The following is a 57,299-nucleotide window of genomic DNA, read 5'->3' on the forward strand; positions in this document are numbered from 1 at the left end:
GGTTCAGGCTGATTACAACGTAATCTGCGTTCCCAACACCTTCAGGAATTGCGCCAGCCATTGCGGATGCGCGGGCCACGCCGGTGCGGTGACGAAATTGCCGTCGGTGATGGCGCTGTCGACGGCGATGTCGGCATATTCACCGCCGGCCAGTTTGACTTCCGGGGCGCACGCCGGGTAGGCGGAAATCTTCTTGCCGCTGATGACGCCGGCGGCTGCCAGCAATTGGGCGCCGTGGCAGACGGCGGCAATCGGCTTTTTGGCCGTGGCGAAGTGCCGTACTGCCGCCAGTACCCTTTCATTGAGGCGCAGATATTCCGGGGCGCGGCCGCCGGCGATCACGAGAGCGTCATAGCTGGCCGGGTCGATGTCGTCGAAGGACGCATTCAGCGCGAACTGGTGGCCCGGTTTTTCGGTATAGGTCTGATCGCCTTCGAAATCATGGATCGCGGTCTTGATCTTGTCGCCGGCTTTCTTGCCGGGGCACACCGCATGCACGGTATGGCCTACCATCAGCAAGGCCTGGAACGGCACCATCGTTTCGTAATCCTCGGCAAAATCGCCGGTCAACAATAAAATCTTTTTCGCTGCCATTCCTGTCTCCTTGAAGATAAGCCCGAAGGCTGGGGTGAATAGATGTTGCGTGGGACGATTGAAGCGGAATCAAAATATCATTTGGTCCAGACCATCTGGCGCGACTTGCCAAGCAGGAAATCGCGATTCGGTTCGATGCATTCGCGCAGATAACTCCATAGCGCGGAGACCCGCGCCACATGGCGCTGTTCGCTGGCCGCCACGAGCCAGAATGAGCGCATGATGTCGACCTGCTGATCAAGTACCGGTACCAGATCATCGCATTGCTGCGCCAAAAAGCAAGGCAAGATTGCCAGCGCCTGACCGCTGCGCGCGGCAGTGTATTGCGCCACCACGCTGGTGCTGCGAAACGCGCGGAAGGCTTCCGGCGCAATCGTATCCTTGTAGCGCAGCTCTTCACTGAATACCAGATCGTCAATGTAACCGATGAACGGGTGTTGCTCCAGATCGGCGACGCTGCGCACCGGTGCATGCGTTTCCAGATAACTTCGGGTGGCGTACAGCTTCAACGCATAATCCGCCAGTTTCGTGACAACATAATTACCGCTGAGCGGGCGCTCGATGGTGACGCTGATATCGGCTTCCCGCTTCGACAGGTTCACGAAGCGCGGCATCGGCAGCATGTCGACCGAAATATGCGGATTGCGCGCGCAAAAGTGCGCAATATGCGGCGCCAGCACGAAGGTACCGAAGCCTTCGGTGGCGCCGAGCCGGACCTGGCCCGAGAGCAGGCGGTTGTGGTCGCCCAGTTCTTCGGTGGCGGCGTAGACCGTACTTTCGATGCGTTCGGCATATTCCACCAGCCGGTAACCATCGGCGGTCAGGGTATAGCCATGATTGTTGCGGTCGAACAATTGACTGCCGACCTGTTCTTCAAAGCGTTTGATGCGGCGCGACACGGTTGAATGGTCGATACCGAGTTTCTTGGCGGCATCGACCAGACCCTGACTGCGCGTCAGTTCCAGAAACACCCGTAAATTGTCCCAATCCAGCATGGTTTCCTTGTTTTGCACTAATGCAAAGGCATTTTGAATTATTGGCTATTGTAACGATATTAACGCACATGCAAAATGGGTTCCGGAAACTGATGGCAAATAAGGTGCATTCCGATGTGCCAATGCTACCGTCAGGATTTCAATAAAACTAAAACCGAGGAGACAAAATGCGTAAGAACACCTTCGCCCGCGCGGCGATGACCTGTGCCTTTTCCCTGTTGAGCGTGGCTGCTGCCCAGGCGCAGAACAACGATACCGTCAAGATCGGGGTCCTGACCGACATGTCCGGCCCGTATTCGGCGATGGGCGGCCCGGGTTCGGTAGTGGCGGCCAAGATGGCGGTGGAAGATTGCCTCAAGGCCGAATGCAAGGGCATGAAGATTGAAGTGCTGTCTGCCGATAATCAAAACAAGCCGGATGTCGGCGTGACCAAGGCGCGCGAATGGCTGGACCGCGACAAGGTCGAGGCGATTGCCGATCTGACCAATTCCTCGGTGGCGCTGGCGGTACAAAAACTGATCAAGGACAAGGGCGGCATCGCCATGTACAGCGGTCCGGCAACCGGCGTGCTGACAACTACCGAATGTGCGGCCAACGGCTTTCACTGGATGTTCGATACCTATTCGCAAGCGGCCGGTGCGGCAGCGGCATTGACCAGGCTGGGTAACAAATCGTGGTACTTCGTGACGGTCGATTACGCTTTCGGTCACTCGCTGGAAAAAGATGCCAGCGATGTCGTCAAGAGTCTCGGCGGCACGGTGGTCGGTTCGGTACGGCATCCGCTGAATGCCTCGGACTTCTCGTCTTTCCTGTTGCAGGCGCAGGCTTCCAAGGCGCAAGTGATCGGTCTGGCAGATGGCGGCACTGACGTCGTCAATGCCATCAAGCAAGCGCGTTCATTCAGCGTCGGCGATAAGAATCAGCGTCTGGTGGCATTGCTGGTGTTCTTGTCGGATGTCCATGCACTGGGTCTGGAAGCCGCACAAGGTCTGGTGTATACCGATGGCTTCTACTGGGATTACGACAATGACACGCGCGCATTTTCGAAGCGTTTCGAAGCGCTGTACAAGAACAACAAGCCGACCATGGTGCAAGCCGGTGTCTATTCCAGCGTGTACCACTTCCTGAAAGCACGCGCTGCCGCCAAGACGTCGGATTCCAAAGTGGTGGCGCAAAAGATGCGTGAGATTCCAATCAGCGATGTCGTCATGCGCAATGCTTCGATCCGTCCAGACGGTCGCGTGATTCACGACATGTATCTGTATCAGGTCAAGACCCCGGCCGAATCCAAGGGCGCCTGGGATTATCTGAAATTGTTGTCGACCATTCCTGCGCAACAGGCATTCCGTCCGATGGATGCCAGCTGCCCGCTGGTCAAGTAAGTATCGTCGGCGACCGTTGCAGTAATGCGGTCGCCGGATTTCATTCTCTTCATTAATGGAAGTGCATCATGAGCCAAGCCAATATCCCCAACATTCCTCTTTTCATCAACGGCAAGCATGTGCAGTCGACGTCGACTGAATGGCGTGATGTGCTCAATCCGGCAACGCAGGAGGTAGTCGCGCGCGTACCATTTGCCACCGCCGATGAAGTCAATGCCGCCGTGGCCAACGCCAAGGAGACGTTCCGTACCTGGCGCAACACCTCGCTGGCGCAGCGCATGCGCATCATGCTCAAGTTCCAGCAACTGCTGCGTGAAAACATTGCGCCGCTGGCCGAACTGATTACACGTGAACACGGCAAGACCTTGCCGGATGCCGAAGGTGAAGTCATGCGCGGTCTGGAAGTGGTGGAGCATGCCTGTTCGATCACGTCGCTGCAATTGGGCGAGCTGGCAGAAAATGCCGCCACCGGCGTCGATGTCTACACCATCAATCAACCGCTCGGCGTGGGCGCCGGCATTACCGCGTTCAACTTCCCGGTGATGCTGCCATGCTTCATGTTCCCGATCTCGGTGGCCTGCGGCAATACCTTCATCCTCAAGCCATCCGAGCAAGATCCGTCGTCGTCGCTGTTCCTGGTGGAATTGGCCAACAAGGCCGGTCTGCCACCTGGCGTGCTCAACGTGGTGCATGGCGGTCCTGACGTCGCCAACATGATTTGCGATCATCCGGATATCAAGGCGGTATCGTTCATTGGCTCCACCAATGTCGGTACCCATATCTATCGCCGCGCCACCGAATCCGGCAAGCGTGCGCAATCGATGATGGGCGCCAAGAATCATTGCATCGTGCTGCCTGACGCCAACAAGGATCAAGCCATCAACAACTTGCTGGGCGCCGCATTCGGTGCTGCCGGTCAGCGTTGCATGGCCAATTCGGTGGTGGTGCTGGTCGGCGCTACCAAAGAATGGATTCCGGAAATCGTGGCGCGCTCCAAGACCCTGAAAATCGGTCCGGGCAGCGACCGTGAAGCGGATCTGGGACCAATGGTGTCGAAGGCCGCGAAGGCCCGCACCGAGCGCTTGATCGGCACTGGCGTGGAGCAGGGCGCCAAGCTGTTGCTCGACGGTCGCAACTGCAAGGTGGACGGTTATCCGGAAGGCAATTTTGTGGGGCCATGCATTTTCACCGGCGTCAAAACCGAAATGGATATCTACCAGCAGGAAATCTTCGGCCCGGCAATGTGTATCGTGGAAGTGGAAACACTGGATGAAGCGATTGCCTTCATCAATGCCAATCCGAACGGCAACGGCACATCGATCTTCACCTCATCAGGTTGGTCGGCGCGCAAGTTCCAGAATGAAATCGATGTTGGTCAGGTTGGCATCAACGTGCCGATTCCAGTGCCGGTCGCGTATTTCAGCTTCACCGGTTCGCGTGCTTCCAAGCTCGGCGATCTGGGCCCGAACGGCAAGCAGGCAGTGCAATTCTGGACTCAGACCAAGACCGTGACAGCGCGCTGGTTTGCACCGGATGATCAGGCTGGCAAGATCAACACCACCATTTCGCTGAAATAAAAGGGGTACGCATATGAGCGCCGCTATCGTTTTTATCGGGTTGGGCAATATGGGTTTGCCGATGGCGCAGAATCTGGCGAAAGCCGGATTTTCCGTCAGCGGTCATGATCTGGTCAAAGCCAGTGTCGACAAGCTGGTGGCGGCGGGCGGCAAGACCGAAGCCGATGCCATGGCGGCGGTGGCCAAGGCCGATGTCGTCATTACCATGCTGCCGGCCAGCAAGCACGTAGAGTCGATCTATCTGGGTGACAAGGGGATTCTGGCGCATGCCAAACCGGGCACCTTGCTGATCGACTGTTCGACGATTGCCCCGGAAAGCGCGCGCAAGGTTGCCGGCGCGGCCAGCGAAAAAGGCTTTGCCATGCTCGACGCGCCGGTCTCGGGCGGCACTGGCGGCGCCACTGCCGGTACGCTGACCTTCATGGTCGGCGGTGCGGCCGCGACCTTTGCGGCGGCCAAACCCTATCTGGAAAAGATGGGCAAGGCAATTTATCACGCCGGCGACAGCGGCAGCGGTCAGACCGTCAAGGTGTGCAACAACATGCTGCTGGGGATTCTGATGATCGGCACCTCGGAAGCGATTCGCCTCGGTATCGCCAATGGCATGGATCCCAAAGTATTGTCGGAAATCATGTCCAAGAGTTCCGGCCGCAACTGGGCGCTGGAAGTGTACAACCCGTGTCCGGGCGTGATGGAAGCGGCACCGGCGTCGAAAGATTATGCCGGTGGGTTCGGTGTTGATCTGATGCTCAAGGATCTGGGACTGGCAGTGGAAAATGCACTGGCAACCAGCAGCCCGGTACCGTTGGGTGCACTGGCGCGCAATCTGTACGACATCCACAGCAAGGGCGGTTCCGGCGGTCTCGATTTTTCCAGTATCTTCAATATGCTGGCGAAGGCTAAATAACCGGAGCGGGTTTCCGGGTCTGACTGCGGTCGGGACGGAAACCCGTTTTACTGTTTTTGTGCTGTCTTTTTTACCGGTTTTCTGTAGTCTCTCAGTAGCAGTTCTTCAAGCGCGGCATGCCGCGCTTTTTTTATGCACGGCAGTTTCAGCGCACGTCTTTGCGCACGATCAGGCGATGAATTTTCTTGCCCGAAGAAACACTGACCACCGCTTCATCCAGTAGTGGCGTGGCTTCGGCCAATGCCTGCCTGACCAGCGCGGCATCGAAGGCGGCATACAGGCGATCATTCTTGTCGCGCAGATTGGCATCTTCGGTGATGCGCCAGCTCAGATAAAGTATGCCGCCCGGTTTGACGATGGCCAGCAAGCGGCGTGCGGCGGCGGCAATGTGCGCCGGCGGCAGATGCATGATCACGGTTTCGCACACCACATTGTCAACGCTGGCATCGGCAATGCCATCGAGATCGGGCAGGGCGGCATAGCGAAATTCGCTGTGCGGATGGTGCAATCTGGCCTGTGTCAGCAAGCCTTGCGAGGCATCGTAACCGCAAACCTGAAAGCCATTGGCATCGAGCCACGCGACTTCGCGTCCGCTGCCGCAACCGATGTCGGCGCAAGTGCCGGGAATCAGAAAACGGCTGAGCAACGCATGCAGGTCGGTCGGCGCGGGCTGGGATTCCCAGTCTTGCGCAAAGCTGGCGGCAGCAGCGTCGTAGGCGCTCAGCGTGGCTTGGTCCATGGCAGCATCTCCGGCGACATTCAAGCGATCCATTCTGCACGCAAAACGGCGCCATTGCTGGCGCCGTTTATTTTGCTGCGGCCTGGCCCGTTTCGGTACTTATTTTTTGGCTTCGTCTTCGATATGTGCGCGCACGATGCCGGCGAAATCCTTATCGGCGGTAAAGCCAAGCGCCCTGGCGCGCGCGGCGTTGAAATTGCCGGGCCAGGAATTGACGATGCGCTTGATGGCTTCGTCTTCTTTCCATTCGATACGCTTGACGACCTCAGCGCCGGCCACCTGTTCCAGCGCATCGACCATGTCACGAACAGTGACTGACAAACCATCGATGCTGAGAAAACGCGCCAGTCCCAGATCGGCGCCATTGATTTCATGGCCGTGAATCAGATTTTCAATCGCCTTGCGCGGTGACATCAGCCACATGCGGGTTTCCGGGCTGACCGGGCAAATCGCGTGCTGGCCATTGAGCGGTTCGCGGATGATGCCGCTGGCGAAACTTGATGCTGCCTTGTTGGGCGCGCCGGGCCGCACCGAAATGGTCGGCATGCGCATCGCGCGGCCATCGATGAAGCCCTTGCGGCTGTAGTCATTGATCAGCAACTCACCCATTACTTTTTGTGCGCCGTAAGAGCTTTGTGGCATCAGCAAGGCATTGTCCGGTACCTGCGCTGGCAAGTCGCCGCCAAATACTGCCACCGAGCTGGTGAACACCACACGCGGCTTGGTGCCGAGGGCGCGGGCGCGCTCAAGAATCAAGCGCGTGGCGTCGAAATTGATTTTCATGCCGAGGTCGAAATCGGCTTCGGCGTGGCCGCTGACAATCGCGGCCAGATGGAAGATCGATTGCGTGTCAGGTCCGATCGCGCGTGCAATCACGGCGGCATCGGCGATATCGCCGGTGATCGATTCGATGCGCGGGTCATTGAAGCCCTGGGCCGGCGCCACGTCGAGCAGGGTAATGCGGGTGATGGCTTGCGCCTTGCCGTCTGCTCCGGTCAACTGACCCCGTTGCAGCAATTGACGCGCCAGACGACTGCCAAGAAAGCCGGCGCCGCCGGTGATGACGATGTGCATATGTTCTCCTCTGATATGCATGTTGGATGAATAGCGGTATCTGAACCTGAAATGCGCAAACTGCAAACGGCAAAGTTGTCATACAACTTTGATCGCAGTGTATGAATAAAGCAGTATCATGTCAATCGTCATGAAAAATCCTCATCCTTCTTTCTCGTCCTCTCTCATGCCCGAAACATCGGCTGCCGATGGCGGTACGCTGGCCGACCGCGTCACCGGTTTTTTGGCGGAAAAGATCCGCAGCGGAGAATTCGCTCCGGATACCCGTTTGCCATCGGAAATGGAACTGACCGAACATTTTCAGGTGAGTCGCACGGTGGTGCGGGAAGCGATTTCCCGGCTCAAGTCGGAGGGGCTGGTGGGGTCGCGCCGTGGCAGCGGTACAGTGGTGTTGCAACCGAATCATGCAACACCGTTCCGGCTCGATATCGATGTGCGCGATTCGATTCAGGCGGTGTTGCGCGTGATCGAATTACGGCGCGGGGTGGAAGGCGAGATGGCGGCGCTGGCGGCACAGCGTCGTACTGCGGCGCAAAATCGCAGCATTCAGCAAGCACTGAAAAATATCGACAAAGCGGTACGCGCCGGACGGGATGGCGTGGCGGAAGATTTCGCTTTTCATGCGGCGATATCGGCCGCATCGCACAATCCCTTGTACACCTCGTTGCTGCAATTCCTCGGCCAGTTTTTGCAGGCCGCGATCCGCGTGGCGCGCATCAATGAAGCGCGGCGCGAAGATTTCAGTCAGCAGGTGCGCAATGAACACGCCGTCATCGCACAGGCGATTGCCGCCGGCGATGCCGATGCCGCGCGCAAGGCAGCGTTGCAGCATATGGAGCATTCGGCGTTGCGGATTCAGGCCGCAGATGAGGCGTTCTGGGCCAGCGAGGGCGGCAAGGCGGCGCGCCATCTGGCGCAGGTGAAAACCTGACGGCCGGCAATGGGTGCCATATGGCAGGCGAAAAAAAACGCTGCGCACTGGTGAGTGGCAGCGTTTTTCAAGGTCTTGCAGAAATCAGTTACGGACAACTTTTTTGTATTCGTTGGTCCGGGTGTCGATTTCGATATTGTCATCCTGGCTGACGAACAGCGGCACCATGACAACGTGTTGATTTGCTTCAATCGCGTTTTCGATCTTGGCTTCTTTCAGGACGTTGCCGGAAGTGTTGCCCTTGACCGCTGGTTCCGAGTAAATCACCTGGCGCACGATAGTGGTTGGCAGTTCAACCGAAATCGCCTTGCCGTCATAGAACACGGCTTCGCATTCCATGCCATCTTTGAGGTAGTGCAGGGCGTCGCCCAGATTCTCGCCTTCGATTTCATACTGTTCGTAGTCGGAATCCATGAACACGAACAACGGATCGGCAAAGTACGAATAGGTCACGGCTTTTTTGTCGAGCACGACGACGTCGAACTTGTCATCGCCACGGAACACGTTTTCCTGCGGGCTGTTGGTCAGAAGATTCTTCATCTTCCACTTGTAGGTGAAGCCCGTGCGGCTCGAACCATTGACGTCGGAGCGCAAAACGATCATTGGTTTGCTGTCAACCATGATGATGTTGCCAACACGAATTTCTTTTGCAAATTTCATAGCGAATATACGTAAAAAGTAGGTTGCATAAAAATCGTCTGTAGCCTACTGGCAAAAAAACACCGCAAGCCCACGTATGATTGAATTTTAAAATGCGTTAAAAAATAGCCGTACATTCTAACCCATTTTTGAATCGGCCCCTATTTAACTGTGTCGACAAACTTCAGTAAATTGCTGCTCAAGTCGCCATTTGCCAACATTTGACGTTGCCAGTCCACGGCTTTTTCAGCGATCTCCGGCATGTCCGCCGCAAACGCCGGCCAGATTGTGCTCCAGTCAACCGTGGTGGCGTCATTCCAGCCCAGCGACAAGGCCTGGAGATGCGCGGTGGCACCGGCATAGACGTGCAGGAATGCCTTCAACTTGACGTGGTGCAAATTTTCATCTTGCGGATAAATGTGCCAGATGAATGGTCGCGCAGCCCATTGGGCGCGCACGAAGGAGTCTTCGCCGCGCACGAAGTTGAGATCGCAGGCCCACAGCAGGCGGTCGTAATCCGGTTGCGGCACAAATGGCAGTACGCGTACCGTAAGTGCGCCACGCGTGGCGCTGGCGCCGACTGTTGGTGGCCGGCCCAGAAATGCTTCGACTGCGGCACTGGCAACACCCTCCGGCACCAGACAGGTCACTGCTTGCGGATTGCGCTGCCAGGCGGCGAACAATTCCGCTACCGGTGCTTGCGGATAACAAAACAGGGATACTTTCAATGACGCCATTTCGGCGGCGCTGACGCCGAAATGCCCCAGGAAACTGGCCATGGCGGCCGGATCATTCTGGAATTCGCTGCGTTGCCGTTCCAGTCCGGACTCGGCCAGCAAGCCGCCGGTGCGGCTGGTGAAGCCAGGGAAGAAAAAATACTTGGTGAGCGACATGCTGGGATGCGGCGACGACAAGGTATGGCAACCTTCGACCCAGGTTTCGGCGGTCAGCCCCTCCAGATTCAGCCATACCGGACGCGGCGTGCACTCTGCCATGGCGCGGATATAGCCGGGTGGAATGTCGCAGGCGAAGAATTCGATCACGATATCGGCAACATCGGCAGCGCCAAACACGCCATCCTGATCGCGCCAGTGGCGCACCGTGACACCGTTGATTTGTTGCATATCAAGATTGGTGCCGACCTCCGGACAGATGCGCCGAAAGCTGACCAGATCGTCCACCCACAAGGTGACTGCGACCGCATGTTCGCGCTGCAACTGGCGCGCCAGTCGCCAGCAAATGCCGATGTCGCCATAGTTATCGACGACTTTGCAAAACAGGGCCAGCGTACGCGCTGGTGCAGCGGCGGGAGTGGTGGGGAATGGCATGTGCAGGTAATTCGGGTTCGGTTCAGGTGGCCAGCATTGTTGCTGTGAGAGGCATCGGACGCCAGTCCGGATGATACAGGAGGTCGCGGGCGCAGGATAACGGTGTCCGGGCGGCAAGTTATTGTGTGATTTCGGATAAATGAAATTAAATTGTTTGCAATTTAATTTTGTGCTGTGTATTATCGCTGCATGGAACACACCACCACCCCGACATTACCGGCCGCCGCCATTGATCAAGCCCTGTTGCTTGAAAATCAATTGTGCTTCGCCATGTATTCGGCGTCGCTGGCGATGACCAAGGCGTACAAGAAAGTACTCAAGAATCTCGATATCACTTATCCGCAGTATCTGGTGATGCTGGTATTGTGGGAACGCGATGAAGTCATGGTATCGGATCTGGGCGGCAAGTTGTTTCTGGACTCCGGCACGCTGACGCCGTTGCTCAAGCGCATGGAAACCATGGGCTTGTTGCACCGGACCCGCAATGCAGAGGATGAACGGCGGGTAATGGTCAAGCTCAGCCCGGAAGGACGGGCCTTGCGTGAGAAGGCCAAGGCCTTGCCGGAAAAATTGGCGTGCATGTTGCCGCCGCTGGAGCAGGTCGACAGTTTGCGTGAGCAATTGAAGCTGGTGCGCAAGAATTTGCAGGAGCAGTCGGAGGAGTAAGGCTGACGTCTGAGTCAAGGGATGTCGCCGGCTTTACTTTATTAAGTTGTTGGCAATTTAATTGCTTGAAATATTTTTGTGTTTTTTTGATAAAAATTTGATGTTTTTCACCCCCTCGAAAGGAATTGAAATGAAAGTCGCACAAGTACTGTACAAAGCCCAGGCCACTGCAACCGGCGGCCGTGAAGGCAGCGCCAAATCATCGGATGGCATCCTCGACGTCAAGCTGACCACGCCGAAAGAACTGGGCGGCGCCGGCGGCGCTGGTACCAATCCTGAACAATTGTTTGCGGCCGGCTATTCGGCATGTTTCATCGGCGCGCTCAAGTTTGTCGGCGGTCAGGAAAAAATCGCGGTGCCGGCGGATACCAGCATCACCGGCACCGTTGGCATCGGCCAGATCACCGGCGGTTTCGGCATTGAAGTGGCGCTCGATATTTCCTTGCCGGGTCTGGATCGCGCAGTGGCGCAATCGCTGATCGAAAAGGCGCACCAAGTGTGCCCGTATTCGAATGCAACACGCGGCAATATCAATGTGACGCTGACACTGGTGTAAGTCGCGGCTCAGCAAGCCGCATGGCAAAAAGCCCCGCCGGATATTTCCGGCGGGGCTTTTTTTCGTTCCTGTGCGTTGGCGTCAGTGACTGCGCAGGCGATTGAGCATCGTCGGCACGATGCATTTGTGAATCGGCCTGACGACGAACATGTAAGCGCGTCCCAGCAATTTATTGGTGCGGACTACGGTGGTGACGGTCAGTCGCTGCGGCACGCTGCCACCGGCTTCGGTGCGTTGCACCCAGATGCGAAAGTCGAGGTGATGATCATCAAAGCCGAGCAATACCTGATTCTCGCTGTTTGACATGACCGGAAAGCCGGAAATGGCGTCGCGGGCAAGCGGCTGGATATGCATGCCGACTTGCTTCAGCCCGAGCTTGCCGACAATCGCGTTGCGCACGCGCATCAGGGTTTGAATCCATCCCGGCGTGCGGCCAAACATCTGCTGCGCCAGCGCATGCGCGGAACAGGTCTGGCTGCCCGGCGGCAGCGCGATTTCAAACGCATCGGCAAAATCGGCGCCGGCCAGCGACTGTTTCAAATCAGCGGCAGGTGCGACGGCGACCGCCTTCGCGCTGGTATTGGTGGTGGTCATTTTTTTCTGTTTCCTTTGGTGCCGGCGCTGGCCGCAGCGAAGCGTTCTTTGGTTTCATCTTCGTTGCGACGACCGAAGGCGTAGTTGGCTTCCAGCCACATGACATTGATGATGCCGAACGCCAGTGCCAGACCGACGCCGAGAATCCATGCGAAGTACCACATATGAAGCCCTCCTGATTAATAAGCGGTGTGTTCGTTGTCGCTGATGTGTTTGAGCGTGACCTTGCCGCGAATGACGCGATAGACCCATGCCGTATAGAGCATGATCAGCGGCAGGAAAAACAGTACCAGCCAGAACATGATGCCCAGCGTTTTATGGCTGGAGACCGAATCCCAGATGGTCAGGCTGCTGCGCGGATCGAGTGAGGATGGCATGATGAACGGGAACATCGACATGGCGGCAGTCAGGATGATCCCAGTCACGGCCAGGCCACTGCCGATGAATGCCAGGCGCGGTTTGCGGGCGGCACTGAAGATCGCTGCCAGCAAGGCGCCGCCAATACCGATGGCAGGCAAGGCCCAGGTCGCCGGCCAGCGCGCATAGTTGTCCATCCAGGCGCCGGCGGCGATTACTACGGTTTTAGCAATCGGCATGAAGGCGGCGTTGGCATCCGGCATCGAAGTGATGCGATAGCCGTTGATGCCGGTGGCAATCCAGACGCCGCCGATCACGAACAACACAATCGTTCCCAGCGCAGCGAAGATGGCGACTTTGCGCGAACGTGCGGCAACGGCGGCATCGGTTTTCACTTGCAGGAAAGTGGCGCCATGCATCAGCAACATCAGTACGCTCAGCACTCCGGCCAGCAAGCCGAACGGATTGAGCAGACCAAAGAAGCCGCCGATATATTCGACCCGCATGGTGTCGTCGTAATGGAATGGCACGCCGAGCAACAGATTGCCGAACGCCACGCCGCAGATCAGTGGCGGCACGAAACCGCCGACGAACAAGCCCCAGTCCCAGGCATTGCGCCAGCGCGGATCAGCCAGTTTGCTGCGATAGTCGAACCCGACCGGACGGAAGAACAGCGAAAACAGCAGCAGCATCAAGGCCACGTAAAAGCCCGAGAACGCGGCGCCATACACCAGCGGCCAGGCCGCAAAGGTGGCGCCGCCGGCGGTGATGAACCAGGTCTGGTTGCCTTCCCATGTCGGGCCGATGGAGTTGATCAGCACCCGGCGTTCGCCGTCGGATTTGCCGACGAACGGCAACATCATGCCGACCCCGAAGTCAAAGCCGTCAGTCAGTGCGAAGCCGATGATCAGCACGCCGACGAATGCCCACCAGATGATTTTTAGCGTTTCATAGTCGAAGATCATGATGCATTCCTCACGGTGCGGAAGAGCGGGGCGATGGCTTGCCCGGTGTTTTCGGCGGCGGCAATGGTGCCGGCGTATTGACTTGTTGTTCCCAGTGGTACTTGCCGGTATGCAGGCTGCTTGGCCCGCGCCGCGCGTACTTCACCATCAGGATCATTTCCACCACCAGCAGGAAGGTATAGAACAGGATGAACCCGGTCAGGCTGAAATACAGGCTGGACGGTTGCAGCGTCGAGGCCGACAAGTGGGTCGGCAAGATGCCGGAAATGGTCCATGGCTGACGGCCATATTCGGCCACGATCCAGCCCAGCTCGGCGGCAATCCATGGCAGCGGAATGCTGAATACCGCCAGTCGCAGCAACCAGCGTTGCGGCGCCAGTTGCTTGCGGATCAGGAAGTAGAACGAGGCCGAGAAAATGAACAGGAACAGGATACCCAATGCCACCATGCCACGGAACGACCAGAACAGCGGCGCGACCTTGGGAATTGTATCGTTGACGGCCAGCGTGATTTGTTCCGGGGTGGCATCGATCACATTCTGGGTGTACTTCTTGAGCAGCAAGCCGTAACCGAGATCATGTTTGTATTTGTCGAATTCGGCGCGCGCGGCAGGCGACTTGTCGCCCGACTTGAGCCGCGTCAATGCGGCGTAAGCCAGCATGCCGTTGCGAATGCGCGCTTCATGTTCCTTCTTCAAATCCTTGATGCCGATCACCGGGGTGTCGGTCGAGCGCGTCGCGATCAGCCCCAGCACATACGGGATCTTGACCGCGTAATCGGTGCGTTCTTCCTTGTCGTTCGGCAGGCCGAACAGCGTCAGGCCGGCCGGTGCCGGATGGGTATCCCATTCGGCTTCGATGGCGGCCAGCTTGACCTTGGTAACTTCACCGGCGGTATATCCCGATTCGTCACCGAGCACGATCACCGACAAGGTCGAGGCCAGACCGAAACCGGCGGCCACCGCAAACGAGCGTAAGGCAAACGGCGTATCGCGCGCCTTCAGCAGGTAATACGCCGAGACGCCGAGGACGAACATCGATGCCGTGACATAACCGGCGGCGACCGTGTGTACGAACTTGACCTGCGCCACCGGATTGAAAATCACGTCGGTCATGCTGACCAGTTCCATGCGCATGGTTTCGAAGTTGAATTCAGCGCCGACCGGATTATTCATCCAGCCATTGGCGATCAGAATCCACAACGCCGACAAGCTGGAGCCGAGCGCGACCAGAAAGGTCACCATCAAATGCTGTACGCGTGACAACCGGTCCCAGCCGAAGAAGAACAGGCCGACGAAGGTCGATTCCAGGAAAAATGCAGCCATGCCTTCGATCGCCAGCGGCGTGCCGAAGATGTCGCCGACATAGTGCGAGTAGTAAGACCAGTTGGTGCCGAACTGGAATTCCAGCGTGATGCCGGTAGCGACGCCCATGGCGAAATTGATGCCGAACAGTTTGCCCCAGAAGCGGGTCATGTCCTTGTAGATCGGGCTGCCGGTCATGACGTAGACCGATTCCATGATGACCAGAATCCAGGACAAACCAAGCGTCAAGGGCACGAACAGAAAGTGATACATCGCCGTCACGGCAAATTGCAGCCGTGACAAATTGACGACTTCATCGATTGGAATCATGCGTTGCCTCTGAAGGAGAAGTGAAAGCGGTTGGAGATGGGGCAGCGATTGCAGGCGACAGCATGTGTTGCACTACCTGATCGGTAGGTACACGCATTTTTTTTGCCTGCGGTTCGGAAAAGAAGGTTTTTGCCAGCACCGTCAGCAGCGCGATCTTGATCGCCAGGATCAGTGCAATTTCGATGCCCAGAGGCAGTTTGGTCAGGCGGGGAAAGCGACGAAGTTCAGATAGCCACGAGCGCAGGCGCATTGTTACTCCTTGTGCGGCTGCCCGGAAAGATCCGCGCTGGCCGTGTCCTTGCTGACTTGGTTCTTGTCGCCAGTAAAACGGAATTTGTCACGCACGTCCAGAAGTTTTTTGACTTTGGATCCCATTTTCATCAGTGACGCCAGCGTTTCCGGCGACAGTCGTTGTACATCGTCGAACCAGGAACTGGACAACTCGATCAGGTCATACATCTCGCGCATGCGTTGCTGTGCCAGCCGGTCTTCGGGCGTAGCCGGATTTTCCAGCAGGGCATCGCGCAACATCGACAGCGTCGGTTCTATTTCGCGCCGGCGGCGTTCTTCCAGCAAGGCTTTGAAAATGTCCCAGATATCCTTCGGCGGTTCAAAGTATTCGCGCCGGTCACCGGGTTTGTGGAGCAGCTTGACCAGTCGCCAGGATTGCAATTCTTTCAAGCCCATGCTGACATTGGAGCGCGAAAAGGCCAGAAATTCGGCGATCTCGTCGGCATTGAGCGCAGTTCCTTGCACATACAGCAAGGCATAAATCTGGCCGACCGTGCGGTTGATACCCCAGCGGCTGCCCATTTCACCGAAGTGCATGATGAAGCGTTGCTTCAGCGGGCTTAGCGATGCATTTTCCATGAGTGTTTTGAATTTTCAGTAATTACTGAAATATACGTTATTTCAGTAATGTTCTCAACGGAAGATTGCCGGGGACGCAGAATCCTGCAAAAAGTATGGGATGGGCAACGGACAACGATGCTCAAGCGCAACAGGGCTGGACGCAGTTGCAGCAGGAACGGCGTCGGTTCCGATAAACCTCGCTAAAATGACGGCGGTACTGTTGGATAAGATAAATTGGCCGTATTAGGGCTATCTTGCGTTGTTTTTCGCGACAGATAAGCAATATTTGCCGTATCGGATGGCGATCCCACGGATTATGGGCGCGCAGTTGTCAGCGATGAAGCAGAATAAGAACAGGAATGGCAACGTGCATATACATAGACGGAGTGGGGGCAGTGCCGGCTGGCGCAACTGGCTTGCCCGCGCATTGCTGTTGACGCTGATGCTGATCGGCAGTGTTGCACTGGCACAACTGAAACCGGTGTTGTTGCAACAGGGGCGCATCGATTTGTCGGACCATGCCACCAGTCTGGTTGATCGCAGCGGCAAGCTGACCATTGCCGAGGTCATGCAAGCGGCAACTGCCGGGCGCTTTCGGTCGCAGCCGGATGTCTTGCATCAATATAACGATGGTACGGTGATCTGGCTGCGCATGACCGTGCAGCAAGCCGCGCCGCAAGCGCGCGAATGGTGGCTGGAAGTGCAGACGCCGGCCGCGGTTGAGCAACAAGCGTTTTATCAGCCGGGAACGTTGACCGTGTATCTGCCGCAAGCCGATGGCACCGTGCGTTCATCGGCGCAAGCCGGGCCCGGACTGTTTCCGCTGACCGCCACCGAATATCGCAATCCGCTGTTCAGTGTGGCGCTGGCGGATGCGCAGCCCTACACCTTTTATCTGCAGTTCAAAACCGGTTACGGGCCGGTAAAGGAAGTCGTCTTGTGGCAACCGGGCGCGTATGCAAAAGCGGTCGCGTTCGAAGAACTGATTTGGGGTGTCTATATCGGCATCTGTCTGATGCTGGTGCTCACCAGTATCTGGTTCGAACGCGCCATTCGCGACGGCGTCTATCTGGCGTTTTCTGCATATGTCGGCAGTGTGATGCTGATGACCTTGCCGGATACCGGCTTGCTGCGCCAGTATTTTGGTGCGGCGTATACGGTCGAACTGAATTACCTGCGTTTCTTCGGGCTGGCGCTGGGAGCGGTGGCGTGCATTGAATTCTTTTTCCGTTTCATCAACATGCGCGAAATCAATCCGCGACTGACGCGCTGCTATCTGTGGTCGCTGCGCGGCTTTGCGTTGCTGGCAGCGATCATTGCGATGGCCGGCTACTTTCCTGAAGCCGGCCAACTGCTGTCGTTCGGCATGACGTTCGTGATCGGGCCATCGGCGATTCTGATCTTGTTCAAGCACGTACTGCGTGGCAGCAATGACATACGCATGCCGTTTTTCGTGACGGCATTGCTGTTTACCCTCTCCATCATGGTGCAGTTCTTTGCGGTCAACGGCTATATTGGCGACGGCAATCTGGTCGATTATTCGTCGGTCTGCTTTTCCGTGATTTTCTTTCTGACGATTTATTACGCTGTCAGCAAGCGTTATCAGCGCATGCGCGAGGCGACTGAAGCGGCGCAGGGCAAGATGCTGGAAATGGTGCGCAGTTCCGAGCGCGATCTGGAGCGCCAGGTGGCCGCGCGCACACAGGATTTGCTGCAAGCGATGGATGAAGTGGAGCGGGCCTTGTCGCTGGAGCGCGCAGCCTACGAAGAGCAGCGGCAATTCATTGCCATGGTGTCGCATGAATTGCGCACGCCACTGGCAGTGATCGATGCCGCCGCGCAAAACATGGCGCGCGAAGAAATGCATGCCTCGTCGAAGACGCCGGTGCGCCTTGAAAAAATCAAGCGCGCTACCGAGCGTCTGACGTCGCTGTTCGGCCACTACCTGAGCAATCACCGGCTGGATACATTTTCACAAGGCGTGCAAACCGCCGACGTGGCATTGCGACCATTGCTCGAAGACGCGGTGCAAATGTCGAAGCCGCTGGCAGAGAGTCATCAGTTCCTGATCGAGACGGCGACCATGCCGGAATGGATTCGCGCCGATCCGGACTTGTTGCGTCTGATCCTGGGCACGCTGGTCGACAATGCCGTGAAATATACCCCGGGCGGAACCCGAATCACATTGGCTGCGCGTGCTGCCGCGCATGGCTGGCATATCGACATTGCCGATACCGGCGCCGGTATTGCGGACGACGAAAAAACGCAGATCTTTGAACGTTACTATCGCGGCCGGGCGGCCGGCAGCAGTGTCGGCACCGGTCTCGGCTTGTCGTTGGCGCGGCACTTGCTGGAACGTCAGGGCGGGACGCTGACGTTGCTGGAAACGGCCGGGCCGGGTGCCACCTTCAGAATTTTTTTACCGCAAACCGTCGCCTGAATGGCGGCGCGAAATGTCATTGCCGATGCGTGAACACATACAGATCAGAGAAACCGTCGCCGCAGAAATGCCGCGTGATTTATTGTTGCAGGCCGATCCGTCAACGGCCAGGGTCAATGCCTGTTTGCACAATGCCAGATGTTTTGTCGGCGAGATCGATGCCGACATCGTCGGCGTATATCTGTTGCAGGCAACAGCGCCGGAGGTCTGGGAGTTGATGAATATCTCGGTGCATGCGGCGTTCCAGATGCAAGGTGTCGGCAGCGCCATGTTGCGGCACGCGATTGCCACCGCCGGTGCGGCCGGTGCGATTCGTCTGGAAGTCGGCACCGGCAGTTTTGGCTATCAGTTGGGTTTTTATCAGCGTCACGGATTTCGGGTGACGGCAATCGCGCAGGATTTTTTCCTGACACATTATGACGAACCCATTCATGAAGATGGCATTCAGCTCAAAGACATGCTCCGGTTGACGCTGGAATTGCGCTGAGGTTGAATTCTGCCGCGCGTTTTTTCAAGTTGGCGGCAGTTCGCCGAGGCGCACGCCATTCTTTTTCTTGCGATAGGCATCCCGGTTGTGGGCGCTGGCTCTGGCAAGGATGCCGCGCAACCATTCATGCGCGCTGGAGCGATGGGTGCGTTCGTGCCATAACTGGTAGAAGCGCATTTCAGGGAAGGCAATCGGTGCTTCGACGGTTTTCAGCGGCAGGAAATTTTCGTAGTAATTGGCAAAGTGACGGCTGGTGGTGAAAACCAGATCTGAATTCACGAGCAGATAGGGTGCCATGCTGAAGAATGGCAAGGTGATGATCGCATTGCGCGTCAGCCGGCGGCTGGCGAGGTAGCTGTCAATCACGCCACGGTGTGCATTGGAGTAGGGCTGCGGCACGATATGCGCGGCGTTCAGATAATCGGTCTGGCTCATGTTGTCGGACAGCGGATTGTTTTTCCCGACCAGGCACACCACATCATCTTCCAGCAAGATCGACAGATGCAACTGCGGCGGCGGGTTGTGCCAGTTGCTGATGACCAGATCAAGTTCGCCGTCGGCCAATGCCGTTTCGTAATCGAGTTCGCGTCCCAGTGGAATCAGTGACAGCCGTGTCAGCGGTGCTTCGCGCCGCATGTGTTCGACCACTTCACCGACAAAGGTGGCAATCAGGAAGTCAGCGACGCCGATACGGAACTCACGTTGTGAGGTGGCGGGCACGTAATCGCTGGGCTCTTCCATCATGCGCGCGGTTTCTGCCAGGATCACCCGTGCCGATATCACCAGTTCCAGCGCCCGCGCGGTCGGGATCATTTGTCCCTTTTCGCGTGCCAGCAGCGGATCGCCAAACATTTCCCGCAAGCGTTTCAGGACCGCGCTGATCGCCGGTTGCGACTGGTTCAGCTTCATGGCCGCACGCGACACGCTGCGCTCCACGATCAGGGTCTCCAGAACGCGTAACAGGAAGGTGTCCAGAGGATCGGTGGATCGAGACATGGGTGCCGGAATCAATAAAAGAAATGGTTGCCGCCAGCCGTTTGCCTGCATGTTGTCATGGTGCACCGGAGCGATGAGGAACCGTATAGGATTTTTGTTATTTTGTATATAGCACATCAAACATTGTGCGCGGCTCAAGGCCTCTCTAGTATCGCTGTTGGCAGATCAGGCTTGTCGCGGACGTCGCACCGACGCGGATGATTCGCGCTGCATGATATTTTGACAAGGCACAAGAGGAGGCTTGCGGATGGATCTGAATGCAGTAAATGCCATGACGGCAGAAAACTTTGTTGCTACCTTCGGTGGCGTGTTCGAACATTCTCCCTGGGTGGCGCAGGAAACCTGCAAGGTGCGCCCGTTTGCCTCGGTGGAGCAAATGCACGGCGCCATGTTCAATGCAGTGCGCACCGCACCGCACGCGAAAATTCATACTTTGCTCGCGATGCACCCGGATCTGGCTGGCAAGGAAGCCCGGGAGGGCAGCATGACCAGCAGTTCGGTGGCCGAGCAAGCCAGTGCCAGACTCGATGCCTTGTCAGCGCCGGAGATGCGCAAGATGAGCGAGCTCAACGCAGCTTATCGCACGCGGCACAATTTCCCGTTCATCATCGCGGTCAGGAATTATTCCAAGGAAGAAATATTTGCCGAATTCGAGCGGCGTTTGCAGCACGATTCGATGACCGAATTCAGCAATGCGCTGGAACAGATTTCCGACATTGTCGGCATGCGCCTGGAACGCATTTTCGCGAATGGAAAAACGTCTGCGCCGGTACTGGCAAGCGTGTAATTGCAGCAGGCAGCAGGCAAGGCAATACATCAAATCATAAGTGCAAAAAATTTGCACAACAGGAGACACATCATGACAAGCGCGCAAACCGATCGGGCCGGCACTCTCAATGAAAAGAGTGAACAGGACCGGCTGTACCGGAAAATCACCTGGCGTCTGATTCCGTTCCTCGCCACGTTGTGGGTGCTGGCGTGGATCGACCGGGTCAATATCGGTTTCGCCAAACTGGCGATGCTCAACGACTTGCAGTTTTCCGACACGGTGTACGGTCTCGGTGCCGGCATATTCTTTCTGGGCTATTTCTTGTTTGAAGTGCCGAGCAACATGTTGCTGGTCAAGATCGGCGCCAGAAAAACCATTGCCCGCATCACCATCGGCTGGGGCATCGTCAGCATTCTGATGTTGTTCACCAAGACGCCGACCCAGTTCTATTGCCTGCGTTTCATGCTGGGCGTATTCGAGGCCGGCTTTTATCCCGGCATCATTCTGTATCTGACTTACTGGTTTCCCAGCCAGCGTCGTTCGCGCGCCTTCGGTCTGTTCATGTCGGCGTCGGCGGTGGCCGGCATCATCGGCGGTCCGATTGCCGGTGTCATCATGTCGACCATGAACGGTTTCCATAACCTGCATGGCTGGCAATGGCTGTTCTTGCTGGAAGGTATTCCTTCGGTGGTGGCCGGTATCGTCACCTTGTTTTATCTGACCGATAAGCCGGCCCAGGCGCACTGGCTGACAGCGCAAGAACAGGCGCAGGTGCAACGCGATCTGGATCAGGATGCAGCGGTCGCCGGTCCGCGTGATCACAGCTTTCTGGCCAGCCTGCGCAATCCCAAGCTGTGGGTGCTGGTAGCGATTTATTTTTGCATCATCGCCGCCAATTCCACGCTGACATTCTGGTCGCCCAGTATCGTCAAGGATATGGGTGTCAGCAATCCCTTGCATATCGGTTTGCTGATCGGACTGATGTATATCTTTGGCGCCGTCGGCATGATCGGCAACGGTTTTCTGGCGGATAAAAGCGGCAAGAACAATTTGCACTGTGCCGCCGGCGCATTGATTGGCGCGACGGCCATGGTCGTGACGGCGCTGGTGACACATAATCCGGTACTGGCCTTTGTGGCGCTGACGCTGGCGGTGTTCGGCACCATGAGTGCGATTCCGGTGTTCTGGCAATTGCCCAACATGTATGTCTCCGGGGCTGCCGCAGCGGGCGGCGTGGCGATGATCAATTCGATTGCCAACCTGGCCGGCTTTGGTGCGCCGTATGCAATGGGTGTACTCAAGGATTCCGGCGCCGGTATTTCCGCCGGCTTGCTGGGGGTTGCTGCGGTCGAAGCATTGGGCGCGTTGCTGATCCTGGTGATGATCCGCAACAAGCGTGAGCCGCAGGCAGTTGCTGCGGTGGCGCACTGATGGATTTGCCTGCCGTGGTTCAACAGCCGCCCATGATGAAACAGTTGCACGATGCTGCGCCGGGCGACGATGCCGGCCTTCTCGGCCAGCGCATCATGGCACATGCCCGGGTATTGTCTGCGCATACCGAAACGGCGGGCATGATGACCCGCACTTACCTCACCGCCGCGCATCACGGCGCTGCCGCACAACTCAGTGCCTGGATGCAGGAAGCCGGCATGCAGGTGAGACGCGATGCTGCCGGCAACGTGATCGGGCGCTACGAAGGCAACGTCGCCGGCGCCCCGGCCTTGATCACCGGTTCGCATTTCGATACCGTCAGAAATGGCGGCATCTACGACGGTAACCTTGGCGTGCTGTTGCCGATTGCCAGCATCGCGCAATGGCATGCGCAAGGCAAGCGCTTCGATCACGCGATTGAAGTCATCGGTTTTGCCGAAGAAGAGGGTGTGCGCTTCAAGGCCACCCTGCTTGGCAGTCGCGCGGTAGCGGGTACCTTTGATCAACGCGTGCTGGAGAATCAGGATGCGGCCGGCATCAGCATGCGAGCCGCCATTGACGGCGCGGGTCTCGGTTTCAGCAGCACCGATATTCCGGCTGCGGCATACCGGCCGGAACAGGTCCTGGGTTTTGTTGAGGTCCATATCGAACAGGGACCGGTGCTGCTCGACGCCGGTCTGGCACTTGGTGTCGTCACCGCAATTTCCGGTGCCAGCCGGTTTTTGATCGAGATCAGCGGGGTAGCCGGTCATGCCGGCACGGTGCCGATGGCGTTGCGTCAGGATGCGGCCATGGCAGCCGCCGAAATCGGTTTGTATATCGAGCGCCGCTGCAGCGGCAGCGCCGGGCTGGTGGGAACCGTGGGGCAGTTTGATATTCCCGATGGCGCGGCCAATGTGGTGCCGGGACGCGCCAGATTTTCCATCGATATCCGTGCCAGTGACGATGCGGTGCGGGCGGCCGCGGTCGATGATGTGTTGCAGGCGATCACTGGCATTGCCGCCCGTCGCCGGGTGCAGGCCGCGATCCGCAAGACGCATGAAGCGCCCGGCGTGCCCTGCGCCGCATGGCTGCAACAGCGTTGGGAGCAAGCCGTCCGGCGGTGCGGCTTTCCGCTGTATCATTTGCCTTCAGGCGCCGGACATGACGCCATGGCGATGGCCGCCATTACCGATGTTGCCATGTTGTTCGTGCGCTGCGGTAACGGTGGCATTTCACACAATCCGCTGGAAACCATGAGCGCGCAGGATGCTGCCGCCGCAGCCCAGGTGTTTTCAGCATTGGTGGAGCACTTTGAAGTCAGTGCCTGAGCACTTCATTTCTGTATTTACGAGACCTTATTGTTAACATGACTGATGCCAATCTGAAGAACCGTTTGAGTACCTGGATCGACGCCCATTTCGAAGAAGAAGTGACATTCTTGCAAGAGGTGGTCCGCATTCCCACCGATACGCCGCCCGGCAATAACGCGCCGCATGCCGAAGCGGTAGCCGGCATGATCGATGCCTTGGGCTGGGCAGTGGAAAAATATCCGGTGCCGGAACAAGTGGTCAAGGATTACGGCATGCAAAGCATCACCAATCTGATCGTGCGCCGCCGCTATGCCGATCAAGGCCCGGTGCTGGCCTTGAATGCCCATGGCGACGTAGTGCCGCCGGGCGACGGCTGGAGCAAGCCGCCGTATGGCGGCGTGATCGAAAACGGCCGCATGTATGGCCGCGCCACGGCGGTGTCGAAGTCTGACTTCGCCACGTATCTGTTTGCGGTGCGCGCACTGGAAGCGCTTGGCGTTCCGCTCAGGGGCGCAGTCGAACTGCATTTCACTTACGATGAAGAATTCGGCGGTTTGCTGGGGCCGGGCTGGTTGCTGGAACACAAACTGACACAGCCGGATTATCTGATCGGCGCCGGCTTCAGTTATAACGTCGTGACTGCCCATAATGCCTGCCTGCAATTCGAGGTCTCGGTGTTGGGCAAGGCCACCCATGGTTCGGCGCCGGATACCGGGCACGATGCGATGCATGCCGCCAGCGAAGTATTGCGGGCGATCTACGCCAAGGTGCCGGCGTTGAAGAACATCCGCTCCAAGGTCGCCGGCATTACGCATCCGACCATGATCGTGGGCCGCATTGACGGCGGCACCAATACCAATGTGGTGGCCGGCAAGGTAACGCTGAAAATCGACCGCCGCATGATTCCCGAAGAAGATCCGACCCAGGTGGAGCAAGAGGTGCGCACACTGATTGAACAGTCGGTCGCCGGTCTGCCCGGAATCAAGGTCGAGATCAAGCGGCTGTTGCTGGCGCGTGCGCTGCGGCCGCTGCCGGGGCACGAGCGGCTGGCCGGCAGTCTGCGCGAGAATGCCCGCGCCGTATCGGGCGAGGATATTACCGACAATGGTTCGCCGTTGTATACCGACGCCCGCTTGTACGGCGAGCACGGCATTCCATGCGCACTGTATGGCGCCGGGCCGCGTACCGTACTGGAATCGAATGCCAAGCAAGCCGACGAACATCTGGTGCTGGAAGATTTGCGACTGGCAACCAAGGTGGTTGCCATGACCTTGCTGGATTTTCTCGGCTGATTTCGCAATTGCTCACGCAATCGATTACGCAACCGATTACGCAACCGATTATGCAACCGGTCACCTGACCGGTTGCGTGTGTCGCGAGGGCATCTGATGGCTGGCAGTGCAATGCTGCCAGACCATCAGCAGTTCAGAGGGTGCGTACCACTTCCACCAGTTGATCCAGCGCCTTGCCCCATCCTTCACGAAATCCCATGGCTTCATGTTTTGCCTTGTCCGCGGGATTGCTGTGGATGGCAAAGGCGCTGTATTTAGTGCCATTGCCATGCGGCTCCAGAACGATCATGGCGGTGATGGCCAGCACACCGGGACCTGCTGCCACCGGCCGGTAACCCGGCCCCAGCACGGTAGTCCAAACCAGCCGCTGATTTTCCACCACTTCCAGATAGCAGCCCAGATTGGGAAATTCCATGCCTTCCGGTGACCGCATCATCGTTTGAAATTTGCCGCCCGGACGCAAATCGATGTCACAGGCGACCGTGGTCCACGGCGCCGGCGTGAACCAGCGCAAGATCAGTTCCGGCGTGGTCCAGGCTTTCCAGATCAAGGCCGGAGGGACGTCGACGATACGTTCGAACGTGAGGTCGAGGGCGGGATCGAAATGCTGCGCGAATGCATTGGTCATTGTTGGTCTCCTGTTTATTTTGCAGCGGGAAGTTGGTTCCCGCCATCGGCTCAGTCAGCTTCAGGCGCGTTGCGGAATGTTGAGGCCCTTCACCACGGCCGGTCGCGCGACGAACGCTGCCAGCACGCGCACCACCTCCGGAAAGTCGGCAATGCCGACCAGATCACCGGCTTCATAAAAACCGATCAGATTGCGGATCCACGGGAAGGTGGCAATGTCGGCGATGGTGTAGTTGTCGCCCATGATCCACTGGCGTCCGCTCAGGCGTTGGTTGAGTACCGACAGCAGGCGCCTGGATTCCGCCACATAGCGGTCACGCGGACGTTTGTCTTCGTAATCCTTGCCGGCGAATTTGTTGAAAAAGCCGAGTTGCCCGAACATGGGGCCGATGCCGCCCATCTGGAACATCAGCCACTGTATGGTTTCGTAGCGGCCGGCCGTATCTTTGGGGATGCACTGGCCCGACTTGTCGGCCAGATAAAGCAGGATCGCGCCGGACTCGAACAGCGCCAGCGGCTTGCCGTCCGGACCATCCGGATCCAGGATGGCGGGAATCTTGTTGTTCGGATTGAGCGACAGAAATTCCGGCGACGTCTGATCATTGGTTTCGAAACTCACCAGATGCGGCTCATATGCCAGGCCGGTTTCTTCCAGCATGATCGAGACCTTGACGCCATTCGGTGTCGGCAAGGAATAGAGCTGGATGCGCTCGGGGTGTTGCGCCGGCCATTTTTTGGTAATCGGGAAATTGGAGATATCGCTCATGGCATGTCCTTTGTGGAAAAATGGGCAGAGAGGGTTGTCGGAGACCGGCAGTACGGAATGATTGTTGGTGACGGCGGCGATCAGCAATGCATCAGTATATTGACCAGTTTGCCAAACGGGTCGCGCACATAAAAGCGCCGTACGCCCCAGGGTTCGTCGACCGGGCCATACTCGATTGCAAAGCCGGCCCCGGTCATGCGTTCCAGCGCAACCGCAAGATCATCGACTTCAATCGACAGATCCGGCGTGGCGGTTCCTGATCCGCCTTGCGTGGCAAAGCTGATCTGGATTGCCATTTGCTGTTGTGAGCCATAGGTTGCAATCCAGCCTTGATCCATCAATACATCGAGTCCCAGCACATCGTGATAAAAGCGCCCCGCCGCAGCCGTCGCTGGCGTATTGATATTGGCAACAATCCGTTTGACTTGCATGCGAGAAACTCCCAGAAGCAATGGCTGCGATGAGCGGCAACTTTACCATGGGCGGACGGCGCAGGTTGGCGGCCACAGGATTGGATTGCCGGGATGAAATGTGGTCCGCAAGAAATGATCGCGATGCGTTTGCAACAAATGCTGAAGCGCCGCATTTGAGGTTGCGCGCGAGCTGGCGTCATAGGGAAATCAGGCGCATCACACGCAGCAATCGCGCTGCGGCGAGTCCCGCGCAGCCTTGCCGGCAAAATATATTGTTGAGGGTTGAGCACCCAAACGGTGAAAACTGTTATCGAAATATTACTAATTATTATTAAAAAAACAACAATTGTGCATTCGAATATCTTTTACAATCAGTTTCGATAGTTTTTTGATAACGAATGCTCCTGAGTATTGCTGCTCGGCATATGATGGGGGCAAACGATACTTTCATTCCGGCTGGTCCGATTGTCCGTATTAAAGTAGGGGGGGAGAATGAGCAACGCTATACATTGCGCTGATCGTTTCATATCAGCTACCCGTTTTACCGCTGACGCGGCTGCGAAAGGCCTGTTTTGATACCGGCGTTGCGTCGTTATTGCGGCCTGGCATTGACACTGTTGCTGTCCTGCGCAGGCGTCACTGCCCAGACTGCACCGGTGTCGGCACTGTCGTCGGCCGCATTCTATTACGGCGAACAGCCGCCGCTTTCCGATTTGCAGGCATTCGATATTGCCGTGGTCGAACCGGATCACGTGCGCCATCCTGCACAGCGCAGTCGTTCCGGTGACAGTGGCAGGCACGAGTTGTTCGCCTATGTCTCCCTCGGTGAAGTGCATTCCACGCGTGACTATTACAAGCAACTCCCGGCCGGCAGTCTGCGCACCGAGAACGCGGCCTGGAACAGCAGCGTGATCGATCAGACGGCACCCGGCTGGAGCGAATTCTTTTTGTCGAAAATCATCGCGCCGCTGTGGGAAAAAGGCTGGCGCGGTTTCTTCCTCGATACGCTGGACTCTTATCAGTTGTTTGCCAAGACCGATGCTGAACGCAAGATTCAGGTCGATGCCATGGTCGCCACATTGCGCGAATTCAAGCGCCGTTATCCGGATGCCAAACTGATTCTGAATCGCGGCTTTGAAATGCTGCCGGAGATTGCCCCGCTGACCTATGCTGTGGCGGCGGAATCGCTGTATAGCCGCTACGATGCCGGCCGTCGTCAATACGGTGCGGTGCCGGAAAATGATCGCTCGTGGTTGCTGGCGCATATGGAACTGGTGCGCGATCAGTATCACTTGCCGGTGATCTCCATCGATTATGTTGATCCGGCCAAACCGAACGCGCGCGAACTGGCACGCGCCACCGCGAAGAAAATTGCCGCGCACGGTTTCATTCCGTGGGTTGCCGATGGCGGTCTCGCTTCGATGGGTGTCAGCAATATCGAAACCATTCCACGGACCGTGCTGGTACTACTGGATGTGCCTGCCGGCGAGGATTTGCACACCACGGAAGCGCAACGCTTTCTCGGTATCCATCTGAACTATCTTGGTCTGCGCTATGAGTTTGTCGACCTGGCGTCGGAATCGCTGCCGCAAAAAATTCTGGCCGGCCGCTATGCCGGCGTGGTGAGCTGGTTTGCTGGCGGCGCCTATCACCCGGAATTGTTGCCATGGCTCAAAAAGCGCAAGGATGAAGGCGTGCCGGTAGCGATTCTGAGCAAGCTGGGCTTTCAATTGTCACCGGCGGCGGCAACGCAATTGGGGTTGACCGCATTTACCACTGGCAAGCCGGACAAGTTGACGGTGGTATCCAGTGATCCGGAAATGATCGGCTTCGAAACACCGCCGCGTCCGGACCGGACTGAAATCGACTTTTTGCGACTGGCCAATGCCAGCGATAAATCCTTGTTGCGGTTGCAGGATGGGCGCGGCAATATTTACGACGCTGCGGCAATCACGCCGTGGGGCGGATTTGCATTGTCGCCGTTTGTGGTGGCCAGCATTCCGGGTACCGAACAATCGTTTTGGGTGTTGCAGCCGCAGAAATTCTTGCGGGCGGCATTGCGCCTGCCGGAGATGCCGGTGCCCGATGTCACGACCGAAGGCGGGCGCCGCATTCTGATGAGTCACGTCGATGGCGACGGCTTTGCGTCACGGGCAGAAGTACCTGGCACACCGTTATCGGTGCAGGTATTGCAAAAGGAGATCTGGGAAAAATATCAGATTCCGGTGACGATTTCGGTGATCGAAGGCGAAATCAGCCCGAAGGGCGTGTATCCGCAACTGTCGGCGCAAACCGAGGCACTGGCCAGAAAACTGTTTCAACTGCCGTATGTGGAACCGGCCAGCCATACTTATTCGCATCCGTTTTCGTGGCGCGATGCGATGGATCCGGAACGGGCGGCGGTGGCTCATGTGCCCGGCGAAGAAGAAGCACACCGTCTGGATGTACCCGGTTACGTGTTTGATTTGCAGCGTGAAATCAAGGGCTCGATGGATTACGTCAATACCTTGCTGGGCGGCGGCAAAAAGGCCGAAGTGCTGCTCTGGACCGGGAATTGCGAACCGTTGCCGGCGGCCATTGCGCAAACCTATCTCGATGGCTACCTGAACATGAATGGCGGCGATACGCTGATCACCGAAAGCAACAAGACCTGGACCGAGATTGCCTCGCAAGGAATTCGCAAAAAGGGCTGGTACCAGGTGTTTGCGCCTAACCAGAATGAGAATGTCTATACCAATAACTGGACCGGCCCGTTTTATGGTTTCGAGCGCGTGATCGAAACCTTCAAGCTGACCGAAGAGCCGGTGCGCTTCAAGCCGGTCGATATCTATTTCCATTTTTATGCCGGCACCAAGCCAGCCACGCTGGGCGCGCTGCAAAAGATTCATAGCTGGGCCGTTGCGCAACCGTTCACCCGTTTGTATTCCTCGCAGTACATCCGCAAGGTGCTGGATTTTGAAAACACCAGCTACGCCCGCAGCATTGATGGCGGTGATCTGGTGATCCGTACCGGCAAGCACTTGCGTACCTTGCGCTTGCCACCCGGCGCGGCGACGCCATCGCTCAGCGTCAGCAGCGGCGTAGCCGGCGTGGCGCCGGGACCAGCCGGTGCCTATCTGATCACCAGTGCCGGCGAAGTGCGGGTGTCGTCGCAGCCACAGGTCAAACCGATTTTGGCTTTATACGAAGCAAGCGGTGCCGTCAGCAATTTCAGCCGTACCGAAACCGCCGGCGGCAGCAATCTCAGCTTTACGCTGAGTGCCAATGGCGCCGCCAGCTTCAGCGTCAGCAACAGCAACAAATGCAGTGCGACGGCAGACGGCAAGGCGCTGACGCGTTCAGCCGGTAACAAGAACAGCATCGCATCATCCAAATACGCAGCACAATCGGCAGCACACTTGGCCATTACACAATATGAAATCAGGACCTCGCCAAACAACTTCGCAACCACCGAATACAACGTACGCGTTCAATGCGCCGCATGAACGTCTGAAATTGTTTTCGCCGTGGACGATCGCCGGTTTCGGACTGGCGGTCGGCCTCGGACTGGTGCTCGTTTATCCGCACACGCCGCTGGAGCAACGCTTCTCGACGACGGCCAATGGCGCGCGTCCGGACCGGTTGACGGTGGAGTACCTGAAAGTGTTTCTGAAGGCGCAACCCAAGGCCGACAGTTTGCGCGCAGAGCTGGTCAAGCAACTGGTGTTGCTGGGCTTGTACGACGAAGCGCGCACGCAGTTGGCGTTGTTGCGCAAAGCGCCGGACCAGCGTTATCAACTGACCGCCGACTGGTATGAGTATCAGATACTGGAAAACGAAACCTATGCGGAACCGGAAAATTCACCGGAACGCAAGACACGGATGGCGCAGTTGCAGGCATTCCAGCGTGAATTGCTGAAGCAGCCGCTTGATGCCAGTCAGTTGCAAACGGTGGCGCAACGGGCGCTGGCGCAGGGCGATATCGCTACCGGCACGGCGGCGTTGCAATTGCTGGCCAAGAATCCGAGTGCGCTGAGCGTCGATCAGAATGTGGCATCGGCGTTGCAGAGTCTCGGGTTGGGCGACTACCGCAGCAGCGCGGCGTTCTATTTCCGCGCCATGGATGACAGCTCCAATATCGACCGCCAGCGAGAATACTATCTGAGCGCCTTGCGCACCTTGCAGTCCGGTCGTCTGTATGACGAAGCGATCGCCGCCGCCGATGCCCATATCGGGCCACTCAGCCGCGACAAGCCAACCTTGCTGTTCCTGGCGCGGCTGGCGCAATCGTCCAACAAGCTGGACGCTGCCGAACGTTACATCAAGCAATTGCTGAAGCTGTCGATGCTCAAGCCGCGCGGTGATGCGCGCCCGGCGCGGCAACAGGTCAGGTATCAAAGCATGCAGGAATACGCCGCCAATCTGCGCGAGACCATGCTGCATCCGCAATATCAGATCGGTGCCGTGCATATCATTCGTGCTGCCGATACCAGCGGACCATTACAAGCCAGTCTGCCGTTCGACGATGAAAGCTACACGCTGAGTTACAACATTTTCCTGGCCAACCGCAATCTGACCGATGCCCGCTTGCTGGCGCAATCGGCAGTACGGCAGCAGCCCGGTTCGGCGGCCTGGAACAAGCGGCTGGCGGAAGTCAGCGAGTGGAGCGGCGCGCCGGATCAGGCGCTGACAGCGTGGCAGAACTATGCCCGGGTCAGCGGCGATGAAGCCGGTTGGGATGCGGTGCTGCGCCTGAGTCAGGGGACCTATTCGCAAGGGCCGCAGCAGGCGGCGCTGGAACACAAGCTGCGCACCGATCCGAACAATCCCAAGTGGCTGGATCTGTTGCTGAGCCAAAGCGAAACCGTCGGCGATCCGCGCCGTGCGGCAGCGTTGCTGGAAGGGCGGTTGGGCAGCAGCAATCGGGCACCGCAGTTTGCCGCCCAGCGCGAACGTGAATTTCAACTGCTGGCTGCCGTCTACGAACGCAGCGGCGATGATGCGCAAGCGCTGGCAACCTTGCGGCGGGCGCAGGCCGAGTTCGGTCCCAAGGCCAGCTATGCCTTGCTGATCGCCAATCAGTTGTATCGTCGGGGTCGGATCGAAGAAGCGATGGCGGCGTTGCAGGAAGCAGCGCCGGTGACGCCGGCCGACAACGGCGAATTCTGGCGCACGCATGCAGAAGTGGCGCGGTTCCTGCAGCAAGATGAAGTGGCGCGCGACAGCTATCGCCGCTTGCTGACATCGAACCAGCAAACCGATGCCGACATCACCAACATGATTGCCTTGATCGAAGACGAGCAACCATTGGCGGCGGCCAACCTGGCCGAGTTCGGCTATCTCAAGAGCGGCAAGCCGGAATTCGCGACCCAGGCACTGGGCAACCGCATGCGTGCACTCGACTATCGCGGCGCGCAAGCATTCCTGGATCAGTTGCCAGCGTCCGCGCTGGTCAAGCTGGAACGCAATGGCAACTTCCTTGCCGCGCGCGCCGAAGTGCGGCAAGCCAATCGCAATATCAAGGGCGCTGCCAGCGACTTGCGGGCGGCACTGGTGATCAGTCCCGGTGACAGCAATTTGCGCGCCGGTCTGATCTGGACCATGATCGCCCAACGCGACACTCACGGTCTCAAACGGGTGTTGCGTTTGTGGTCGGCCGATGCCGAAAGCAATGCGCTGATGTGGGGACCGTTCGCAGCGGCCAACATGTCGATCAACCGGCAACGCACGGCATTGCATTGGTTTCGCAAATCGGGTTTCCTGAAAAATGATTACTTGTGGTTGCTGAATTACGCCGAGTGCCTGGAAGCCAACAGCCAGCCTGATCTGGCCTGGCGCATCCGACGCAAGGCATGGCTCGATTTGCGCAAACCGGAAGTGTTGAGCAATGCCAATCCGGGGCAGTTGCGTGACATCCGTGACCGTCTGGCGTCACTGGCGCCGATGTTCATGCAATCCGATGCCAGCAACCGGGTCATGCAATCGCTGTTGCGTGCGGATGTCGCCAAACTGGCCGCGACGCCGGAAGCGGTGCCGGTACCGGCCGATGGACCGGCGCTGTTGCGATTGCTGGAAAGCGAACGTGTGCAAGCCAAAGGCACGGCCGCCACCGAAGCCAGCCTGAAGGGCATGTTTGCCGCACCCGGTACCCGGCGCGACGATGCACGGCTCTCGGCCAGCGTGCGGGAAGTGGCACTGGCCTATGCCTTGAGTCAGGAATCCTATGACCTGGCGCATGCGTGGCTGGCGACCCGTTTTGCCAACAACATGGACAAGCCGTTGTGGGGTGAATTCTCGCTGACGCTGGCCGACAATGACCGCGATCATCTGAATCAATTGCTCGATAACGTGGCCGACTGGTTGCCGATGTATGAACGCATCGATGCCGCCAAACTGGCCGGACGCGATCCGCTGGCGCAAACACTGGCCTTCGATCAACTGGCGATTCTGCCGCATGACGAAGAGTTGCATCAGCGCCTGACCAGTCTGGTAACCGAAGATCCGGCTTCGTTCTCGGCCTCGGTCACACGCTTGCGCGATGCGCCGTGGCAAGGCACGCGCTCGGAAGTGCAGAGCGGCTGGTCGATCACGGGCGGCACGCGCTTGTATGTCAAGTTGAGCCAGATCAATCAAAGCAGCAGCGACGACACCCAAATGGTCAATGTGCCGGCGCTGGACCGGCTGGTGGAAGTCACCGTTCGTCGTCGTCTCGATAAAGGTTTTGTGGCGTTCAGCGTGTCGCATCGTCAGGCCGCTGCCGATACCAACGGCGCACGGGTCGACTTCAGCACCGCGTTGACCGGACGCCTGACCATGACCGGTGAGATCGGCATCCATCAGATGGCAACCGAGTCGGTGCTGATGCGCGTCGGTGGCATGCGCAGTGGTGCCGATCTGAATCTGAATTATGCGGTGACCCACAATGAGTATCTGAGCGGCGGCATCGGCTGGCAGCAGTACGCGACGCAAGCCGGCACCAGGCTTGGCAGCGGCACCAACTTCAATCTGGAAGCCGGTACCCATTTCCGCATCGAGTATCCGAATCTGACCTTGCGCACTTACGTATCGGGCAGCAATTTCAAGGACAAGGGCTCTTACGATGCGCAGATCGCGCGACTGGTGCCGCCGGGGACCGACCCCGCCACGTATCGTTACATGCCGGTCAACACCCGCGTCTACGGTATCAGCCTGGGTGCCGGCACGGTCATCGACAACACGTATACGCGCGGCTGGCGGCCGTTCGGCGAATTCGGCATGACGTATACACCGGACTTGGGCTGGGGCCGCAATTTCCGCACCGGCGTGCAAGGAAGCGTGATCGGGCAGGATGTATTAAGCGTGCAGTTGCAAAGCATCAGCGCGACCGCGAATTCACCACAGAGGTCTTTTGAGCTAGGAGTAAATTACAAATGGTTATATTAACTGGTGGACATACTATGAAAACACACATCCTCAATTTTTCCCGCATTCTGCTGGCAGGCGTCCTGTTGGCAGTGTTGGCGGCGTGTTCGACGGTGGACGTCGGCCCGGCACCAACGTTGGAAGCCAAAGCATCATGGGCCTTGCTGCCATTTGCCAACAATACGGAAACACCGCAAGCCGGTTTGCGGGCCGAAGCCATTTCGGAAAGTCTGTTGCGCGCCAATGGCGTGAACAATCTGCGTCGCTATCCAAGCAATCTGAATACCGAAACCTTGTTTGAACCGATGGATCGCAAGCAACTCGATGCCGCGCTGGAATGGGCCCGCGCCGAGAACCTGAAATATGCATTGACCGGTACCGTCGATGAATGGCGTTACAAGGTCGGTATCGATGGCGAACCGGCAGTCGGCCTGACCTTGCAATTGATTGAAGTATCCAGCGGCAACGTGGTGTGGGCAGCCAGTGGCGGTAAAACCGGCTGGAGCCGCGAAGCTTTGTCTGCAGTGGCGCAGAAATTGTCGCGCACCTTGCTTAATCCTCTGATCGCCAGTGCGCGCTGACAGGTTGCCGTGAATACTCAGTCCAACTCCGCGCAAAATGCGGCCCGCAGCGGCCCGGGAAAGCGGCCGACAGGCGGTATCGTACGTCCCGGTTCCAACTGGTGGCGACGTATTTTCCCGCGCACGCAGGCGGCCAGTCTGAGTCCCTGGGCAGCAGTACTGCGCATACTGGAAGCAGCGTTGTTTGTCGCCCTGGCGTTGCTGTTCAGTTTCTGGGCCACACCCGCCGATCCGTTCGGCGTGGCTGGCGAATTTCCGTGGATTTGGATCGTGCCGGCAGTATTGGCAATGCGTTACGGCACCGGTATCGGCGTCATTTCAGTGCTGCTGTTGCTGCTCAGCTGGTTTGGCTGGAGTTACCTGTTCCCCGGCGGCAGCGGCAAAGTATTTCCGCAAGTGTATTTCCTGGGCGGTCTGGTATTGACCTTGTTGTGTGGCCAGTTCTGCGAAGTCTGGAACGCCCGCAGTCGTCGTTTGAGCGCCATCAATTCGTATCTGGACGAACGACTCACGATGCTGACCAAGAAGCATTTTCTGTTGCGGTTGTCGCATGAACGGCTGGAGCAGGATTTGCTGTCCAAGCCGCTGACCTTGCGCGAATCGCTTGAGCGCATGCGTGCCTTGACCATCAATCAGGCCGTCAGTGCCGGCAATCCTTTGCCTGCCGCCAATGCGTTCATGCAGATTCTGGTGCAAAGCTGCCAATTGGAAGTGGCGGCGTTGTACGCTTGCGATGCACATGGCAAGGTGTTGCATCAGGCCGTGGCAACGCTGGGTCAGCCGGCACCGCTGGACAGTGGCGATTCGTTGCTGCTGTATTGTTTGCAGCAGCAAAAGCTGGCGCATGTGCAAACCATCGCCATGCCGCATCAGCAAAGCAGTCGTTATCTGATCTGCGCGCCGCTCAAGAATTTCGATGGCTCGGTGTTCGGTGTGCTGGTGGTGGAAAAGCTGCCATTCGTGGCACTCAATGAAGACACGCTGCAATTGTTGTCGGTGCTGGTGGATTACTACGCCGACGGGGTACAGATGAGCGGCGCGGCACATGAAATCGTGGAGCATGTGCCTGGTTGTCCATCCGATCTGGCGATTGATATCGTGCGCTTGCATCGCCTCAAGGCCAATACCGATATCGATTCGGCACTGGTGGCGCTGGTTCTCGATGATGATGAAATTTCGCGCGACATGTTCGAGCAGATCAAACGTCTCAAGCGCGCCGCCGACGTGGTGTGGGAAATCTCCGCCGGCGCGCCGGCGAACCCGGCACTCACTCGCAATATATTGATCACGTTATTGCCGCTGGCCGGGTCGGCGGCGGTGGAGGGTTATCTGATGCGTATCGAAGAAGTCATGCAGGCGCAGTTTGGCGGAAAGTATCTGACCAGCTATGCGCAGGTGCATACCGAGCACATGGGCCACGACAGCCCGGTGCACATGCTGGAAAAACTGGTGCAACGCTGTGTTGTATAAGCTGACCTTTACCGGCATCGGCTTCGAGCTGGTTTCGATCTGGCTGCTGTTTTCGCACGATGCATCGATGGCGCTGATGTTGTCGTATCTGGGCCTGCACGCCTTGTCGAGCATTCTGTTTTCACTGGCGCTCAGTTTTGTCGTGCCGAAACAGTACCGGCAACCGCGGCTGTGGTTGCTCGGCTATCTGTTCGCCTTCAATTTCTTCATGCCCATCGTCGGCTTGCCGTGTGCGGTACTGGCGATCATTATCGGCGCCTGGTTGCCAAAGATCGACAAGAAAAGCGAATTCGAGACCACCGTGCCACCGCAGTTCGCGGCGGTACACGGCCCCGAAGGCGCCGGCTTTCAGGGCAGCCGGATTCGGGCGCAACTGAGCAATCCGTCAATGCCGCTCGACGAACGACTGAACGCGCTGGCCGCGATCCAGAACACGCCGACCCGCAGCAGCAGCGGCTCCTTGCGCCAACTGCTGGCTGATCCGGCCGATGACGTGCGCATGCTGGCGTATGGCATTCTGGATGGCAAAGAAAAGAAAATCACGCATCGCATTATCGAAACTCGTCAGCAAATCGAGAGTGTCGATACCGACTGGCAACGCGCCGCATTGCACAAGCGGGTGGCCGAGTTGTATCAGGAATTGATTTATCAAAATCTGGTGCAGGGCGATTTGCTGACCTATTCGTGCGACCAGATGCGCGAACATGCGCAGCAGGCGCTGGACTTCAATCCGGATGATCAGGGCTTGTGGTTCATGCTGGGCCGGCTGGAACTGTTGTCCGGCAATGCCGCCAGCGCAGAACTGGCGTTTGACAATGCGCAACGCTATGGATTTTCGCGCGAGCGCTTGTTGCCCTATCTGGCCGAACTCAGTTTTTTGAAAAAGAATTTTGACCGCGTACGCAGCCTGTTCGTTGAGATTGCCTTCAATCCCAGCGTGTCGATTGCCTCGCAACTACACCGGTACTGGACGGCGCAAGCCGCGACCGGAGATCAGGAAAAGTCATGAGTCATACCGCCGCCGTGCCGGATATCCGCCGCAGCGCAACCGACTGCGATGTGATGTTGTTGCTGGAAGGAACCTTCCCCTTCGTCAGCGGCGGTGTGTCGAGTTGGGTCAATCAGATCATTCGCGGCTTTCCGGAAATCCGCTTCGGCATCTGCTTCATCGGCAGCCGCAAGGAAGACTACGGGGTCGCCAAATATGCGTTGCCTGACAACGTCGTGCATTTGGAAATTCATTACATGCACGAGCGCTATGAGGCGCCGGAAGTCAGGGAAAGTCGCGGCAACGGCAAAGCGTTCTTGCAAATGGATTTGCTGCATGAGCAGTTGCGTGTCGGCCGCACCGGTCGCGACAAGCCGGACGTGACAGCGTTGCTGGCGCCGCTGGTGCCATTGCTGGAAGAGGGCAAGGCGCTCGATGAATCGGCCTTTCTGTACAGCGAAGAAGCCTGGAAATACACCACGGAAAAGTATCGCGAATTTTGTACCGATCCATCGTTCGTCGATTACTTCTGGACCGTGCGCACCATGCACAAGCCGATCTGGAATCTGGCCAAGGTTGCACGCAACATGATTCCGGCGCGCTGCTATCACACCATTTCCACCGGTTATGCCGGCTTTCTCGGCAGCTTGCTGAAATTGCAGAATGGCAAACCGTTGCTGTTGTCCGAGCATGGCATCTACACCAAGGAACGCAAGATCGATCTGTTCCAGAGTGAATGGATTCATGACAATCGTGACGTGTTTGAAAAGGATGCCTCGCAGATTCCGTATTTCCGTGATTTGTGGATGCGCTTTTTCGAAGCGCTGGGGCGCATGTGTTATCAGAGCGCCGATCAGATCGTGGCATTGTATGAAATCAACCGTTTGCGCCAGGTCGCTGACGGCGCGCCGGCTGCTGTTACCCGCAATATCCCGAATGGCATCGATTTGCCGCGTCTGTCCGCATTGCGCGCCTTGCGCAGCAAGGAAATTCCGCCGGTGCTGTGTCTGCTGGGACGGGTGGTACCTATCAAGGACGTCAAGAATTTCATTCGTGCCATGCGTACCGTGGTCACTTTGTATCCCGATGCCGAAGCATGGATTGCCGGTCCGGAAGATGAAGATGTGGCCTATGCCGAAGAGTGTCGCGGCATCGCTGAAGGTCTCGGTTTGGCCAGCAAAGTCAAATTCCTCGGTTATCAGAAGATCGATGAGCTGATGCCGAAGATCGGGCTGGTGATGTTGTCCAGCATCAGCGAAGCGTTGCCGCTGGTGTTGCTGGAAGGGTTTGCGGCCGGCGTACCGGCAGTGGCAACCGACGTCGGTTCGTGCCGTCAGTTGATCTATGGCCTGGACGATGCGGATCAGGCCCTGGGTGCCGCCGGCGCCGTGGTTGGCATTGCCGAGCCGCAGGCGCTGGCGCGGGCCGCAGTGGAGCTGCTGACCGACCCGGTCAAGTGGCATGCCGCACAAGCCGCCGGTATTGCCCGGGTCGAACGTTACTACACGCAGGACATGATGTTTGCATCGTACCGGCAGTTGTATCAAGGTGCATTCGAGCAGGAAGCCGGACAGCCGCAGCAGAAAAAACTGACTTGCCCGATGGGGCATGCATAAGTCGTCTAAAAATTAACCGAAAAATGGGCCCTCAATGGCTGGCATAGGATTTGAATTAAGAAAGATTCTCAAGCGAGATAATCTGGTATCGCTGCTGCAGGCATATTCTTATGCGGCGCTGATCAGTTCCGGCTCGTGGGTCTTGTCCATCGTCGGTATTCTGATTATCGGTCTGCTCAGTTATACGGTGGTGGTGCCGAGCGAAATCATTGTCCAGTTTCAGGTCAGCATCACCTATGTGATTGCCGGCTCGCTGGTGTTTACCGGCGTCTTTCAACTGGCGTTGACGCGCTTTACGGCAGACCGTCTGTTCGAGAAAAAAACCGACATCATTCTGCCCAATTTTCATGCCGTAGCGCTGACCGTCACGGTCAGTTCCGGCGTCGTCGGCCTGCTGTGCGTAATGTTCCTGTTCCCGCAGCAAAGCGTTCTGTATCGCCTGTTGTTGCTGGCGGCATTCGTGATCATGTGCAATATCTGGATTGCCACCATCTTCCTTTCGGGGATGAAGCAATACCGCTCCATCGTCTGGCTGTACTTGCTGGGCTATGCCATCACGGTAGTGGTCGCGCTGGGCTTGCGGCAACAGGGGCTGGAAGGATTGATGGCCGGCTTCGTGATCGGCCAGGCAATGATGATGATGGGCATGATGGCGCTGATCCTGCGCAACTTCACTGCGGCCAGTTTTATTTCCTTCGAATTTTTCAACAAGCACATGTTGTACCCGTCGCTGATGGTGGTCGGTTTGATGTATAACGCCGCGATCTGGGTCGACAAGGTCATGTTCTGGTACACCGAAGAAACCAGTCAGGCCATCATCGGCCCGCTGCGGGCATCGATGATTTACGATTTGCCGGTGTTTCTGGCCTATCTGGCGATCATCCCCGGCATGGCGATTTTCCTGTTGCGCATGGAAACCGATTTCGTTGAAGACTACGATAATTTCTATCAGGCCGTGCGTTCCGATGCCTCGCTGGAAACCATTGAAAAACATCGCAACGATATGGTGGAAACCATTCGTCTCGGCATTTTCGAAATCATCAAGATCCAGGCGATCGTGACCTTGTTGCTGATTGTCGCCGGCAAAGCGATTCTGACCTGGCTCGGTATCTCCACCATGTATCTGCAATTGCTGTTCATCGATATCATCGCTGCCAGCCTGCAGGTTGTCTTGCTCGGGATTCTGAATGTCTTCTTCTATCTGGATAAACGGCGGATCGTGGTGTGGTTGTGCACCAGTCTGTTTTTCCTCAACATCATTTTTACCTGGATGTCATTGCAACTGGGGCCGAATTTCTATGGCTACGGTTTTGCGGTTTCGGTATTGATCGTGGTGCTGGCAGGCTTTGTCATGATGTCGCGTACCATGGCCAGACTCGAATACGAGACGTTCATGTTGCAGTAGGCAGGTACTGCCGGTCTCGATGCGAGGCCGGCACGGGAATATCTCTGATTGCCGATATCTCCTCTGTCGGTCCTGCCGGCGGATCGGAAATGGCAATTCATCGGCGCATGGCATGATCTCGTTGCAGCACTCGCGGCAACCTCCTGAATGACAAAACTGTCATCAAATCGTAATTTTCCCGGGGAAACTTTTTCCCTAAAATTCTTGCTTGATAAAGCCGTTCGAATTCGCGCGTTTCGTCGTCGCGAATTGAGGGGGGCGGCGCTGTCCATGGCTTTTTTGGGGGGAGGGGATCTGATGAGTTTTGAACGCATTGGCAGATATGAAATTGATCTCGACGCATTCCGTACGATTGATCAAAAAAATTGGGTGCCTTATTTGGCGATCTATCGGGTCACCACCGGCGCTTTTCAAAACGCCTGTGTTTTTCCCCGTCAGCGGGTGGTGACGTCGTCGGTGTTTGATACCAGGGAACGGGCGTTGGAAGAGGGGCGTTCTTACGCAGTCCGGAAAATTGTCGGCGGAAAATTCTGACAGGCATTTTAGCCGCCGGCACCCGCAATCGGGATGAAATGCAGGCGGTTCAACGTTTTTTGCAAGGAGTGCTAAAATCCACCTCGCACGGTCAGCAGCAGTGGGTATTTATTGCGGCCATGCGATTCGGGGGAGCCGGTTTCGGACCGGTTTGGCATTTCATCAAGAAGCAAAGTCCATCATGTCTCAAGACGGCAGTTATGCGGAGCATTGCGCAATAATCAATGACGTCAGGTATGTAATACAGACCCGGGTTTCTCATGGGCAGGATGGGAGCCGGCATGCCGAATATCAGGTGCTCAAGGACGGCCAGGTAGTCAAGCCCTGGGCGGAAGGCGATATCGGCCCGTTGTTGTGATTCTTGCAAGCCATTATCGGACGGCGTGTTCCGACCGGCTTCAGGCCAGCATATAGCGCTTGCGCATCAGCGCCGGCAGTTCCGCCGGCGGCAATGGCCGCGAAATGAAAAATCCCTGTACCTCATCACATCCCAGTTCTTGCAGCAATTGCAATTGTTCTGCGGTCTCGACGCCTTCGGCTACCATCGTCATGTTCAGCGCGTGCGCCATGGAGACCATGGCGCGAAACAATACTTCACTTTCACGTCGTTTGCCGAGCTCGGCGGTGAATGACTGATCCACTTTCAATATGTCGAGATCGAGTTTTTGCAGTTGTGACAGCGACGAATAGCCGGTACCGAAATCATCGACCAGCAATTTGATGCCGAGCCGTTGCAATGACAACAGTTCGACTGAAATGGCGTCCGTATCATCCATCATGCAAGACTCGGTAAGTTCCAGTTCTATCTGCGATGAGGCAATCGCGTACTGGCGCGTGCAGGAGGCGATCAGCGCTTCCAGATTGCCCTGATTGAGCTGTTGCGACGACACGTTGATGGAGACCGGCAGCAACGGCAGGCCTTCGTTTTTCCATTGCGCCATTTGGGCGCAGACCTTGTGGATGACCAATTCGCCGAGCCGCCCGATCAATCCTGATTCTTCAACGATGGCAATGAATTCCTGCGGCTGGATCAATCCATGTTGCGGATGTTGCCAGCGCACCAGGGCTTCCATGCTGCACAGTTCGCCACCGATGGCGGTAACGCGCGGCTGATAGTGCAGCACGAATTCGTCGCGATCCAGCGCCAGCCGCAATGCATATTCATATTCCACGCGCTGGGTCAGGCGCTGCGACAGTTCCGGCTGGTAGAAGCGCAGCCGGGTCTTGCCCTCCGACTTGGCTGCATGCATCGCCGTATCGGCGTGTTTGATCAAGGCTTCCACCGAGTCGCCGTCTTGCGGGTACAGACTGATGCCGATCGAGACGCTGGTAAGAATGTCGTCCTGCGCCGGCAGCAGGAAGGCTTCGCTGAAACCCCGCAGGATCCGCTCGGCGGTTGACCGGATCACATCGATGCTGTCCGGCGCCTCGAGAATCACGATGAAGGCATCGCCGCCGAAACGCACGCAGGCAGCCTCGGGTCCCGCCAGCGTCGGCAAGCGCTGTGCGGCGACGTGCAATAGCTGGTCACCGGTCGCATGACCCAGCGTATCGTTGATATTCTTGAAGTTGTCGATATCGAACAGCAGGATTGCGACCTGGTGCCGGCGGTCGCCGGCGCTGATCAGGATGCCGGCCAGATTGTTGTGCAACCAGTGACGATTGGGCAGTCCGGTCAAGTCGTCGCGGTTGGCCTGATTGAATAGTGCCAGATCATGCGCTTTGGCGGCACTGATGTCGCGTATGGTCATCGCCAGGCCGGATGGGGTTCGAATCATGCGGCGGTGCATCCAGTCCATCCGGAACGGACTTTGGCGGGGTACCTGATAGTCGTCTTCCAGATAGCCGCTTGCCATCGCTTGCACGAACGTCTGCAGCAGACGTTCGAAATATTCACCGTGATAAAGCGCAGACAGATTGCAAGTCATGAGTACGGTTCTGGTACTGCCCAGCAGGGACGCGCCACGGTCATTGCAATCGAGCAGATTGAAATCGATGATCTGATCATTTTTGTCGCGGATGGCACGCCACAGATAAAAGCCATCTTCGTCGTCACCGGCGGTCATGCCGCAGGCGGCTCTGGCTTTTTCCGTTTCGCGCCGTCTGGCCACCATGCGCAGCGACAGGAACATGCCGGCACAGGCCAGCAGCAACAAGCCAAACGAACCTTGCATGGCGCGCGCGCGGTACTCGCCGGCCAGTTGCCGGAAGGGGGAGAATATTTCTCTGGTGGTCAGCGCCGAGACGGCCTGCAAGGGATAGCCGGGAACCGCGTTCCAGGCCACGATGCGTTCTTCGCCATCGACAAACAGATTGCCGGGCATCCGCGTGGTGCCCCCGTCACCGCTGAAGAAGGGCATGTCCCGGTAAAGTGTCTGTTGCCGGGCGCCGCTGCCTGCGGTCGATGCCAGCAACGTGCCGCTTCTGGTGGCCAGCGTGATGAAGTCGCCCGCGCCGAGCAACATTTTGTCTTGAAAGGAAGAGAGGTAATCCGGCTCCACGGCGATGATGATCAAACCATCGAATTTGCCATCGCTGGTTGCCAGACGTTGTGCGAAACGAATCAGGGTTTTGCCGGCATCCGGACAACGCAGCGGAGCACTGATGACCATGCCCGCAGCCGTGTCAGCCGCCAGGATCGGAAAATCGGCAGCCGCAGCGAGTTGCGGGCAGCCCGCCAGCGAACTGTTGCGGAGCTGACCGTCAGGTGCAGAGAGGGCAACATACAACAGCGCCGAGGGCGGGAACAAACCATCGCGGATTTGTTGCTCAAGGCCGGGGTTGCCGTTGGTGAATGTCCAGTAAAACTGCAGGTTGCGCAATGTACGGTTGATGCGCTCCAGCGTCTTTTTGGTTTGCAGCGCATAGGCACGGGAAATATGGGTAGCTTGCCTGACGGCGTCGGCTTCAATGCCGCGTTCCCGTTCATCCAAATTGGATTGCATCATGCTCCACAGCAACGTGCCGGCAGCGAGGCAACCGAGTGGCCAGGCAAGTACGCTGAGCATGCTCTGCGCGCGCAGCGACAACGACGTCAACCGATGACGATGGGATGCGATGTCTGTCATCAAAGTGTTGGGAGTGATGGTTATTGTTCAACGGCAATGACGAATATTTTTGGCTCTCCAGCGCACTTGATGGTGAATATCGTTGGAAAATTGATTATATAGAATGCAACAAATCACTTCAGTTCCATCGTTTGCGATAAACGATGAAATAGAGTGAGATGGTGTTGTCGGGAAGCAGCGCAGAGGGGTGCCGTCGGCGCCGAAGTGGCCGGCAGGGAAGATGCTGGAAGGTTGATTTTCTGCGGCTTTGCGGTGGCCGCAGGCGCCGTGTTCAATATTGTTCGCGTTTGCAATCCCAAACACTGACGCCGAGCGCGCACCAGATCAGAAACAGGACCATGTTGGCCGGTATCCAGATAAATTGCAGCCATGTGTAATACATCAGCCAGTCGCGCCAATGTTGCGGTTGCTGCAGACCGATCAGTTCCAGCAACGGCGACGGGCCGTGTGACACCGCAAAGGATGCATATTCGATCCAGCCGGCAATGGCGATCACCGGTATCAGCAAAAAGCCCCAGAAAAACCATTGACGATACATTTTTGCTGCTGGCAGCGCCGCGACAGCGTGCGTACCGGCGCGCGTCAGACATGCTGATTTATTAGTCAAACCATTCTGCATAATGCCCCCATGTTTGCAATTTGATTTTGTGCCTGAAGCGCTCTGGTCGCGAGACGGAGACGCTTCGATGTAGCTGGACGGTTTGGAGACCGATGTTTTCTAATGATGGAAACGCACGCGCATGCCATGTGCTGGCGGTGGTCGTTGCGGTATGGCTGGCAGGGCAAGCTGAGTGCTTGCGGCAAGCGTACAAATGGTGGTCGAGCGCTTTTTCGGCATTTTGTTTTTCTCACATGAACGGAATCACCAAGGCAAGACGATACGTTTCGTATTGCATTCTAGGTGGAAAGTTACATTCGTGCAATTAAACTTGTCGAGGTGTTGTTATTGCGATATCGGGCTTGCTTGCCGGCTAGCGGCAAGTAAAGCGCAAGTTGGGAGAGGCAACGGCAGGAAGGGGAATGCGGGGTGCCCATCGCGATGGGCAGAAGGACGGGCGGTAACGGCGTTGACTGCAAACGCCGTTTCAGACTGCGATGCCGTCCAGTACCAGTTTCAGGTGCAGATTGAGTTGCTTGTCATCGATGCTGGCGTGGCGCATCAGCATGCGTGCCAGTAACGGACTGTAGAGCAGATCGAACACGATATCGAGATCCAGATCGGATTTGAATTCATGTTGCGCAATGCCTTTGCGCAGCACGGCATGGGCGGCCATGCGGCGCGGTTCCAGGTAGTTTTCATTGAACAGGCGGGTAGTGTCGTCGTCGACCTGGGCCAGTCGTATCATGTCGCAAGTAATGCGGCCGCTCTTGCCGCGATACAGGCGCGCGACTTTGCGGAACTGGGTTTCGATGGACTTGCGGGCCGAGGCCGAGTCGGGGAAGTTGACAGTCGGTCCGGCTTCGCGCAGCAAGGCTTCCATTGCCAGCACGCTCTTGTTGGACCACCAGCGATAGATGGTGGCTTTGCCGACGCCGGCGCGCGCAGCCACGCCTTCCAGCGAAAGCTTGTCAAAACCGATTTCTTCCAACATGCAGCAGGTCGCGTCCAGAATCGCGTCGTGCGTGGCCGGGTTGCGGCGCCGGCCGGTGGCTGCATCGGGCATATAGGTGAGTGAAATGATCGGGCTCCAAAATAATCGTAGCGTAGGTCTGTCTTGATATCGGTAAAGATTTAGATAACTTGAGAAATTTGACTTCGATTCCCTTCAGGTTTTCCCGGTGAGCGCGTATCAGCAGCCTGTTGTCTGGGTTGTGCGCCAACCCGGATCAGGCGCAACCGAGACGAAACGGACCGTATCTTGACGGATTGATACAAATAATGACGGCGATGCAGATCGTTTTACCTGGCCGGGCGGGTATTTGTTTTATGTCGGCATCGCCTGAATTTTTGCATATCTTCAAAATATATTGTTGATACGACAATGCAAATCGGCCGTGATCTGCAGGCCTGATTCATTTGATTTTTCTCCGAATAATTCGATTTGAATTTTTCTATTTTTTTGTTACAAAATTCTGATGAACTTTCGTTTCCATGTTGTGCCGAATCGCTGAGATCGTTGTGCGATGTGCGTTTGATTGAAAGCGCGGGGTCGTGCAGCGATCTCTCTTTTCGCGACGATAGCGTGCACGTGTTTCCCGCCGATGTACGCGTCGTCGATATTTGTCTTATCAGTGCCGTGTCTTGTACCGCACATTTATTTTCAGGAGATCACATGCTTCGCTCAGAAACCCTTTTTGGCAAACGTGAAACCAATTCGCCAAATTCACCATTCAGCGCCAATAACAATTTGACGCAACCGGGCGTGTCCAGCGTGTCGAAGACGGTCACTTCAGGTGCTGCCGGCACTGGCACCAGCAATACAAACAATGCATCGAGTGGCTCCAACGAGATGGGCAGCAAGCTTATCGTCGGACCGAATATCAAACTCAAGGGTGTGGAAATCAACGATTGCGATACGCTCGTGGTCGAAGGCCGGGTTGAAGCAACGATGGATTCGCGCGTGATCCAGATCGCTGAAAAGGGTGCTTTCAAAGGTTCTGCCGAAATCGACCTGGCGGAAATTCATGGCGAATTCGACGGCGATCTGACCGTGCGTCACAAGCTGGTGATTTATGCCACCGGCAAGGTTTCCGGCAAAATCCGCTACGGCAAGCTGGTAGTGGAAGAAGGCGGCCAGTTGAGCGGTGACGTGCAAGTCGGCATTGCGGAGCAGAAGGACCTGCTGCAAGCCAAGACCGCCTGAGTCGCGCAATTTGCTGAGTGACCGAAAGCATCGCAATGCGGTGAGACTGTGGTGTTTCGGTTGTTTTGTATTGTTTTTAAATCAAGATTTCCTGTTTGCAATCTTCTTTCCCGCAGAAAGCCGGTTTCTGGCTGTCTGCGCGGCAGGTGCGTTTGCGCCAGATCAAGCCCGGCAATTGTCCGGGCTTTTTTGTTGCTTGCGCCGAGGCCAATGCCGGCAGCGTCCTGCGGCCTGATTATGTCCAAATTTTGTGTGCTTGCCCCGGGCATGCGACAATAGCGCTTTTCGCCCGCATGCGGCTGTGTTTGCTTCTGCGGGCGAACGTGTTTTCAGAAGATAATCATGGCGCACCCGGAATATATCCTTACTCTGTCCTGTCTCGACCAGCGTGGCATCGTGCATCGCGTCTCGGGATTTTTGGCCGATCACGGCTGTAACATCATTGATTCAGCCCAATTTGGCGATGCCCAGTCCAAGCTGTTTTTCATGCGCGTGCATTTTGCATCGGAAGATGTCGCCATCAGCGATGCCGTGCTGCGCGAAGATTTCGGCGTGCTGGGCGGCTTGCTCGGCATGAACTGGCAATTGCATGACGCCGGCGTCAAGCCGCGTCTGATGCTGATGGTGTCGAAGATCGGCCATTGTCTCAACGATTTGCTGTTCCGCTACAAGAGCGGTTTGCTGCCGGTTGAAATTTCGGCGATTGTGTCCAATCACACGGATTTCTATCAACTGGCCGCCAGCTACAATATTCCCTTCCATCATTTGCCGCAGGCGGCTGGTGCTTCGACGCAAGCCAAGCAGGCGCAGGAAGCGCGCATTCTGGAAATCGTTGAAGCCAATCAGATCGATCTGGTAGTGCTGGCGCGTTACATGCAGATTTTGTCACCGGCCTTGTGCGATGCCCTCAAGGGTCGTGCCATCAACATCCATCATTCATTCTTGCCGAGTTTCAAGGGCGCCAAGCCTTACTATCAGGCGCATGACCGCGGCGTCAAACTGATCGGCGCGACGGCGCATTTCGTCACCGGCGATCTGGACGAAGGTCCGATCATCGAGCAGGGCGTGGAGCGGGTTGATCACGCCATGGGCCCGGATACGCTGACGGCCATCGGTCGCGATATTGAATCGGTGGTGCTGGCACGGGCGGTGAAATGGTTCATCGAACACCGCATTCTGCTCAACGGTCACAAGACCGTGATTTTCAACTAAGTTTCACACCGCGATTCACCGCAGGTCATGCAACTGACGATGCCGGTGCTGTTCAGCGCCGGCATCAGCCTTCATGTCACGACGGATATTGCTCGCGAATCACGCGCTTGTTGAGTTTGCCGACACTGGTGCGTGCCAGTGCCGTGACAAATTCAATCCGGTCCGGTACCCCGTATTTCGAAATGCCGCCGGCTTCCGCCACTGCCAGTACATGCTTGCGGATGGTATCGCTGTCAATCTTGCCGGCCTGATCGGCTTTCAATACCACCAGCGCCAGCGGGCGTTCGCCCCATTTGCTGTCCTTGACGCCGACCACGGCGACTTCGGCGACGGCCGGATGGCGCGCAATGATTTCCTCGATTTCCAGTGACGATACCCATTCGCCGCCTGTCTTGATGACATCCTTGATGCGGTCGGTGACTTGCAGGTAGCCGCGCTGATCGATGTTGCCGATATCTTGCGTATGCAACCAGCCACCTTCCCATAATTCGGCCGACGCCTGCGGGTTATGCAAATAACCTTGCGTCAGCCACGGCGAACGGACCACTACTTCGCCGGTGGTTTTGCCGTCATGCGGACAATCCTGCATGGCCGCATCGACCGTGCGCAGCGCCACCAGCGGCAATGGCCGGCCGGTTTTGACGCGGGTCGGAATATCGCGTTCGGTGCCGATGTCGGCGGTATCGAGCTGGGCCAGCGACAGGATCGGGCAGGTTTCCGACATGCCGTAACCGGTGAAGACATCGATTCCGAGATCGCGCGCAGTCTGGGTCAGGCTGCTGGTCATGGCCGAGCCGCCGATGATCATTTTCCAATGCGAGAGGTCGACATCCTTGCAGGTCGGCGCGCTCAGGATCATGTGCAAGATCGTCGGCACGCAATGCGAAAAAGTCACTTTTTCGGTCGCAATCAGTTTCAGGATGGTCGCCGGCACATAGCGTCCCGGATAGACCTGCTTGAGACCGGCCATGGTCGCTACATAAGGCAAGCCCCAGGCATGGACGTGAAACATCGGCGTCAGCGGCATGTAGACGTCGTCGCGATGCAGGCGTCCCTGTTGTGGCGCCAGCGCCAGGCCGGCAGTGGCGCCGAGCGTGTGCAGCACCAGTTGGCGGTGGCTGAAATACACGCCCTTCGGCAAGCCGGTGGTGCCGGTGGTGTAGAAGGTGGTGGCGCGCGCATTTTCGTCGAAGTCAGGAAATTCGCACTGGTCGTCGGATTGCGCCAGCAACTGTTCATACTCGCCGGCAAAGCCGTCCGGTGCGGCGGTGCCGGTATCGGTCAGCAATATGAATTGTTTGGCGGTGGTCAGTTCACCGCGAATCTGATTGAACACCTCCAGGAATTCGGCATTGATCAGGATGATGTCGGCCTGGGCATGATTCAGGGTGTAGAGAATCTGCTCCGGCGACAGCCGCACGTTCACGGTTTGCAGCACGCTGCCGAGCATCGGCACCGCAAAAAAACATTCCAGATAACGGTGACTGTCCCAATCCATCACCGCCACGGTATTGCCGGGCCGGATATCGCGCTGGCGCAGCAGATTGCCGAGACGCTGAATCCGCACATGGAATTCGGTATAGGTATGGCGGCGCTGATCAGCATAGACAATTTCCTGCTGTGGCGCGGTGGCCATGGCACTGTGCAGCAATTGCTTGATCAGCAAGGGGTAGCCATAGGCTTGCGGGGTTGTCTCGATGGGATGAGCGCTCATCATCTGTCCTGTTTATTTGTTTTCGCAGGCTCAGATGATAGCGCCGTTTTGCCGGGATGTAACATCCTTAGTTTCGGGCGTCTGCTTCCATGCGGGTGACGACCAGTGCGCCGTCAATTTTCTGCGCCGAGAAGAGCACTTTATCGCCGGCCTTGAACTGCGTCAGCATGGCCGGTTCGGCAACGCGAAACAGCATGGTCATTTTGGGCATGTCCAGATTGGGAATCTCGGCATGGCGGATAGTGATTTTCCCGGTGTCGGGATCGACCTTGCGGATTTCGCCGCTGACTTTCGGCAGGGCGTCCGTGGTTGCCGTCTGTTGGTTTTCGGCAGCGGTATTTTGTGCGCTGACGGGGATGGCAACCATCAGTGCCATCGCCAGCAGCAGTGGCGAGAAAAGTGAAGTCATGATGTTCCTTTCAAATCGGGTGATGCTCATGCGGGATAGTGGCGGTAGACAGTGCTGCGGCCGTCGGCCTGTACCAGCAACACGTCATAGGCATCGTTGCGCTTGCCTTCCATGCCGGGCGAGCCCATCGGCATGCCCGGCACGGCCAGCCCGACCGCCTTCGGACGTTGTTTCAGCAATTGCTGAATTTCCCGCGCCGGCACGTGGCCTTCAATGGTGTAGCCGGCCACGCGACCGGTATGGCAGGAGCCGAGCGTATCCGGCATGCCATAGCGGCGCCGGTAGACACCGGTGTCGTCGACATTGCGCGCCGTGACAGCAAAGCCATTGGCTTGCAGATGTTCTATCCAGCCGGTACAGCAGCCGCATTGGGCATCCTTGAATACTTCAATGGCGGGCGCCGCAGCAAAAGCGGATTTGCCGAACAGCAGTGCCATTGCGGCGGAGGTGAGCAGGGTGCGTCGTTGCATGGTGATCCTTAATGTTGATGAGATGAGGTCTTGCCGGCGGCAACCGTGACACTGCCTTTCATGCCGGCATCGTAATGGCCGGGCTGGAGGCAGGCGAAATTGACCAGGCCGGCGTTGCTGAAGGTCCAGATCAGGTCGCCAGTCCTGCCGGCGGCGAGGGTCAGCTGGTTATCGTCGGCATGTTCCATTTCCGGATTTTTCAGCATCGCCGCGTAATGCGCTTTGAGATCGGCATCGCTGCCAAACACCATTTCATGCCTGATCTTGCCGCTGTTGCTGATGACGAAACGAATCGTCTCGCCTTGGCGGACCTTGATACTGGCTGGCGTGAAACGCATGTTGTCGGTCATGTCGACCTTGACGGTGCGGCTGACCTGCGCCGCGCTGCCGGGCTGACCAATGGCTGCACTGTCGGCGCTGGCGCCATGCTGATGATGGCTGGCATCGGCGAGGGCGCTGCCGGCACCTGCCAGCAACAGACTGCCGAGGAGGAGTTGCAAAGGACGTGATGGGCAGATGAATTTCATTTCGGGCTCCTGTAAAAATCAATGATTGGCATGTGTGCGGCGCACGACATTTACGGTGGTTGTGGTTTGATTGCTGCTGTTGTTGCTGGCTGCTGCCGGTGCCGATGGTGCGGCGGGCACGGCTTGCGGTGCTCCGCGCCACTCGTAAGCGACGCTGCCCTTGGGTGCCCGATACCAGCCGGGATCGCGATAATCGTTGCGTGCCAGATTCTTGCGCACCTTGACCACGCTGAACATGCCGCCCATTTCCAATGAACCGTAAGGACCGCGGCCACCCATCATGGGCAGCGTGTTGTCCGGCAGCGGCATGTCCATATCGCCCATGGAACCGCCTTTGTCGCCCATGATCATGTAGTCGGGAATCAGGCGGTTGATTTTCTCGGCGACGGCGCTCTGATCGACGCCGATCATGGTTGGTACGCCGTGCCCCATGGCATTCATCGTATGGTGCGACTTGTGGCAATGAAACGCCCAGTCGCCTTCATCGGTGGCGTCGAATTCGATGGCGCGCATCTGGCCGACGGCGATGTCGGTGGTCACTTCCGGCCAGCGCGAGGCAGGCGGCGTCCAGCCGCCATCGGTGCCGGTCACCACAAATTCGTGGCCGTGCAAATGGATCGGATGATTGGTCATGGTCAGATTGCCGACCCGGATCCGCACCCGGTCGTTTTGCCGTACCACCAGCGGATCGATGCCGGGAAAGGCGCGGCTGTTCCAGGTCCACAGATTGAAGTCGAGCATGGTGTTGACCTTGGGCGTGGCGGCGCCGGGTTCGATGTCATAGGCGTTGAGCAAAAACACAAAGTCGCGATCCACGCGCATGAAACCGGGATCCTTCGGATGCGTGATCCAGAAGCCCATCATGCCCATTGCCATCTGCACCATTTCATCGGCGTGCGGGTGATACATGAAGGTGCCGGGACGTTTGGCAATGAATTCATAGACAAAGGTTTTGCCGGGCGGGATGCCGGGCTGGGTCAGGCCGGTGACGCCGTCCATGCCGTTCGGCAGGCGCTGTCCGTGCCAGTGCACCGACGTATGTTCCGGCAATTTGTTGGTGACGAAAATGCGTACCCGGTCGCCTTCCACCACTTCAATCGTGGGCCCGGGGCTTTGGCCGTTATAGCCCCACAGATTGGCCTTCATGCCGGGGGCGATTTCGCGCACTACCGGTTCCGCCACCAGATGGAATTCCTTGACGCCTTGTTGCATGCGCCACGGCAGCGTCCAGCCATTGAGGGTGACCACCGGGTTGTACGGACGGCCGTTGGGCGGTGCCAGGGGCGCTTGCGTGGCGGCGCCGGTTTGAATCACGGCTTCCGGCAACGAAGCAGCGCCGACGCGGCTGATCGCACCGATGCCGACGGCCAGGGCCGAACTGCGCAGGAATGTGCGGCGAGTGTTCACGGTTGAGTCCTTTCATGATGGTTGCCGGCAGCGCTCAGTGGTGCACCGAGGGCCAGTTGCAGATCGGCGTCGGCGATCCAGAATTCGCGCTCGGCATCAATCGCGGCATTGACGGCATTGGCTTGTTCGCGAGCATCGGCCAGCAACTCGAACACGCTGATCAGCATGCCGTTGTAGCGCAGCATGTATTCGTCCGAAATGCGTTTGCGCAGCGGTACCACCTGATCCCGATATTGCCGGGCCAGCGCGTGCGCCTGCAGATAACCGTCATAGTTTTCACGCACTTGCGAACGGGCGTCGATGGCGGTTTGCGCCAGCGTATGCACGGCTTGCATATAGACCGATTCGGCCTTGGCTACGCGGGCACCGCCCCAGTCGAACAAGGGAATTTCAATGCTGATTTCATAGCCATTTTCCACTGCCTTGCCGCGCTCGGCATTGCGCATCAAACCGAGATCCAGCACATTCACAAAGCGCGTGGTCTGGGTCAGACCGAGGGACGTGGCGAGTGCATCGACTTCCATTTTCATGGCCTGAATATCCAGTCGTTGCGTCATCGCCGTGGTTTCGACGTCTTGCAGGGTGGCTGCCAGTGCGGGCGTATCCGGCAAGCGCGGCGGCAGACGCAGATTGGCGCGCGGCTGTTGCGCCGTGCCTGCCGTGCCTGCCATGCCGGACAGGCCGAGCAGACGGATCAGTTTTTCGCGATCCGCATTGGCTTGCTTGCGCATGCGCGTCAATTGCGCCTGCGTGTCGGCATAAAAGACTTGTTCACGGGCGACATCGAGTTGACTGAAATTGCCACGGCTGGCCATGCCCTGACTCAGCTCATGGCCAATCTCGGCCGCCAGCCGCACTTGCTCCTGATAGCTCAGGCTTTGCTGACTGGCGACCGCCTGGTAATACGCCTTGCGGGTATCGGCAGCAGTCTGCAACATGCTTTGTGCCACCAGCAGCTTGCTCTGTTCAAAGCGGCGGCTTTCGATGGCGGTGCTGGCCGGCAGCGTCAGCAAAGACATCAGCGACAAGGTCAGGGAGCGGTCAATCTTCAGTTCATCTCCGCCGTGGGTGCGGGCGAAGCTGAAACCCGGATTGGGCATGCGGCTGGCCTGCACCAGTGTCGCTTCGGCAATCCCGAGATCGCTGTAGCGGGCTTGCAGCGCGCGGTTGTTGAGCAGGGCGATTTGCACTGCATCGTCCACCGTCAGCGGTTTTTCCAGCAGCGCATTGACGCTGTGGGCCACGCTGTCGATATCTTGTACGGAGCGCATCCAGGTGGTGCGCTTGCCGGTCTGTTGTTGCGCGGCTTGCTGGATGCGGTCGAAACCGCCGTCCGCGCTGAAGCTGGCGCAACCGCTGAGAACTGCGGCTGCGCATAGCGCCAGCAAGACGGGCCGTACGCGCAGGCGCGGCCGGATAAATAGAGCCATGAAATGACCTCGTGCAAAGGAGAATCGGAGCTGGCACGAACCGAATCGTGCAGCGCGAATGCAGATGGCGTCAGCGGGTGGCGTTAGTCAGCAGTGACGCACAAGCGTGATTGCAGAAAAACGACGCAGTGACGCTCAGGCGAGGACGGAAGGGGGACGTTCGGGGTTTTCCGGCGTATAGCCGACGAAACCGTGGGCAGTGTTGCTGCCGTAGATTGCAGAGACGCGCGGGAGATCGGAGAAATCGTTGAGCGCCAGCGGCAGCAAGGCGCCGACACAACAGGCCGCGCATGAACTGCACGAGGTGCTGGCCTGATGCGGATGACCGTCGTGGCCCGTGGCCGGGGCTTCACCTGCGCTGGCATGCATGGCATGGGACAGCGCCGCAACTTCCGCTGTTGCCGCAGCGTCGCCGCCATGCATGTGATGCGTGGACGCCGACGCCTGGGTGGCGGCAGTCATCTGATGTTGCTGATGGGCCGGCGCGCACGCCGCCTGCACCGTCGCCGCGAAACCCTGTAACGGGATCGCAAAGGCCAGCAGCCAGAGCAGGAAGATTTTTGTGCGCGTCATGATGGCGGCTAGTTTAGCATCAGTTTTACGGAATTTGTCGGCAGTGAAGACAAATCAGCCGACCTTGCGAATCAGGCGCAAGCCGTTGAACACCACCAGCAGGCTGGCACCCATATCGGCAAACACGGCCATCCACAGCGAACTCTCGCCGGTGACGGCCAGCACCAGAAACACGGCCTTGATGCCGAGCGCAATCGTGATGTTTTGCATCAACACCCGATGGGTACGCTTGCTCAGACGGATGAAGTCCGGAATCTTGCGCAGGTCGTCATCCATCAGTGCGACGTCGGCGGTTTCCAGTGCGGTATCGGTGCCGGCCGCGCCCATGGCAAAGCCGATCTGGGCCTTGGCCAGTGCCGGGGCGTCGTTGATGCCGTCGCCCACCATACCGACCTGGCCATGACGGGCAATCAGTTCGCCAATGGCGGCCAGTTTGTCTGCCGGCAACTGATCGCCACGCGCATCAGTGATGCCGACGGTAGCGGCGATCGCTTGCGCAGTGTGGTTGTTGTCGCCGGTCAGCATGGTGACGTTGACCCCCAGCGTGCGCAGTTGCGCGATCGCATCCTTGCTGCCGGGACGCACCGTATCCGCGACCGCCAGCAACAGTGCAACGCGATTGTCGCGGCACAGAATGACGGTGGTTTTTCCCTGCTGTTCGAGCGCCAGCAATTGCGCTTCCAGTGCCTCGCTGCACATGCCGAGTTCGTGTACCAGCCGGTGATTGCCGAGCTGGCAGCGTACACCATCGATCTCACCTTGCACGCCGCGACCGGTCAATGCTTCGAAGTTGCCGACCTCGACCAGCGGCGCGCTGTCTTGTCGGCTCTTCCAGCAGGCGGCGACGGCAGCCGAGACAGGGTGGTCGGAGCGGCTGGCGAGGCTGGCGGCCTGCCGCAACAGCAAGTCGCTGGCGTCGTCATTCAATGCCACGATATCGGTGACCACCGGCTTGCCGTAAGTGATGGTGCCGGTTTTGTCGAGCGCCAGCGCTTTCAGCTTGCGGCCTTGTTCCAGATAAGCACCGCCCTTGATCAGGATGCCGTGTTTGGCGGCCGCCGCCAAGCCGCTGACCACGGTGACCGGTGTCGAGATCACCAGCGCGCAAGGGCAGGCGATCACCAGCAATACCAGCGCCTTGTAAAACCATGGATAGAATGCGGCGCTCAACAGCAGCGGCGGTATCAGCGCGACCAGAATCGCGACGATCACGATCACCGGAATGTAATAGCGCGCGAACTGATCGACAAAGCGCTGCGTCGGTGCGCGCTGGCCTTGCGCCTGTTGCACGCTTTTGACGATACGCGACAAGGTCGATTCGCTTTGCAGCGCCGTGACGCGATAGTCCAGTGCGCCGTTGCCATTGATGGTGCCGGCAAAAACCGCATCGCCGCTTTGTTTTTCCACCGGCATGCTTTCACCGGTGATCGGTGCCTGATTGACTGCGCTTTGACCGCTCACGATCAGGCCGTCGAGGGCAATCCGTTCGCCCGGCTTGACGCGCACAATGGTATCGAGCGCGACCTTGTTGGCGGCGACGCTGACCCATTCGCCATTGGCATCGCGCACGGTGGCGCTGTCCGGCGCCATCGCCATCAAACCGGCAATCGCGTTGCGGGCGCGGTCGAGTGACAGCGATTCGATCATTTCCGCCAGGGTGAACAGTACGATCACCACGGCGGCTTCCGGCCATTGACCAATGATGGCGGCGCCGATCACGGCCAGCGACATCAGGAAATTCATGTTCAGCGACAGATGACGCAATGCGATCCAGCCTTTTCTCAAGGTATCCAGACCGCCGCACAGAATCGCGAACAAAGCCAGCGCGATCACCGCCAGCGAGCGATCATTGCCGCTGGTCCAGGCGACCACTTCGGCCGCCAGCGCCGCCACACCGGCGATGCCGACCAACAGCCATTTGCGGCGCGGGATGCCATAGGCCGCAGCCTGATCACTGCCGTCGTCGTCATTGGCGGCATCTGCATTGAGCGAATCGGCTTTGACCTTGGGCAACATGTCGAGGCCACTCAGTACCTTGACGATAGGCGCGACCGAAGACAGTTTGTGTTGCACGGTCAATTCGCGCTGGATCAGGTTGAATTGCATGGCAACGATGCCATCCATGTTGCGCAGGCGTTCCTGAATCAGTTTTTCTTCAGTCGGACAATCCATTTTCTGGATGAAGAACACGGCTTCCTGACTACCTTGCAGCAAGGCTGCATCGGGTCTGGCCTGCGGCGCTGTCGCCGTGTGTTCGTGAGCACAGGCGTGCGAATGACCTGCTTCGTGATGATCATGATGATGCGCGTGTGCCTGGTCGTGATCATGCGGATGATCATGTTGGCGCTCATGCTTGTGGTCGTGCTTGTGATCGTGGCTGTGGCTGCAATTCGACATTCAACTCTCCTGACGGTGCTTGTGCACATGCTGTATATTAAAAACCCTGAAGCAGCTTCAAGGTCAAGCATTAATTTTGATGTCATGGAGGAAACAATGACGCCGTTGTCACAACCACACGCCTCGCACGACGCATTGAAGATCGGCGAACTTGCCGCACGCACTGATTGCCCGGCGGAAACCATCCGCTATTACGAGCGCGAGGCACTGTTGCCGCCGCCCACCCGGTCCCAGGGAAATTACCGCATGTATGGCGAGCAGCATGTGGAACGGCTGCAATTCATCCGCCATTGCCGCTCGCTCGACATGACGCTCGATGAAGTGCGCAGTCTGTTGCAGTTTCGGGATGCGCCGGAGCAAAACTGCGGCGCGGTCAATTCCTTGCTCGACAAGCATATCGGCCATGTGGCCCAGCGCATTGAAGAACTCAAGGGGTTGCAGGTGCAACTGAATGCCTTGCGCGCCCAGTGTGACAACGCGCAAGCTGCCAGGGACTGCGGCATCCTGCAGGGATTGGCCAGCATGAGTGATGACTGCAAACCGGTGAATCTGGGCAGTCACAGCGGCGGTTGCTGTTAGGCGCGTCGCATCAGATCAGGCGCACATAACAGGTCTGCAATTCGCAGCGCGCGTCATCCACTTCGAGCAGGCCGGTATCAACGAAGTGCAGTAAGCGATAGCGCAGAAAGGCATCCCCCAGACTGTTGCGCGGATCGGCATTCGCCATTGCCTGTCCGACGACGATGCCCGCGAGTTGCCATTGCCGGGTACATGCTGCCAGCAGTAAATGATCGTGCTCGCTCAGATCGCGAAAAAGCAGCTTGCCATGTGCATCGCATATGCGCAGTAATTCTGGTCGCTGTGCAATCGCTTCGCATTCACAGGCCCAGGTTTGACGTTGCGTAGCCGCGATTGACACGGCATCACGCACAAACCGTTTCAGGCCGGATGGCGGCCACTCTGCTGTCGCGTAGCGCCCTCGTCGCGGCGGCGCTTCCACCGCAAACAAGGG

At 57.7% G+C, this 57,299-nt stretch carries 52 protein-coding genes (1 of these 52 running past the window's edge); 24 read left to right on the forward strand and 28 right to left on the reverse strand.

Going from position 1 to position 57,299, the window contains the following annotated elements:
- Positions 1 to 12: 12 nt before the first annotated feature.
- Together AKL27_RS08960 and AKL27_RS08965 are read right to left on the reverse strand one after the other, a co-directional pair.
- A complete protein-coding gene (locus tag AKL27_RS08960; RefSeq protein ID WP_050462473.1) occupies positions 13 to 594 on the reverse strand; it encodes a DJ-1/PfpI family protein in 582 nt (193 codons plus the stop codon).
- Positions 595 to 671: 77 nt separating this feature from the next.
- A complete protein-coding gene (locus AKL27_RS08965; protein WP_050462596.1) occupies positions 672 to 1,589 on the reverse strand; it encodes a LysR family transcriptional regulator in 918 nt (305 codons plus the stop codon).
- 167 nt (positions 1,590 to 1,756) lie between these two features.
- On the opposite strand from AKL27_RS08965, the gene AKL27_RS08970 reads away from it, so the two are divergent.
- The 3 genes from AKL27_RS08970 to mmsB all read left to right on the forward strand — a co-directional run bounded on the left by AKL27_RS08970 (position 1,757) and on the right by mmsB (position 5,455).
- On the forward strand, positions 1,757 to 2,971 hold the full coding sequence (locus AKL27_RS08970) for an ABC transporter substrate-binding protein (protein ID WP_050462474.1): 1,215 nt from the start codon (positions 1,757 to 1,759) through the stop codon (positions 2,969 to 2,971).
- A gap of 68 nt (positions 2,972 to 3,039) precedes the next feature.
- The gene (locus tag AKL27_RS08975; protein ID WP_050462475.1) at positions 3,040 to 4,548 is read left to right on the forward strand and encodes a CoA-acylating methylmalonate-semialdehyde dehydrogenase; all 1,509 of its coding nucleotides are present in this window, start codon (positions 3,040 to 3,042) and stop codon (positions 4,546 to 4,548) included.
- A 13-nt stretch (positions 4,549 to 4,561) separates the two neighbouring features.
- Positions 4,562 to 5,455 (forward strand): 3-hydroxyisobutyrate dehydrogenase, encoded by an 894-nt coding sequence (gene mmsB / locus AKL27_RS08980; protein WP_050462476.1) that lies wholly within the window; start codon positions 4,562 to 4,564, stop codon positions 5,453 to 5,455.
- Positions 5,456 to 5,600: 145 nt separating this feature from the next.
- Here the strand turns inward: mmsB and AKL27_RS08985 are convergent, their stop codons facing one another.
- Positions 5,601 to 6,194: a class I SAM-dependent methyltransferase gene (locus tag AKL27_RS08985; protein ID WP_050462597.1), complete on the reverse strand. Its 594-nt coding sequence runs from the start codon at positions 6,192 to 6,194 to the stop codon at positions 5,601 to 5,603.
- 99 nt (positions 6,195 to 6,293) lie between these two features.
- A complete protein-coding gene (gene denD / locus AKL27_RS08990; RefSeq protein ID WP_050462477.1) occupies positions 6,294 to 7,268 on the reverse strand; it encodes a D-erythronate dehydrogenase in 975 nt (324 codons plus the stop codon).
- 166 nt (positions 7,269 to 7,434) lie between these two features.
- Between denD and AKL27_RS08995 the strand changes: the two genes are divergently transcribed.
- Positions 7,435 to 8,199 carry a FadR/GntR family transcriptional regulator gene (locus AKL27_RS08995; RefSeq protein WP_232310945.1) on the forward strand — a complete coding sequence of 255 codons (765 nt, stop codon included), beginning with the start codon at positions 7,435 to 7,437 and terminating at the stop codon, positions 8,197 to 8,199.
- 84 nt (positions 8,200 to 8,283) lie between these two features.
- On the opposite strand, the gene AKL27_RS09000 is transcribed toward AKL27_RS08995, so the two are convergent.
- Both AKL27_RS09000 and earP read right to left on the reverse strand, forming a co-directional pair.
- On the reverse strand, positions 8,284 to 8,859 hold the full coding sequence (locus AKL27_RS09000) for an elongation factor P (RefSeq protein ID WP_050462479.1): 576 nt from the start codon (positions 8,857 to 8,859) through the stop codon (positions 8,284 to 8,286).
- A 140-nt stretch (positions 8,860 to 8,999) separates the two neighbouring features.
- Positions 9,000 to 10,166, reverse strand: a complete 1,167-nt coding sequence (earP, locus tag AKL27_RS09005; RefSeq protein ID WP_050462480.1) for an elongation factor P maturation arginine rhamnosyltransferase EarP — start codon at positions 10,164 to 10,166, stop codon at positions 9,000 to 9,002.
- 189 nt (positions 10,167 to 10,355) lie between these two features.
- Between earP and AKL27_RS09010 the strand changes: the two genes are divergently transcribed.
- Positions 10,356 to 10,832: a MarR family winged helix-turn-helix transcriptional regulator gene (locus AKL27_RS09010; protein ID WP_050462481.1), complete on the forward strand. Its 477-nt coding sequence runs from the start codon at positions 10,356 to 10,358 to the stop codon at positions 10,830 to 10,832.
- Between the two features lie 130 nt (positions 10,833 to 10,962).
- Positions 10,963 to 11,388: an organic hydroperoxide resistance protein gene (locus AKL27_RS09015; RefSeq protein WP_050462482.1), complete on the forward strand. Its 426-nt coding sequence runs from the start codon at positions 10,963 to 10,965 to the stop codon at positions 11,386 to 11,388.
- A gap of 81 nt (positions 11,389 to 11,469) precedes the next feature.
- Here the strand turns inward: AKL27_RS09015 and AKL27_RS09020 are convergent, their stop codons facing one another.
- From AKL27_RS09020 to AKL27_RS09040, 6 genes are read right to left on the reverse strand one after another with little or no spacing between them, the layout of a single operon-like run.
- The gene (locus tag AKL27_RS09020) at positions 11,470 to 11,982 is read right to left on the reverse strand and encodes a DUF2867 domain-containing protein (protein WP_050462483.1); all 513 of its coding nucleotides are present in this window, start codon (positions 11,980 to 11,982) and stop codon (positions 11,470 to 11,472) included.
- Entirely contained in the window at positions 11,979 to 12,146 is a 168-nt protein-coding gene (gene cydX / locus AKL27_RS27090) for a cytochrome bd-I oxidase subunit CydX (protein ID WP_083438948.1), read from the reverse strand. Before cydX ends, AKL27_RS09020 begins: the two co-directional genes overlap by 4 nt.
- A 15-nt stretch (positions 12,147 to 12,161) precedes the next feature.
- Positions 12,162 to 13,304, reverse strand: a complete 1,143-nt coding sequence (cydB, locus tag AKL27_RS09025) for a cytochrome d ubiquinol oxidase subunit II (protein ID WP_050462484.1) — start codon at positions 13,302 to 13,304, stop codon at positions 12,162 to 12,164.
- A gap of 10 nt (positions 13,305 to 13,314) precedes the next feature.
- Positions 13,315 to 14,937 (reverse strand): cytochrome ubiquinol oxidase subunit I, encoded by a 1,623-nt coding sequence (locus AKL27_RS09030; protein WP_050462485.1) that lies wholly within the window; start codon positions 14,935 to 14,937, stop codon positions 13,315 to 13,317.
- The gene (gene cydP / locus AKL27_RS09035) at positions 14,921 to 15,187 is read right to left on the reverse strand and encodes a cytochrome oxidase putative small subunit CydP (RefSeq protein WP_050462486.1); all 267 of its coding nucleotides are present in this window, start codon (positions 15,185 to 15,187) and stop codon (positions 14,921 to 14,923) included. The genes AKL27_RS09030 and cydP overlap by 17 nt, the downstream gene beginning before the upstream one ends.
- Before the next feature lie 2 nt (positions 15,188 to 15,189).
- On the reverse strand, positions 15,190 to 15,807 hold the full coding sequence (locus AKL27_RS09040; protein WP_050462487.1) for a GbsR/MarR family transcriptional regulator: 618 nt from the start codon (positions 15,805 to 15,807) through the stop codon (positions 15,190 to 15,192).
- Between the two features lie 349 nt (positions 15,808 to 16,156).
- Between AKL27_RS09040 and AKL27_RS09045 the strand changes: the two genes are divergently transcribed.
- Together AKL27_RS09045 and AKL27_RS09050 are read left to right on the forward strand one after the other, a co-directional pair.
- Positions 16,157 to 18,229 (forward strand): sensor histidine kinase, encoded by a 2,073-nt coding sequence (locus tag AKL27_RS09045; RefSeq protein WP_198155923.1) that lies wholly within the window; start codon positions 16,157 to 16,159, stop codon positions 18,227 to 18,229.
- Positions 18,230 to 18,254: 25 nt separating this feature from the next.
- Entirely contained in the window at positions 18,255 to 18,716 is a 462-nt protein-coding gene (locus AKL27_RS09050; protein ID WP_050462598.1) for a GNAT family N-acetyltransferase, read from the forward strand.
- 24 nt (positions 18,717 to 18,740) lie between these two features.
- On the opposite strand, the gene AKL27_RS09055 is transcribed toward AKL27_RS09050, so the two are convergent.
- Positions 18,741 to 19,712: a LysR family transcriptional regulator gene (locus AKL27_RS09055; RefSeq protein ID WP_083438959.1), complete on the reverse strand. Its 972-nt coding sequence runs from the start codon at positions 19,710 to 19,712 to the stop codon at positions 18,741 to 18,743.
- A 247-nt stretch (positions 19,713 to 19,959) separates the two neighbouring features.
- Between AKL27_RS09055 and uraD the strand changes: the two genes are divergently transcribed.
- The 4 genes from uraD to AKL27_RS09075 all read left to right on the forward strand — a co-directional run bounded on the left by uraD (position 19,960) and on the right by AKL27_RS09075 (position 24,496).
- On the forward strand, positions 19,960 to 20,499 hold the full coding sequence (gene uraD, locus AKL27_RS09060) for a 2-oxo-4-hydroxy-4-carboxy-5-ureidoimidazoline decarboxylase (RefSeq protein ID WP_050462489.1): 540 nt from the start codon (positions 19,960 to 19,962) through the stop codon (positions 20,497 to 20,499).
- A gap of 72 nt (positions 20,500 to 20,571) precedes the next feature.
- Entirely contained in the window at positions 20,572 to 21,912 is a 1,341-nt protein-coding gene (locus tag AKL27_RS09065) for an MFS transporter (RefSeq protein ID WP_050462490.1), read from the forward strand.
- A gap of 35 nt (positions 21,913 to 21,947) precedes the next feature.
- The gene (locus AKL27_RS09070; RefSeq protein WP_050462599.1) at positions 21,948 to 23,222 is read left to right on the forward strand and encodes an allantoate amidohydrolase; all 1,275 of its coding nucleotides are present in this window, start codon (positions 21,948 to 21,950) and stop codon (positions 23,220 to 23,222) included.
- Positions 23,223 to 23,260: 38 nt separating this feature from the next.
- Positions 23,261 to 24,496 carry a M20/M25/M40 family metallo-hydrolase gene (locus tag AKL27_RS09075; protein WP_050462491.1) on the forward strand — a complete coding sequence of 412 codons (1,236 nt, stop codon included), beginning with the start codon at positions 23,261 to 23,263 and terminating at the stop codon, positions 24,494 to 24,496.
- 133 nt (positions 24,497 to 24,629) lie between these two features.
- On the opposite strand, the gene AKL27_RS09080 is transcribed toward AKL27_RS09075, so the two are convergent.
- The 3 genes from AKL27_RS09080 to AKL27_RS09090 all read right to left on the reverse strand — a co-directional run bounded on the left by AKL27_RS09080 (position 24,630) and on the right by AKL27_RS09090 (position 26,320).
- On the reverse strand, positions 24,630 to 25,124 hold the full coding sequence (locus AKL27_RS09080) for an SRPBCC family protein (protein ID WP_050462492.1): 495 nt from the start codon (positions 25,122 to 25,124) through the stop codon (positions 24,630 to 24,632).
- Between the two features lie 60 nt (positions 25,125 to 25,184).
- Positions 25,185 to 25,889: a glutathione S-transferase N-terminal domain-containing protein gene (locus tag AKL27_RS09085; RefSeq protein ID WP_050462600.1), complete on the reverse strand. Its 705-nt coding sequence runs from the start codon at positions 25,887 to 25,889 to the stop codon at positions 25,185 to 25,187.
- Positions 25,890 to 25,969: 80 nt separating this feature from the next.
- Positions 25,970 to 26,320, reverse strand: coding sequence for a VOC family protein (locus AKL27_RS09090; RefSeq protein ID WP_050462493.1), 351 nt, complete (start codon positions 26,318 to 26,320; stop codon positions 25,970 to 25,972).
- A 566-nt stretch (positions 26,321 to 26,886) separates the two neighbouring features.
- Between AKL27_RS09090 and AKL27_RS09095 the strand changes: the two genes are divergently transcribed.
- The 9 genes from AKL27_RS09095 to AKL27_RS28120 all read left to right on the forward strand — a co-directional run bounded on the left by AKL27_RS09095 (position 26,887) and on the right by AKL27_RS28120 (position 40,634).
- A complete protein-coding gene (locus tag AKL27_RS09095; RefSeq protein ID WP_232310947.1) occupies positions 26,887 to 29,787 on the forward strand; it encodes a bifunctional glycoside hydrolase 114/ polysaccharide deacetylase family protein in 2,901 nt (966 codons plus the stop codon).
- Positions 29,717 to 33,703, forward strand: a complete 3,987-nt coding sequence (locus AKL27_RS09100; RefSeq protein WP_232310948.1) for a tetratricopeptide repeat protein — start codon at positions 29,717 to 29,719, stop codon at positions 33,701 to 33,703. The genes AKL27_RS09095 and AKL27_RS09100 overlap by 71 nt, the downstream gene beginning before the upstream one ends.
- A gap of 14 nt (positions 33,704 to 33,717) precedes the next feature.
- Positions 33,718 to 34,263: a transporter gene (locus tag AKL27_RS09105; RefSeq protein ID WP_050462496.1), complete on the forward strand. Its 546-nt coding sequence runs from the start codon at positions 33,718 to 33,720 to the stop codon at positions 34,261 to 34,263.
- A gap of 9 nt (positions 34,264 to 34,272) precedes the next feature.
- On the forward strand, positions 34,273 to 35,733 hold the full coding sequence (locus AKL27_RS09110) for a PelD GGDEF domain-containing protein (protein ID WP_083438950.1): 1,461 nt from the start codon (positions 34,273 to 34,275) through the stop codon (positions 35,731 to 35,733).
- On the forward strand, positions 35,723 to 36,742 hold the full coding sequence (locus AKL27_RS09115; protein WP_050462497.1) for a tetratricopeptide repeat protein: 1,020 nt from the start codon (positions 35,723 to 35,725) through the stop codon (positions 36,740 to 36,742). Before AKL27_RS09110 ends, AKL27_RS09115 begins: the two co-directional genes overlap by 11 nt.
- Positions 36,739 to 38,337 carry a GT4 family glycosyltransferase PelF gene (pelF, locus tag AKL27_RS09120; protein ID WP_050462498.1) on the forward strand — a complete coding sequence of 533 codons (1,599 nt, stop codon included), beginning with the start codon at positions 36,739 to 36,741 and terminating at the stop codon, positions 38,335 to 38,337. Before AKL27_RS09115 ends, pelF begins: the two co-directional genes overlap by 4 nt.
- Before the next feature lie 34 nt (positions 38,338 to 38,371).
- On the forward strand, positions 38,372 to 39,742 hold the full coding sequence (pelG, locus tag AKL27_RS09125) for an exopolysaccharide Pel transporter PelG (RefSeq protein ID WP_050462499.1): 1,371 nt from the start codon (positions 38,372 to 38,374) through the stop codon (positions 39,740 to 39,742).
- 147 nt (positions 39,743 to 39,889) lie between these two features.
- Positions 39,890 to 40,276 carry a hypothetical protein gene (locus AKL27_RS27665; RefSeq protein ID WP_157056862.1) on the forward strand — a complete coding sequence of 129 codons (387 nt, stop codon included), beginning with the start codon at positions 39,890 to 39,892 and terminating at the stop codon, positions 40,274 to 40,276.
- 181 nt (positions 40,277 to 40,457) lie between these two features.
- Complete coding sequence (locus AKL27_RS28120) at positions 40,458 to 40,634, forward strand: hypothetical protein (RefSeq protein WP_198155925.1); 177 nt, start codon at positions 40,458 to 40,460, stop codon at positions 40,632 to 40,634.
- 40 nt (positions 40,635 to 40,674) lie between these two features.
- On the opposite strand, the gene AKL27_RS09135 is transcribed toward AKL27_RS28120, so the two are convergent.
- From AKL27_RS09135 to AKL27_RS09145, 3 genes are all read right to left on the reverse strand, one after another.
- A complete protein-coding gene (locus tag AKL27_RS09135; protein ID WP_232310949.1) occupies positions 40,675 to 43,344 on the reverse strand; it encodes a bifunctional diguanylate cyclase/phosphodiesterase in 2,670 nt (889 codons plus the stop codon).
- 271 nt (positions 43,345 to 43,615) lie between these two features.
- A complete protein-coding gene (locus AKL27_RS09140) occupies positions 43,616 to 43,951 on the reverse strand; it encodes a hypothetical protein (protein WP_232310950.1) in 336 nt (111 codons plus the stop codon).
- A gap of 478 nt (positions 43,952 to 44,429) precedes the next feature.
- Positions 44,430 to 45,008, reverse strand: a complete 579-nt coding sequence (locus AKL27_RS09145; protein WP_083438951.1) for a TetR/AcrR family transcriptional regulator — start codon at positions 45,006 to 45,008, stop codon at positions 44,430 to 44,432.
- A gap of 609 nt (positions 45,009 to 45,617) precedes the next feature.
- Here AKL27_RS09145 and AKL27_RS09155 point away from each other — a divergent pair.
- Together AKL27_RS09155 and purU are read left to right on the forward strand one after the other, a co-directional pair.
- Positions 45,618 to 46,148: a bactofilin family protein gene (locus AKL27_RS09155; RefSeq protein ID WP_050462503.1), complete on the forward strand. Its 531-nt coding sequence runs from the start codon at positions 45,618 to 45,620 to the stop codon at positions 46,146 to 46,148.
- A 342-nt stretch (positions 46,149 to 46,490) separates the two neighbouring features.
- Positions 46,491 to 47,360 carry a formyltetrahydrofolate deformylase gene (purU, locus tag AKL27_RS09160; RefSeq protein ID WP_050462504.1) on the forward strand — a complete coding sequence of 290 codons (870 nt, stop codon included), beginning with the start codon at positions 46,491 to 46,493 and terminating at the stop codon, positions 47,358 to 47,360.
- A gap of 76 nt (positions 47,361 to 47,436) precedes the next feature.
- Here the strand turns inward: purU and AKL27_RS09165 are convergent, their stop codons facing one another.
- The 8 genes from AKL27_RS09165 to AKL27_RS09200 all read right to left on the reverse strand — a co-directional run bounded on the left by AKL27_RS09165 (position 47,437) and on the right by AKL27_RS09200 (position 56,287).
- Positions 47,437 to 49,074 carry a fatty acid--CoA ligase gene (locus AKL27_RS09165; protein ID WP_050462505.1) on the reverse strand — a complete coding sequence of 546 codons (1,638 nt, stop codon included), beginning with the start codon at positions 49,072 to 49,074 and terminating at the stop codon, positions 47,437 to 47,439.
- 67 nt (positions 49,075 to 49,141) lie between these two features.
- Positions 49,142 to 49,483, reverse strand: coding sequence for a copper-binding protein (locus AKL27_RS09170; protein WP_050462604.1), 342 nt, complete (start codon positions 49,481 to 49,483; stop codon positions 49,142 to 49,144).
- 26 nt (positions 49,484 to 49,509) lie between these two features.
- Entirely contained in the window at positions 49,510 to 49,953 is a 444-nt protein-coding gene (locus tag AKL27_RS09175; protein WP_050462506.1) for a DUF411 domain-containing protein, read from the reverse strand.
- An 8-nt stretch (positions 49,954 to 49,961) separates the two neighbouring features.
- The gene (locus AKL27_RS09180; protein WP_050462507.1) at positions 49,962 to 50,480 is read right to left on the reverse strand and encodes a cupredoxin domain-containing protein; all 519 of its coding nucleotides are present in this window, start codon (positions 50,478 to 50,480) and stop codon (positions 49,962 to 49,964) included.
- A gap of 18 nt (positions 50,481 to 50,498) precedes the next feature.
- Positions 50,499 to 51,887, reverse strand: coding sequence for a multicopper oxidase family protein (locus AKL27_RS09185; protein WP_050462508.1), 1,389 nt, complete (start codon positions 51,885 to 51,887; stop codon positions 50,499 to 50,501).
- On the reverse strand, positions 51,884 to 53,317 hold the full coding sequence (locus AKL27_RS09190; protein WP_050462509.1) for a TolC family protein: 1,434 nt from the start codon (positions 53,315 to 53,317) through the stop codon (positions 51,884 to 51,886). The genes AKL27_RS09185 and AKL27_RS09190 overlap by 4 nt, the downstream gene beginning before the upstream one ends.
- Before the next feature lie 135 nt (positions 53,318 to 53,452).
- Positions 53,453 to 53,890: a hypothetical protein gene (locus AKL27_RS09195; protein WP_050462510.1), complete on the reverse strand. Its 438-nt coding sequence runs from the start codon at positions 53,888 to 53,890 to the stop codon at positions 53,453 to 53,455.
- Between the two features lie 54 nt (positions 53,891 to 53,944).
- A complete protein-coding gene (locus AKL27_RS09200) occupies positions 53,945 to 56,287 on the reverse strand; it encodes a heavy metal translocating P-type ATPase (RefSeq protein ID WP_050462511.1) in 2,343 nt (780 codons plus the stop codon).
- Positions 56,288 to 56,383: 96 nt separating this feature from the next.
- Here AKL27_RS09200 and cadR point away from each other — a divergent pair, with 96 nt between their 5' ends.
- Positions 56,384 to 56,866: a Cd(II)/Pb(II)-responsive transcriptional regulator gene (gene cadR / locus AKL27_RS09205; protein WP_050462512.1), complete on the forward strand. Its 483-nt coding sequence runs from the start codon at positions 56,384 to 56,386 to the stop codon at positions 56,864 to 56,866.
- Positions 56,867 to 56,876: 10 nt separating this feature from the next.
- On the opposite strand, the gene AKL27_RS09210 is transcribed toward cadR, so the two are convergent.
- Positions 56,877 to 57,299, reverse strand: partial view of a DUF3658 domain-containing protein gene (locus AKL27_RS09210; RefSeq protein ID WP_050462513.1) — the 3' portion only. 330 nt of this gene lie beyond the right edge of the window; the window shows 423 of its 753 coding nt (coding positions 331-753); its start codon lies beyond the right edge, outside the window; it ends in the stop codon at positions 56,877 to 56,879.

It is taken from the genome of Herbaspirillum autotrophicum, from assembly GCF_001189915.1.
Taxonomy (GTDB): Bacteria; Pseudomonadota; Gammaproteobacteria; order Burkholderiales; family Burkholderiaceae_D; genus Herbaspirillum; species Herbaspirillum autotrophicum.

Excerpts from the sequence above, each read along its gene's own strand:
- AKL27_RS09020 (WP_050462483.1), bottom strand. The coding sequence starts at position 11,982 with ATGACCACCACCAATACCAGCGCGAAGGCGGTCGCCGTCGCACCTGCC.
- AKL27_RS09180 (WP_050462507.1), bottom strand. The coding sequence starts at position 50,480 with ATGAAATTCATCTGCCCATCACGTCCTTTGCAACTCCTCCTCGGCAGT.
- AKL27_RS09065 (WP_050462490.1), top strand. The coding sequence starts at position 20,572 with ATGACAAGCGCGCAAACCGATCGGGCCGGCACTCTCAATGAAAAGAGT.
- AKL27_RS09200 (WP_050462511.1), bottom strand. The coding sequence starts at position 56,287 with ATGTCGAATTGCAGCCACAGCCACGATCACAAGCACGACCACAAGCAT.
- earP (WP_050462480.1), bottom strand. The coding sequence starts at position 10,166 with ATGCCATTCCCCACCACTCCCGCCGCTGCACCAGCGCGTACGCTGGCC.
- AKL27_RS09010 (WP_050462481.1), top strand. The coding sequence starts at position 10,356 with ATGGAACACACCACCACCCCGACATTACCGGCCGCCGCCATTGATCAA.
- AKL27_RS09195 (WP_050462510.1), bottom strand. The coding sequence starts at position 53,890 with ATGACGCGCACAAAAATCTTCCTGCTCTGGCTGCTGGCCTTTGCGATC.
- AKL27_RS09050 (WP_050462598.1), top strand. The coding sequence starts at position 18,255 with ATGCGTGAACACATACAGATCAGAGAAACCGTCGCCGCAGAAATGCCG.
- AKL27_RS09155 (WP_050462503.1), top strand. The coding sequence starts at position 45,618 with ATGCTTCGCTCAGAAACCCTTTTTGGCAAACGTGAAACCAATTCGCCA.
- AKL27_RS09030 (WP_050462485.1), bottom strand. The coding sequence starts at position 14,937 with ATGATTCCAATCGATGAAGTCGTCAATTTGTCACGGCTGCAATTTGCC.
- AKL27_RS08985 (WP_050462597.1), bottom strand. The coding sequence starts at position 6,194 with ATGGACCAAGCCACGCTGAGCGCCTACGACGCTGCTGCCGCCAGCTTT.
- denD (WP_050462477.1), bottom strand. The coding sequence starts at position 7,268 with ATGCACATCGTCATCACCGGCGGCGCCGGCTTTCTTGGCAGTCGTCTG.
- cydP (WP_050462486.1), bottom strand. The coding sequence starts at position 15,187 with ATGCGCCTGCGCTCGTGGCTATCTGAACTTCGTCGCTTTCCCCGCCTG.
- cydX (WP_083438948.1), bottom strand. The coding sequence starts at position 12,146 with ATGTGGTACTTCGCATGGATTCTCGGCGTCGGTCTGGCACTGGCGTTC.
- AKL27_RS09135 (WP_232310949.1), bottom strand. The coding sequence starts at position 43,344 with ATGACAGACATCGCATCCCATCGTCATCGGTTGACGTCGTTGTCGCTG.
- AKL27_RS09055 (WP_083438959.1), bottom strand. The coding sequence starts at position 19,712 with ATGTCTCGATCCACCGATCCTCTGGACACCTTCCTGTTACGCGTTCTG.
- AKL27_RS09170 (WP_050462604.1), bottom strand. The coding sequence starts at position 49,483 with ATGACTTCACTTTTCTCGCCACTGCTGCTGGCGATGGCACTGATGGTT.
- mmsB (WP_050462476.1), top strand. The coding sequence starts at position 4,562 with ATGAGCGCCGCTATCGTTTTTATCGGGTTGGGCAATATGGGTTTGCCG.
- AKL27_RS08965 (WP_050462596.1), bottom strand. The coding sequence starts at position 1,589 with ATGCTGGATTGGGACAATTTACGGGTGTTTCTGGAACTGACGCGCAGT.
- cydB (WP_050462484.1), bottom strand. The coding sequence starts at position 13,304 with ATGATCTTCGACTATGAAACGCTAAAAATCATCTGGTGGGCATTCGTC.
- AKL27_RS27665 (WP_157056862.1), top strand. The coding sequence starts at position 39,890 with ATGACAAAACTGTCATCAAATCGTAATTTTCCCGGGGAAACTTTTTCC.
- pelF (WP_050462498.1), top strand. The coding sequence starts at position 36,739 with ATGAGTCATACCGCCGCCGTGCCGGATATCCGCCGCAGCGCAACCGAC.
- AKL27_RS09075 (WP_050462491.1), top strand. The coding sequence starts at position 23,261 with ATGACTGATGCCAATCTGAAGAACCGTTTGAGTACCTGGATCGACGCC.
- AKL27_RS09165 (WP_050462505.1), bottom strand. The coding sequence starts at position 49,074 with ATGAGCGCTCATCCCATCGAGACAACCCCGCAAGCCTATGGCTACCCC.
- AKL27_RS09000 (WP_050462479.1), bottom strand. The coding sequence starts at position 8,859 with ATGAAATTTGCAAAAGAAATTCGTGTTGGCAACATCATCATGGTTGAC.
- AKL27_RS09145 (WP_083438951.1), bottom strand. The coding sequence starts at position 45,008 with ATGCCCGATGCAGCCACCGGCCGGCGCCGCAACCCGGCCACGCACGAC.
- AKL27_RS08995 (WP_232310945.1), top strand. The coding sequence starts at position 7,435 with ATGCCCGAAACATCGGCTGCCGATGGCGGTACGCTGGCCGACCGCGTC.
- AKL27_RS09175 (WP_050462506.1), bottom strand. The coding sequence starts at position 49,953 with ATGCAACGACGCACCCTGCTCACCTCCGCCGCAATGGCACTGCTGTTC.
- uraD (WP_050462489.1), top strand. The coding sequence starts at position 19,960 with ATGGATCTGAATGCAGTAAATGCCATGACGGCAGAAAACTTTGTTGCT.
- AKL27_RS09015 (WP_050462482.1), top strand. The coding sequence starts at position 10,963 with ATGAAAGTCGCACAAGTACTGTACAAAGCCCAGGCCACTGCAACCGGC.
- pelG (WP_050462499.1), top strand. The coding sequence starts at position 38,372 with ATGGCTGGCATAGGATTTGAATTAAGAAAGATTCTCAAGCGAGATAAT.
- AKL27_RS09085 (WP_050462600.1), bottom strand. The coding sequence starts at position 25,889 with ATGAGCGATATCTCCAATTTCCCGATTACCAAAAAATGGCCGGCGCAA.
- AKL27_RS09100 (WP_232310948.1), top strand. The coding sequence starts at position 29,717 with ATGAAATCAGGACCTCGCCAAACAACTTCGCAACCACCGAATACAACG.
- AKL27_RS09070 (WP_050462599.1), top strand. The coding sequence starts at position 21,948 with ATGAAACAGTTGCACGATGCTGCGCCGGGCGACGATGCCGGCCTTCTC.
- AKL27_RS09190 (WP_050462509.1), bottom strand. The coding sequence starts at position 53,317 with ATGGCTCTATTTATCCGGCCGCGCCTGCGCGTACGGCCCGTCTTGCTG.
- AKL27_RS09090 (WP_050462493.1), bottom strand. The coding sequence starts at position 26,320 with ATGCAAGTCAAACGGATTGTTGCCAATATCAATACGCCAGCGACGGCT.
- AKL27_RS09105 (WP_050462496.1), top strand. The coding sequence starts at position 33,718 with ATGAAAACACACATCCTCAATTTTTCCCGCATTCTGCTGGCAGGCGTC.
- cadR (WP_050462512.1), top strand. The coding sequence starts at position 56,384 with ATGACGCCGTTGTCACAACCACACGCCTCGCACGACGCATTGAAGATC.
- purU (WP_050462504.1), top strand. The coding sequence starts at position 46,491 with ATGGCGCACCCGGAATATATCCTTACTCTGTCCTGTCTCGACCAGCGT.
- AKL27_RS08975 (WP_050462475.1), top strand. The coding sequence starts at position 3,040 with ATGAGCCAAGCCAATATCCCCAACATTCCTCTTTTCATCAACGGCAAG.
- AKL27_RS08960 (WP_050462473.1), bottom strand. The coding sequence starts at position 594 with ATGGCAGCGAAAAAGATTTTATTGTTGACCGGCGATTTTGCCGAGGAT.
- AKL27_RS09080 (WP_050462492.1), bottom strand. The coding sequence starts at position 25,124 with ATGACCAATGCATTCGCGCAGCATTTCGATCCCGCCCTCGACCTCACG.
- AKL27_RS08970 (WP_050462474.1), top strand. The coding sequence starts at position 1,757 with ATGCGTAAGAACACCTTCGCCCGCGCGGCGATGACCTGTGCCTTTTCC.
- AKL27_RS09040 (WP_050462487.1), bottom strand. The coding sequence starts at position 15,807 with ATGGAAAATGCATCGCTAAGCCCGCTGAAGCAACGCTTCATCATGCAC.
- AKL27_RS28120 (WP_198155925.1), top strand. The coding sequence starts at position 40,458 with ATGTCTCAAGACGGCAGTTATGCGGAGCATTGCGCAATAATCAATGAC.